Raw genomic sequence first — 57671 nt, 5'->3', positions numbered from 1 at the left:
GGAGACGGCTGTGGAACGCCACGTTCCGCCGACCGTGACCGCGGCCGTCCGGGAGTTGAAGATTTCGTGTGCCATCGGGTCCTTGTCGCACACAAGTTGAACCTGTGCCGCCGCTGATTAACGCAGAGGCGGGGATACCGCCGGTAACTTATCTGAATTCCCGCGACTTTGAACTTGGGTCACCTGAACTTCTTGTTTCCTGTGAGGCCGGTGTGCGAAGGTGAGCCTCCCCGCGGGAGGGTCCAGAGGCCGGTGTGGCCGTAAGGCCGGTCCTTATGGGCTCGAAAAGGTACACACCAATCAGGCACTGCATTCCTCAGGGCGCCATTTCGTATGCCGTCCTGCGGCTCGGAAGGAAATGGTTCGGTGCAATCCCCCTACCCCCCACGCCCGCCTTACCCGCCTCGCCCCGGTTCGACCCCGGCGGAGTCCGACCGCGATCTCATCGCCCGTCTCACCGGAACCCCCGCCGAGCGCCACCACGCCGTCGCCCTGCTGCTGACCCGGCACTGGCGCGCCACCTGTGACTACGCCGTCGTCTGCCTCGCCTCCGCCACCCCCACCGCCCAGCTGGTGGCCAGCGCCGCCTTCGAACGGGTCCTCGGCCGGCTGGCCGGCGGCGCGGTCGGGGGCGCCCTCCGTCCGCAGCTGCTCGTGACCGTACGGGAGACGGTCCGCGCGTGGGCCGCCGACGAGGCCATTTCCGTGGTCGCACCGGAGCTGCGCAAAACCACCGGAGGCCGCGGACTCAGCGCCGCCAGACCCGGCACGCCGGAAAGGCGGCAACTCGCCGAGCGTGCTTTCCAGGCCCTTCCCGGAGCCTCGCAATGCCTCCTCTGGCACACCGAGGTCGAAGCCGAACCCATATACATACCAGCTGGTCTGTTGGGTGTCGACATCGATACCGCAACGACTGCCCTGGACCAGGCCCGTGAGCAATTGAGGTCCGGCTTGGTACGCGCCCACCGGGAACTCGCGCCCTCGAAGGAATGCCGCTTCTACAACCGGCTCCTCGACGTACCGATACGCCGGGGCGGCTCCTTGCTCCCCGATGTGCAACGGCATCTCACCGAGTGCCGGTACTGCCGGCACGCCGCCGAACAGCTCAGCCATTTCGACGGCGGCCTGGAGGTCCTGCTCGCCGAGACCGTGCTCGGCTGGGGCGCCCGCCGCTATCTCGACTCGCGGCCCGGCCGGGGCGCGGTCGTCGAGGCCTGGCCGGCCGCGGCCGAACCCGATCCCGCCGCCGCGCCGTCCGGCGGCCGGCACCGCACCGTCTCCGAGAGCGGGCGGCGCAAGGCGGTGGCGGCCGGCGTCGGCCTGGTCTCCCTCGCGCTGCTCGCCACCGTGCTCGTGGCGAAGAGCTGGTCGGACGACAACGGTGTCCCGCGCCCCGGCGCCACCACCTGGGGAGCCCCGGGCGGCAGTGCCCCCGGCGGCGGTGCCACCCGGCCCGGCCCCGCGGCCGACGCCCCCTCCTCCGCCTCTCCGTCACCGGCCTCCGCGGGCGAGCCCGTCGAGATCGCCCACGGCCGGCTGCGCAGCCTCGACGCCGGACTCTGCCTGGACGTGCGCGGCGGCCGGGTGCGGGAGGGCGCGGACCTGCGGCTCGCCCTCTGTGCGGACGCCGGGTCCCAGCAGTGGTCGTACCAGGACGACGGCATGCTGCGCAGCGCCCTCGACCCCACCCTCTGCCTCGCCGCCGACCCCGGCACGCGCAGTGTCGTGGTCTCCGGCTGTCTGGTGCACGCGGGAGAGGTGTCGTACGACCTGACGGTGCGCGGCGAACTCCTGCTGCGCTGGGACCAGGGCCTGGCGCTGGCCGCGGACGGCGCGCACGTGGTCGTGGCCGGGCGGAACGGGTCGGTGCGGCAACGGTGGGACCTGGACCCGGTCGGCGGGGGAGCGCCGGCGACGCCGGATCCCACGGGCTCCGCACCGGCACCCGCGCCGAAGCGGGACGCGCGGACGGACACCCCCGCACCCCTGCCGGTTCCGGGAGTCCCGCGCGAGGCGCCCGACGCGCGGCAGGAACCGTACGGCACCCGGATCGCCCAGGTCGGCTCCCACGGCCGCCCCGCCCCGGTCGCGCGTCCCGGACACCCGGGGGAGCCCGTCGCCCCGCTCACCGAGACGGCCTGCGCCGCCGTGGAGTCCGCGACGGGCTCCGTGGAGGACTCGGTCGCGGCCGCCCTGCCCGCCACCGTGACGGACCTCGTCGGCGGAGTGGGGGGCCTGCTGGGTTAGTCGGGGTCGGGAGTGACGGTTGTCGGAGGGCCACGCTGCGAAGTGGCCCTCCGTTTTCGTTTCTTGTCGGCTCGGGGGTGATTTCTGTTCAGATCGTTGACACGAGTCACCAGCGGATCTACGTTTCCGACGCGCCGGTGGTGCGAATGACGGGCCGTCAAGGTCCTGTGGCGGGTGTTGCGTTCACAGGCCGAACGCGGTCCGGGTGCCCGGGCGCTCTCGCGGTTCACATCGTCGTGCCCGCACACCGAAGGAGTGACGGCTCATGTCCGAAACCGTCTCCCGACGATCCGCCCTGCGTCTGACGGCCGGCGCCATCGCGGTCGCCGCCGCGGCCACCGGCGGACTCCTCCCGCTCACGCCCGCCGCCGCGGCCGGCAGACCCGGGGCCGGCGCCGGCCCCCGCGTCGAGCGGCTGATCGCCCGACTCACCCTCGACGAGAAGATCTCCCTGCTGCACGGGGCCACCGACCCCGGCTCGCTCGGCCAGGCCGGCTATGTGCCCGGAGTTCCCCGGCTGAACATCCCGCCCCTCAGACTCGCCGACGGCCCGGCCGGCGTCCGGATCACCGAGCACGCCACCGCACTGCCCGCCCCGGTGCTCCTCGCCTCCGCCTTCGACCCCGAACTGGCCCGCCGCTACGGCCAGGTGATCGGCCGTGAGGGCCGCGCCCTGGGCCAGGACGTGCTGCTCTCCCCGATGGTCAACCTCATCCGCACCCCCTACGCGGGCCGCAACTTCGAGACGTTCAGCGAGGACCCGCTGCTCGCCTCCGACCTGGTCGCCGCCGAGATCCGGGGCATCCAGGGCGAGGGCCTGATCGCGACCGTCAAGCACTTCGCCCTCAACAACCAGGAGAAGGACCGCAACTCGATCGACGTGCGGGCCGACGAACAGACCATGCACGAACTCGAACTGCGTGGCTTCGAGGCGGCGGTGGAGGCCGGCACCGGCGCCGTCATGGGCGCCTACAACAAGGTCAACGGCACCTTCGCCTGCGAGAACCCGACCCTGCTCACCGACATCCTGCGCGACCAGTGGGGTTACCGGGGCTGGGTGATGACCGACTGGTTCGCCGCGCACAGCACCGCCGCCGCGATCACCGCGGGCCTCGACATGGAGATGCCCGACGGAACCTACTTCGGTACGGCCCTCAAGTCGGCGGTGCAGAACGGCAGCGTGGCCGAGACCTACGTCGACCGCGCGGTCCGCCGCATCCTCTCGGTCATGGACCGCTTCGGCCTCCTCGACGGCAGCGCCCCGCCCCGCCCGGACCGCGACGCCGCGGCGGGCGCCGCGGTGGCCCTGGAGGTCGCCAAGGCCGGCGCGACCCTGCTGCGCAACGAGCGCGGCACCCTGCCCCTGGACGGCGGCGCCGTCGCGGTGATCGGACCGACCGGCGAACTCCCCTTCGTCAGCGGCGGCGGCAGCGCCCATGTCGTCCCCGACCACGCCGACAGCCCCCTCGACGCCATCCGGGCGCGGGCGCGCGGCACCGTCACCCACACCCTCGGCGAGGACCTGTTCGGCAAGGCGATCCCCGCCTCCGCCGTCAGCCCGGCCCTCGACAGCGAGGGGCAGTCGGTGGCGGCCGGGAAGACCTGGGAGTACGACGGCTCGCTCACCGTCGGCGAGGACGACGAGTGGACCTTCGTGCTGCACTTCTCGTCCGCGGCCACCGCCCGCCCCAAGGTCCTGCTGGACGGCGAGGAACTCTTCCCCCTCGCGGCCGGCTACGGCGAGTACTTCTCCGGCGGCCTGGTCGCCGTCGCCCCCGACGGCCTCGGCGTCCGCCGCAAGACCTCGCAACTCGCCAAGGGCGCCCACACGTTGAAGATCACGGCGGACGGCGGGGACGCCGGCCTGCTGTTCCGGCTGCGCCGGATCACCGGCGCGACCCGCGCCCAGGACATCGCCGACGCGGTGAGCGCGGCCCGGGCCGCACGCCATGTCGTGCTGTTCGCCTACGAGGACGCCACCGAGGGCCTCGACCGCACCACCGTCGCCCTGCCCGGCCACCAGGAGCGGCTGATCCGGGCGGTGGCCGCGGCCAACCCGCGCACCACCGTCGTCCTCAACACCTCGTCGTCCACCTCGATGCCCTGGCTGGCGCGGACCGGGGCGGTGCTCCAGATGTACTACCCCGGCCAGGAGGGCGCGGCCGCCACCGCCGCCGTGCTCTTCGGCGACAGCGACCCGGGCGGGCGCCTCACCCAGTCCTTCCCGGCCGACGACGACCACCATCCGGTGGCCGGCGACCCGCGCCGCTACCCCGGCGTCGACGGCACCGAGGAGTACTCGGAGGGCATCCACGCCGGCTACCGCTGGTACGACGCGCAGGGTGTACGGCCCCTGTTCCCCTTCGGGCACGGGCTGTCGTACACCTCCTTCGCCTACTCCGAACCCGGGACGCGCTGGACGCACGACGGCCTGGAGGTGACGTTCACCGTGCGCAACACGGGGCGGCGGACCGGGGTCGCGGTGCCGCAGGTGTACGTCGGACCGTCGCCCGACCTCCGACTCGACCAGGCCGTACGGGTGTTGGGCGGCTACCGGCGGCTGGTGCTGCGTGCGGGTGAGCGGCGCCGGGTGACCGTGCGGGTCGCCGCGCGCACCCTGTCGTCGTGGGACGCGCGCAGGCACCGCTGGGTGCTCGGCACCGGACGGCGCACCGTCTGGGTGGGGGCCTCGTCCGGCGACCTGCGGCTGCGCGCCGGAGCGCGGGTGGGCGGCGGCCACCGCTGAATTCCTGTCAATGAGCGGCCGGGGAGCGAGGGCTCTCCGGCCGCTTTACTTCAAGGGTTTACGAGAATTTTCCCCACTGCGTGTTTCATTTGAAGTAATACAGTTGGCGTCAGGTTTCTGTCAGCCTTGGGTCAGGGTTGGCGCCATGGCGTTCGGAACCGCTTTCCGGTGTGCCAGGATCGAGCCAGCGGACCGAAGTCATCCCGAATTTACAGAGCTGGGCGCGCCCGCACGGCGCGTTGCGCCGGGGTGAGTGCCCGGTGAATGGCCGGGGTGCTTTGACGGGCTTGTGTCGGTGTGGCGCCGGTGACCGGCGCGCCGAACGGCCGTCGATCCGAAGGGAATTGCCAGCTTTTTCGGCTCTTGCGGCGAATTCCCCGGGCTGGCCGAATCAATACTACCGGACGTCATGGGCCCCCTCCGTTATTGACCCGCGAGTAATGAACTCGCTAGTTTCCGGTGGCCTCACCCCGCGCTTTCCGCCGCACACATCCCCCACCGTGCTGTCCTCCCGATTATTCGGAGCATCATGACGTTGCCTGTGCGTGCCGTCGACCTGATCATCTGCATCACTCCTTTCGGGCAACCCGATGCCAGGCTCGCCGCGGCGGCCTGTGCCGCCGGCGGACTCGGCGTCCTCGACCTGGGACCCGGTGACCGAAGAACCCGGGAGGCGCTGACCCGGCTGAAACGGGCGGCACCGGGACCGTACGGCGTGCGGGTGGCCGCGGGCTGCGCGCTCACCCCGGCGGACCTGGGCCCGGCACCCGACACGGTCGTCCTGGCCGCCGACGCACCCTGGGACATCGCCCAACTCGCCTCGCTAACAAGGGTGTTGGTGGAGGTCACTGATCTGGACGCGGCGCGCGAGGCGGTCGCGGCCGGGGCGGACGGGCTGATCGCCCGGGGCGCCGAGAGCGGCGGCCGGGTCGGCGAGCTGAGCACCTTCGTCCTGCTCCAACAGCTGCTTGACGCGCCGGAGTTGGATGTCCCGGTGTGGGCCTGCGGTGGCATCGGGCCGCGTACGGCGGCCGCGGCTGTGGCGGGCGGCGCGGCCGGCGTGGTCCTCGACAGCCAACTGGCCCTGCTCGCCGAGTCCCGGCTGCCCGAGGCGACGGCCGCCGCGCTGCGCACCCTCGACGGCTCCGAGACCGTCGTCCTGGCCGGACACCGGGTACTGCACCGCCGCGGCCCGGACGCCGTACGGCCGCCCGCCGACGACCCCGCCGCGGTCGCCGCGCTGCTCGGCGCCGAGGATCCGCGCACCCAACTGCTGCCGGTGGGCCAGGACGGCTTCCTCGCCGCACGGTTCGCCGACCGTTGGGGCGATGTGCGCCGGACCGTACGGGAGTTGACCGCCGTGATCCGCACGGAACCGGGCGCCGCCGAGGCGCTGCGTCCCGCGACCTCCGCCATGAGCCACGCCCTCGGCACCCGGCTACCCGTCGCCCAGGGCCCGATGACCCGGGTGAGCGACCGGGCCGCCTTCGCCGCCGCGGTCGCCGATGACGGGGCGTTGCCCTTCCTGGCGCTGGCCCTGGCGGACGGTATCCGCACCCGCGAGATGCTGACCGAGGCCCGGGCCGTGCTCGATGGCCGGCCGTGGGGCGTGGGTGTGCTCGGCTTCGCTCCCGAGGAGCTCAGGAACGCGCAGCTCGAAGCGGTACGAGAACTGCGGCCCAGTCATGCGATTGTCGCGGGTGGCCGGCCTGCCCAGGCGGAGGCGTTGGAGCGGGCCGGGATCAGCACCTTCCTGCATGTGCCCTCGCCGGGGCTGTTGCGGCAGTTCCTGGAGGCGGGGGCCCGGAAGTTCGTGTTCGAGGGGTCCGAGTGCGGCGGTCACGTGGGGCCGCGTGCGAGCTTCCCGCTGTGGGAGGCCCAGCTCGCGGTACTGGAGGATTTCCCGGACGTCGAGGGTCTGGAGGTGTTCTTCGCGGGCGGTGTCCATGACGCGCGTTCGGCTGCGATGGTCGCCGCGCTCGCCGCGCCCCTCACCGCTCGGGGTGCGGCCGTCGGCCTGCTCATGGGCACCGCCTACCTCTTCACCGAGGAAGCCGTGGACCGGGGCGCCATCCAGCCCCTCTTCCAGCGCCAGGTCCGGGCGGCCACCTCCACCGCGCTCCTGGAGACCGCTCCCGGCCACGCCACCCGCTGCGTGCCCAGCCCGTTCACCCTCGACTACCACGAGCGCGAAGCCGATCTGCGGGCCGCCGGAGTGCCCGACCGGCGACTGTGGGAGGAACTGGAGAAGCTCAACGTCGGCCGGCTGCGCATCGCCAGCAAAGGCCTCGACCGGGACCCGGACAGCGGCCGACTGGACCGCGTCGACGAGCAACGCCAGCTCGACGACGGGATGTTCATGGCCGGCGAGGTCGCCGTGCTGCGCTCGGCGACCACCACCGTGGCGGCCCTGCACCACGCCGTGACCGACGGCGCGGCCGACTTCCTGGCGGAGCGGTCTGCCGGGGAGCAGCGGCCGGAAACGCCCGCGCCCGCGCCGTTGGACATCGCGATCGTGGGTATGGCGTGCATGTTCCCGCAGGCTCCCGATCTGGCCACGTTCTGGGCGAACGTGGTGGCAGGGCATGATGCGGTCACGGAGGTCCCGCCCGAGCGCTGGGATCCGGCTGTCCATCACGCCGAGGGCGGCACCACTTCGAAGTGGGGTGGTTTCCTGCCGCCGATTCCCTTCGACGCGTTGAGCTATGGCATTCCGCCCGCGTCCCTGGGGCATATCGAGCCGGTTCAGCTGCTCGCCCTGGAGGCGGCGCGGCGGGCGCTGGATGATGCCGGATACGGAGAGCGGGGGCGGGGGTTCGACCGCTCGCGCACCTCCGTGGTCTTCGGTGCGGAGGCGGGCAGCGATCTGTCGAACGCGGGCACGCTGCGGGCGGTGCTGCCCTCTTATTTCGGGAGGGTGCCGGAGGGGTTGGAGGAGCAGCTGCCCCGGCTGACGGAGGATTCGTTCCCGGGGATGCTCGCCAATGTCATCTCGGGGCGGATCGCGAACCGGCTGGATCTGGGCGGTGCCAACTTCACCGTGGACGCGGCGTGTGCGTCCTCGTTGGCGGCGGTGGATGTGGCGTGCAAGGAGCTGGCTGCCGGGACGAGTGATGTCGTGCTGTGCGGTGGCGCGGATCTGCACAACGGGATCAACGACTATGTGCTGTTCTCTTCGGTGCATGCGCTGTCGCCGACGGGGCGTTCGCGGGCTTTTGACGGCTCCGCGGACGGTATCGCGCTGGGTGAGGGTGTGGCGTGTGTCGTGCTGAAGCGGCTGGCCGATGCCGAGCGGGACGGTGACCGGGTCTACGGGGTGATCAAGGGGCTGGGTTCGTCGAGTGACGGCCGTTCCCTGGGGTTGACCGCGCCTCGTCCCGAGGGGCAGCGGGCGGCGCTGCTGCGTGCGTACCGCAGCGCCGGTATCTCCCCGGCGCGGGTGGGGCTGGTCGAGGCGCACGGCACCGGGACCGTCGTCGGCGACCGCACCGAACTCACCATTCTCAGTGAGGTGTTCGCGGAGGCGGGCGCGGAGAAAGCCAGTTGTGCGCTGGGCTCGGTGAAGTCGCAGATCGGGCACACCAAGTGTGCTGCCGGACTCGCTGGTCTGATCAAGACCACTCTGGCCCTGCACGCGGGTGTGAAGCCGCCCACCCTGCACCTGGAGCGGCCCAATGCGGCGTGGACCGAGGACGAGAGCCCGTTCGTCTTCCATACCGAGGCCCGGCCCTGGGCGGTCCCGGCCGCCGAACGGGTCGCCGGGGTCAGCGCGTTCGGCTTCGGTGGCACCAACTTTCATGTGGTGCTGGAGGCGTATGACGGCGCGGTGCCGCCGGAACAGGGCCTGGACGCCTGGCCCGCCGAGCTGTTCCTGTTCCGGGGGCGCGACGAGAAGGCCGCCCACCGGGGCGTCGAGGAACTGCTGCGGGCGGCCGAGTCCGGCTCCTGGCGGTTGCGCGACCTGGCGCTGGCCGCCGCCCGCCGTGCGGACGCCTCGCCCGAGCCGGTACGGGCGGCGGTGGTCGCGGACGACGTGGCCGGACTGGCCGGGCAGCTGCGGCGGGTCCTGGCGGGGGAGCGGGACCCGCGGGCCGGGATCCACTTGGCCGGCGCGTCCCAAGACGCGGACGCCAAGGTCGCGTTCCTCTTTCCCGGTCAGGGCAGTCAGCGCCCCGGCATGCTGGCCGACGTTCTGATCGCCTTCCCCGAGCTGCAGCACTACCTGCAACTGGGCCGGGTCCACGCCGACGCCCTCTATCCGCCCGCCGCCTTCGACGACACCACCAGGGAGCGCCGTCGGGCGGCCCTCACCGACACCCGGGCCGCCCAGCCCGCCCTCGGCATCACCGGCCTCGCCGCCCACGCCCTGCTCACGGCGGCCGGCGTCCGTCCCGACATGGCCGCCGGACACAGCTACGGCGAACTCGTCGCCCTGAGCGCGGCCGGCGCCCTCACCCCCGAGGCCCTCCTGGAACTCAGTGCCGAACGCGCGGCCGCGATCCTGGCAGCCGCGGGCGACGAACCCGGCACCATGGCCGCCGTGTCCGCCGGAGCGCACGACGTCGAGCGGGCGCTGCGCGCGGCCGGTGCCCCGGACGCCGTGGTTCTCGCCAACCACAACTCGCCGCAACAGACGGTGATCTCGGGTCCGACCGAGGAAGTCACCGCAGCGGTAAGGCTGTTGCGCGAGGCCGGTCTCGGTGCCAAGCGGATCCCGGTGGCTTGTGCCTTCCACAGCCCGGTCGTGGCCGGGGCGGGCGAGCGGTTCGCGGAGGTCCTGGCGGACACGGTCGTACGGCCGCCCGAGTTCCCGGTGTGGTCCAACCGTACGGCGGCTCCCTATGGCGACGACGCGGAGGCGGTGCGTGCCGGACTTGCGGCCCAGATCGGCTCGCCCGTCGTCTTCGCCGCTCAGATCGAGGCGATGTACGAGGCCGGGGCCCGGGTCTTCGTCGAGGCCGGACCCGGCAGCGTGCTCACCCGGCTCGTCGGGCAGATCCTCGGTGACCGCCCGCACACCACCGTGGCCTGCGAGCCCCGCGCCGACAGCGGACTGCGCGGCTGGCTCGACGCGCTCGCCCAATTGGCCGTCGCCGGCGTGCCGGTGCGCACCGCCTGGCTGCTGCACGGCCGTGACGCCGTGGACGCGCTGCGGACCCCGGCGCCGAAACGGCCCGGCTGGACGGTCGACGGACAGCTCGTGCGCACCGCCGCCGGTGACTTCCTGCCCGGTGCCCTGGCACCGGCCCGACGAGTCGTGGAGACGACGACTGTGACGAACCCGCCGCACGGCGCCCCGGCCGACCGGGACGCGCTGATCTCCGAGTTCCTGCGCACCAGCCGGGAGATGATCGCCGCCCAGCGAGACGTGCTGCTCACCTACTTCGGGGCGACCCAGGTGCCGGCGGCTCCGGTGCTGCTGCAGCAGCTGCCGCCGGCCGAAGCGGTCGTACCGCAGCCGCAGCCGCTGCCTGCCGCCCCGGTGGTGGAGGCCGGGCCCGAGCCCGAGGAGACGACCGACGTCGAGCGGGTCGTCCTGGAGATCATCAGCGAGCGCACCGGCTATCCCGTCGACATGATCGAGCCCGATCTCGATCTGGAGGCGGACCTGAGTATCGACTCGATCAAACGGGCCGAGATCGCGGGGGAGTTGGCGAAGCGGCTCGGGATCGCGGGCGGGGCGGAGACCCTGGACGACAGCGAGCTGGAGGAGCTGGCCAAGGCACGGACGGCGGCCGCCGTGACGGGCTGGCTGACGGCGCGGGTCGGCGGGCCCGCCGCCGAACCGGAGAAGCCCGTCGCCGGTGCGGCTCCGGTCGCGGCGCAGGAGCCCCTGGCCGCTGCCGCTCCCGTCGCGGCGGAGGAACCCCTCACCGGAGTGGCCCCCAAACGCTTCGAGTTGCGGCCCGTTGCCCTGGCACAGCCGGACCCGGCCGCCGACCCGGCCGCCGTGCTGTCCGGGCAGCGGTTCCTGCTCCTCGGGGAGCACCTACGGCTGGCGGAACGGCTCGCCGAGTACGGGGCCGAAGTCGTGACCGTCGACGCGGACCAGCTGCTCGGCGCGGCGGACGGGACCGTGGACGGGGTGCTGTACCTGGGCGCCCTGTCCGGCGGTGACACCCCCGTGCTGCCGGAGGCCTTCCCCGTGCTGCGGGCGGCCCTGGCCCGTGGTCCGCGCTGGCTGCTGGCCGCCCGGCCCGCCGACGGCGAGGACGCGGCGCGCTCTGCCGGGCTGCACGGTCTGTTCCGTACCGTCGCCCGGGAGTACCCGGACACGGTCGCCCGGGTGGTGACCCTCGGGGACGTGGCACCGGACGCCGTCGCCGACGCGCTGATCGCGGAGCTGCTGGCCCCGGAGCCGGTCCCCGTCGTGCTGCGCACGGCCGCCGGACGGCAGGGGCTCGAACTGGCCGAGGTGCCGCTGGGCGCGCTGGCCACCGGTGGTGCTGGTCCGGCGGGGGAGGGGGCCGCCGAGGCCGCCGCGCTCGGCCTGGACCGGGATTCGGTGGTGCTGCTGGTCGGCGGGGCCCGGGGGATCACCGCGACGTTCGCGGCCGGTCTGGCCGCTGCTTGCCGTTGCCGGATCGAGTTGCTGGGCCGGACCCCGGCGCCTGCCGGCCCCGAGGCCCCGGACACCGCCCATGCCCACACCCCCGCCGCACTCCGCGCGGCCCTCGCCGCCCGGGGCGGACTCAAGCCCGCCGAGGTGGGCCGCGAGGCTGAACTGATCCTCGCTCAGCGGGAGATCTCCGCGACCCTGGACGAACTTGCTGCCCTCGGCAGTGAGGCCCGCTACCGGGCTGTGGACTTCCGTGACCGGGAGGCCGCGCTCCAGGCCGTCAAGGAGATCCACGCCGATCACGGCCGTCTGGACGGGGTGGTGTTCGCGGCCGGGGTGATCGAGGACCGCCTGATCGCCGAGAAGTCGGCGGAGTCCTTCCAGCGGGTGTACGGGACCAAGACGGCCGGTGCCACGACCCTGCTCGCCGCGCTGGAGGAACTCCCCAACGGCCCCGGTTTCGCCGTGCTGTTCGGCAGTATCTCGGCTGTGCTGGGCAACCGTGGCCAGGCCGACTACGCCGCCGCGAATGACGCGTTGGAGAGTCTGGGCGCGCAGTGGGCGGAGCGCGCTGGGAGCCGGGTGCTGACCGTGCACTGGGGGCCCTGGGCGCCTGTCGGCGGTCACACCGGGATGGTCAGTCCCGAGCTGGGGCGCGAGTACGCGCGGCGCGGGGTGCGGCTGATCGATCCCGCCGAGGGCGCTGCCGCGCTGCTGCGGGAGCTGGCCTGGGGCGAGCCGTCCGTGCGGGCCGTCGTCTACACCGCTTCGGGCTGGTGACATGAGCGACGACCGTCAGACACCGGTCGCGATCGTGGGCATGGCGGTGCTGCTCCCCGGCGCCGCGGGCCTCGACGCGTACTGGAGGAATCTGCGCGACGGCGTGGACGCCATCGGCGAGGTGCCGGCAGGGCGCTGGGACGCGGACTACTACCGTCCCGGTACGGCGGCCGGGCCCGCCGTCCCCGACCAGGTCTACTGCCGGCGCGGCGGCTTCGTCGACGACCTCGCCGAGGTCGAGGTCACCCGGTACGGGATCATGCCGAACTCCGTCGGCGGTACGGAGCCCGATCAGCTGATCGCTCTTGATGTGGCGGCGTCCGCGATCGCGGACGCGGGTGGTGAGGAGCGGCTGCCGGAGCGGCACCGGATCGGGGTGGTGCTGGGCCGGGGCGGCTACCTCACGCCTGGTCTGGTCCGGCTCGACCAGCGGGTCCGTACGGCTGGGCAACTGGTGCGCACGCTGGGTGAGTTGGTGCCCGGTCTGTCTGCGGGTCAGTTGGCCCGGGTGCGGGAGGCGTTCACCGAGCGGCTCGGCCCGGCCAGCCCCGAGTCGGCGATCGGCCTGGTGCCCAACCTCGCGGCTTCCCGGATCGCCAACCGCCTCGACCTGCGCGGCCCCGCCTACACCGTGGACGCGGCCTGCGCCTCCTCGCTGGTCGCCGTCGACCAGGCCGTCACCGAACTGGCCGCCGGGCGCTGCGATGTGATGCTCGCCGGGGGAGTGCACCACTGCCACGACATCACCCTGTGGAGTGTGTTCTCCCAGCTGCGGGCGCTCTCTCCGAGTGAGCGGATCCGGCCCTTCCACCGCGAGGCGGACGGCATCCTGATCGGCGAGGGCACCGGCATCGTGGTCCTCAAGCGTCTGGTGGACGCCGAGCGGGACGGTGACCGTGTGTATGCGGTGATCCGGGGTACCGGCGTGGCCAGCGACGGCCGTACTTCCGGGCTGGTCAACCCCGATCCCGGTGGTCAGGCCCACGCCGTACGCCAGGCCTGGCGGGCTGCCGGGCTGGATCCCGCCGCATCGTCCTCGGTGGGTCTGCTGGAGGCGCACGGCACCGCGACCCCGGCCGGTGACACGGCCGAACTGGCCACGCTCGCGGAGGTGTTCGGGCCGGGTGCCGAAGGTGAGCGGGCTGTGCTGGGCTCGGTGAAGTCGATGATCGGTCACACCATGCCGGCCGCCGGGGTCGCGGGTCTGGTGAAGGCGGCCCTCGCGCTGCACCACGCCACGCTGTTGCCCACGCTGCACTGCGACGACCCGCACCCGGCCCTGGCGGCCACTCGCTTTCGTACCCTGGACCGGGCCGAACCCTGGCGGACCACCCGCGAGCAGCCGGTCCGCAGGGCCGGGGTGAACGCCTTCGGGTTCGGCGGGATCAACGCACACGTGGTCCTGGAGGAAGCACCCGGCCGCCGCCCGGCCGCCGTCGGCCTTGGCGCTGGGGACACCGGGTCCCGCGCCGGGGAAGCCACCGGACCCCGCAGCACCGAGGCCATCGGACCCCGCGCCGCCCAGGTCACCGAAGTCTCCGAACCCGAGCGCATCCTCCTGCTCGCCGCCGACACCCCCGACCGGCTGGCCGCGCTCCTCGCCGCCGACGACTCCGCCGTCCTCGCCGCCGGCCTCGCTCCCGAAGGGACTCATCCGGAGGCGGGCCCGGTCCGCCTGGGCATCGTCGATCCCACCGCCAAACGGCTCGCCCTCGCCCGTCGTGCCATCGGCAAGGGCCGGGCCTGGCAGGGCCGCAACGACGTGTGGTTCCGGCCCGCCCCGCTGCTCCGCACCGGCGGACTGGCCTTCGTCTTCCCGGGCCTGGAAGGCGAGTTCACTCCCCGCGTCGACGACATCGCCGCGCATTTCGGCCTCCCCACCGTCGCCGGGCCCGTCGCACAGGACGTGCGGGTCGGTGACGTAGGCCGTCATGGGTTCGGTGTCGTCGGCGTGGGGCGGCTGCTCGACACGGCGCTGCGCCGGATGGGCGTCGTGCCGGACGCGGTCGCCGGGCACAGTGTCGGCGAGTGGACGGCGATGGCGGTCGCCGGGCTCTACTCGGGCGAGCAGGTCGACGCGTTCATGGACGAGTTCGACCCCGACGCGGTCACCGTCCCCGGTCTCGCCTTCGCCGCGATCGGCGCCCCCGCCGACCGGGTCCTCGCCGCACTCGACGACGACTGGGCGGACGCCGGGATCGTCCTCTCCCACGACAACGCGCCGGGCCAGTCGATGGTCTGCGGCCCCGACCGGGCCGTGGAGGGCTTCGTCCGCGCCTTCCGTGCCGACGGCGTCCTGTGCCAGGTGCTGCCGTTCCGGTCCGGCTTCCACACGCCGATGCTGGAGCCGTACCTGACCCCCATCAAGGAGGCCGCCGAGCGCTTCCGGCTGCACCGGCCGACCGTCCCGGTCTGGTCCGGCACCACCGCGGCGCCCTTCCCGGAGGCCGAGTCGGCGGTACGGGACCTGTTCGTCCGGCACCTGCTGGAGCCCGTCCGCTTCCGGCAGCTGATCGAGGCCCTCTACACCGCCGGGCACCGCACCTTCGTACAGACCGGCCCCGGCCAACTCGCCTCCCTCATCGGCGACATCCTCGGCGACCGCGACCACCTCGCCGTCGCCGCCAACTCCGCGCACCGCTCCGGCATGGCCCAACTCCGGCGCGTGGCCACCGCGTTGTGGACGGCGGGCGCGGCGGTGGCCCCGGCGGTCCCGGCGGCGGCGAACGGCACGACCACGGCCGTACGACACCGCCCGCCCGTCCGACTCGACCTCGGCGGCGCGCTGGTGTCCCTGGACGGGCCGGTCCTCGCCGCGCTCCGTGCCGAGCTGGGCGGCGGGGCGCGGGGCACGGCGACGCCGGTCCCCCGGCACGCCGTCGCGGGCCCGTCCCCGCTCGACGACCTCGCCGTACGCATCCCGGCCGCCGCCGAACTGAGCGCGCTCCTGCGCGACACCGCCGACACGGCGGCCGCCGTACTCGGCGCGATCCGCACGACATCCGCGGCTCCGGCCAGGACGACTCCCGCGGCTCCGGCCGCGATGCCCGTGCCGCCGGCTGCGATGCCCGTGCCGCCGGACATGGCAGCCGTGCCGCCGGACATGGCAGCCGCGCCGTCGGCCGTGAGTTCCTGGCCTCCGGCCACATCGTCCCGCACCCCCACCACACCCCCCGGCCCCCGCCCCCGCGTCCCGGCCGCGGCAGCAGCCCCACCACTCCGTGCCACCACCCTCCGGGTGTCCCCCGAGACGATGCCCCACCTCCTCGACCACTGCTTCTTCCCGCAGCGCCCTGGCTGGCCGGACGTCGAGGACCGTTGGCCGGTGGTCCCCGCCACCACGATCGTCCGGCACATGACGGACGCGGCGGAGGCGGCCACCGGCCTGCGGGCGGTGGCCGTACACCGGGCCCGCTTCGACCGCTGGCTCACCGCCACCCCCGCCGTCGACGTCCCGGTCACCGTCACCCCCGAGGGACCCGGCCGGGTCGCCGTCGCCTTCGGCCCCACCGCCCGCGCGGTCGTCGAACTCGCCCCGGGCTACGTGCCACCCCCCTCCGCCCCCGCGCGCCCCCCGGCCCCCGAACGCACCCCCGACCACACCGCCGCCCAGCTCTACAGCGAGCGCTGGATGTTCCACGGCCCGGCGTTTCAAGGCGTCACCGAGCTCGCCGCGATCGGCGACCGGCACGTTCGTGGAGTGATCACCACGCCCGCCGCCCCGGGCGCGCTTCTCGACAACGTCGGCCAGATCCTCGGCTACTGGATCATGGCCACCCGCACCGAGCGGACCGTCGTCTTCCCGGTGCAGATGCGGGAGATGCGTTTCCACGGCCCGCACCCGGCCCCCGGCACCGAGGTCGGCTGCCTGGTGCGGATCACCTCGCTCACCGACACCGTCCTGGAGGCGGACGTCCAGCTGACGGTGGACGGCCGGGTCTGGGCGAGCATCGGCGGCTGGCAGGACCGGCGCTTCGACAACGACCCGAAAACCCGTCCCGTCGAGCGCTTCCCCGAGCGCAACACCCTGTCCGAGGCCCGTCCCGGCGGCTGGGTGCTGCTCCATGAACGCTGGCCGGACCTGGCCTCCCGCGACCTGATCATGCGCAACTCGCTGGGCGGGGCGGAGCGTTCGGAGTACGCCGAGCGCGCGCCGCGCGGCCGCCGGCAGTGGCTGCTCGGCCGGATCGCCGCCAAGGACGCGGTACGGCAGTGGCTCTGGCAGCACGGCGAGGGCCCCGTCTTCCCGGCCGAACTCCGGGTCCGCAACGACGTGTCGGGCCGCCCCTACGTGGTCGGCGTGCACAGCCGTACCCTGCCCGCCCTGGACGTCTCCCTCGCCCACCGGGCCGAGGCGGCCGTGGCGATCGTACGGCCGTACACCCCAGGACCCGGACCGGGCATCGACATCGAAGAGGTCACCGAACGCGACCCGGCGGCCATGGAGGTCGCGCTGGGCGCGGACGAACTCCGGTTGCTGCACGCCCTTTCCGCCGACGACTCGACCGCGCTGTGGTTCACCCGGTTCTGGGCCGCCAAGGAGGCCGTCGCCAAGGCGGAGGGCACCGGATTCGACGGCCGGCCCAGGGACTTCGCCGTCCTGGAGGCGGCCCCGGACGGCAGCCGGCTGCTGGTCTCGGGCCGGCTGGAACGCGCCTACCCGGTGCACTGCGCGCCGGTCCGCAATCCCCCCGCACTGCCGGACCGCGACTACGTCGTGGCCTGGACGACCGGACCGGCAGCCGCAGACCCAGAGGAGGACCCGCGATGAACCCCACCGAGCCCGAAGTCCGCGCCGACGAGGAGGCGGTGCTCGCCGATCTCGGCCGGATGCTCCGCACCCTGCTGGAGGAGTACGGCGACGACGACGCCGAGATCGGCATGAGCACCACCTTCAACCGCGACCTGGAGCTGGAGAGCATCGATCTCGTGACCCTCGCCGGGCTCCTGGAGGAGCGGTACGGCAAGCGGGTCAACTTCGCCGAGTTCCTGGCCGGGATGGAGTTCGACGAGATCATCGAGCTGACCGTCGGCCGGCTCGTCGAGTACGTCGTGTGGAGCCTGAAGGCCACGGAGGCGGGCTGAGCCATGGCGATCGTCGACACCGGAGACGTCCGGCTGCACGTGCAGAGAATGGGCCCGGCGGAGGGCCGGGTCCCCGTCGCCACCGTGGTCCTCGTGCACGGGCTGCTCACCGACAGCCTGGCCAGCTACTACTTCACCGTGGCCCCCGCCTTCGCCGCCTCCGGCCTCGACGTGGTCATGTACGACCTGCGGGGCCACGGCCGCAGCGGCCGTCCGCCCGGCGGCTACACCCTCGACCACAACATCGACGACCTGGAGGCCCTGCTCGACCACCTGTCGATCACCGGCCCGGTCCATCTCGTCGGCAACTCCTACGGCGGCACCATCGCCTTCGGCTACGCGGCCCGCCACCCCGGGCGCACGGCCAGCCTGACCCTCATCGAGTCCGAACCGGCGACCGCCGCCTGGGCCGCGAAACTCGGCGGCATCCTGCACCGGGTGGTCACCGAACTCGCCCACAACGAGTCGGACGCGATCGCCTGGATCACCGCCCACCGCAGCCACAACACCGCGCGCCTGGCCAAGGGGGCGGCCCGGCTCGCCCGCGAGACCAGCCTGGGCCGGGACATCCCCGCCAGCCGGGTCCTCACCGAGGAGCAGATCAGCGCCGTACGCTGCCCGGTCCTCGGGGTGTACGGCGGTGACTCGGACCTGGTGGAGGTGGTGCCGCTGAAGGAGGCGCTGCTGGCGGACTACCGGTCCGTGGTGCTGCCGGGGCACGAGCACTCCGTGCTGGTCGAGGCGTCCGGCACGGTCGGCGGCCACATCCTGGAGCTGATCCACTCGGTCGGCTCGGTCGGCTCGGTCGGCTCTGTCGGTTCGGTCGGCGCGGCGCGGACGGCCGGGGTCCGGTGAGCGGCTTCCTGTTCGTCGTCCCGCCGCTGGTCGGGCACATCAACCCGGCCGTCGGCGTCGCCGCCGAACTCACCGCGCGCGGGCACCGGGTGGCCTGGGTCTGCCCGGACGCCGGCCTGGTGCACCGGCTCGCGGGACCGCAGGCCACCGTGTTCCCGTGCGCGGGCGCCGTCGAGGGCGAACGCCCCGCCGACCTGCGGGGCGCGGAGGCGCTGAGGTTCCTGTGGGAGTGGTTCCTGGTGCCGCTCGCCGACGCGATGGCACCCGGGGTCCGGGCCGCCGCCGACGCCTTCGGCCCCGATGTCGTCGTCGCCGACCAGCAGGCCTTCGCCGGCGCCCTGGTGGCCGAGCGGCTCGGCCTGCCCTGGGCGACCTCGGCGACCACCTCCGCCGAGTTCGGCGGGGCGTACGACGGCATCCCCAAGGTCGCCGAGTGGCTCCGGGCCCGCCTCGCCGAACTGCGCGAGCGCATCGGGGACCCGGCGGGCACCGCCGACCCGCGCTTCTCGCCCCGGCTGACGCTCGCCTTCACCACCCCCGAACTGGCCGGCGGCACCGACCGTCCGGCGGTCCGGTACGTCGGCCCGTCGATCTCCGCCCGCCCGGCCGCCGACGGCTTCCCCTGGGGCTGGCTGGACCCGGGCCGGGAGCGGGTCCTCGTCTCCCTCGGCACCGCCAACGCGGACACGGGCGCACGGTTCCTCGCCGAGTGCGTGAGCGCCGTACGCGACCGGGCCGACCGGGTCCAGGCGCTGGTCGCCGACCCCGGCGCCACCCTGCCGCCCGCACCCGACGATAAGGACGTCCTCGTACTCCCCTCGCTGCCCCAGCTCCCGCTCCTGGAACGGGTCGACGCGGTCGTCTGCCACGCCGGGCACAACACCGTGTGCGAGGCGCTGTGGCACGGCGTCCCGCTGGTCGTCGCCCCCATCCGCGACGACCAGCCGGTGATCGCCGGACAGGTCGTCGACGCGGGCGCGGGCCTGCGGGTCAGGTTCGGCCGGGTCACCGCCGACCGCCTCGGCGAGGCCCTCGACACCGTCCTGTACGAACCCGCCCACCGCACGGCCGCGGCCCGGATCCGCACCGCCTTCCGCGCGGCGGGCGGCGCGCCGGCCGCCGCGGCCCACCTGGAAGCCCTCGCAGCCGACCCGCACGCAAGGAGAGCCGATGAGCAAGCAGAGTGAGATCGAGGCGCTGCGCTCCGCCTACCAGCGGGACCTCGCCGAGGGAACCGACCGCTTCTTCGAGCCCCGGCGCACCACCTGCCCCTGGTGCGACTCCGACCGGCTCACCACCCGCCTGCGCACCACCGACCTGCTCCAGCACAAGCCCGGCGGCTTCGCCCTCGACCGCTGCCAGGACTGCGGGCACACGTTCCAGAACCCGCGCCTGAACGAGGCCGGCCTGGAGTTCTACTACCGCGACTTCTACGACGGCCTCGGCGAGCAGAAGATGAGCGGCACCTTCGGCGGCCGCACCAAGATGTACCAGGGCCGCGCCGAGTCGATGGTCCCGCACGACCCGATCCCCAAGAACTGGCTCGACGTCGGCACCGGCCACGGCCACTTCTGCGAGGCCGCCCGCGAGGTGCTGCCCGGCACCGCCTTCGACGGCCTCGACTTCACCGACGGCGTCGAACTCGCCGCCCGCGAGGGCCGCGTGGAGCACGCCTACCGGGGCGCCTTCCCCGACCTGGCCCCCGACCTCACCGCCCGCTACGACGTGGTCAGCATGTTCCACTACCTGGAGCACAGCACCGACCCCGACCGCGAACTGCGCGCCGCCCACGAGACGGTACGCCCCGGCGGCCACCTCCTCATCGAGGTCCCGGACCCCGAGAGCCGCTACGCCCGCCTCCTCGGCCGCTGGTGGCTCCCGTGGCTCCAGCCGCAGCACCTGCACTTCATCCCGGTCGCCAACCTCCGCGCCCGCCTCACCGACCTCGGCTTCACCGTCGTCGCCGAACAGCACGCCGAGGCCCACGACCCCGTCGACCTGCTGGCGGCCGTCTGGCTCGCCCTGGACCACACGGCCCCGCGCGAGGACGCCCCCTGGGTGCCGAAACCGCCCGGCGCCCTCCAGAAGACGCTCCGCGCCACGCTGCTCATCGCGGGCATCCCGGCCCTGATCGCCGGCACCCTCCTGGACCGCTTCGCGGTACGGCCCCTCTCGCACCGCCTCCGCGTCTCCAACGCCTACCGCGTCGTCGCCCGCCGCGACTGACGCCCGGCCTCACAGCACCTTCGCGCGGATCATCGCCGACAGCACCAGGGCGCCTGGCAGCAGCGGCACCCAGTCGGTCAGCACGCGGTAGCCGATCACGGTCGCGGTGGCCACCGCCAGCGGGGAGCCGAACGCGGCCAGCGTGAACACCAGCGCCGCGTCCACCGCGACCCCGCCGGGCACCGGCACGGCACCCCCGGCCGTGCCCGCCGCCAGATACGCCAGCGTCACGTCCGCCCACGACAGGCCCAGCCCCAGCGCCTCCCCGGTGCAGGCCAGCACGCTCGCCTGCACCAGCGGCATCGCCGTGGCCCCGCCCCACAGGACCAGCACCCGGGCGGGCCGCGCGTGCACCGTCCGCGCGTCGGTGAACGCCGACCGCACCAGCCCGGTCAGCGGCCGCCGCAGCGGTCGTACGACGGCCATCGCCACGCCCGTCAGGGTGAGCACCGCGGCGACGGGGATCAGCACCACGCCGTCCGGGAGCAGCTCGCCCAGCCGCCGCCAGGCGGACGAGGACAGCAGGAACACGATCAGCACGACCGCCTTCGCGCCCGACTTGGCCACCGAGTACAGCGCGATCGAGGCGGTGGCCCGCTCCAGGGGGACACCCCGGGTACGCAGGAACCGCACGGTGACGGCGTGCGCGCCGAGCCCGGCGGGCAGCGCGTGGTTGGCGGCGCCGGCCGCGAACTGCGAGGCCAGCAGCAGCCCGGGCGGCAGCCGGTCGGACACGGCACCCTGCCGCATACAGGCGGCCACCACCCAGGTCAGGCAGGTGCAGGCACCCGCGGCCAGCAGCCACGCCGGTTCGGCGTGGGCGAGCCGGGTGACACCCTCGTACAACAGCGACTGGTTGGTCAGCCCCCAGATCGCCGCGATGAGCAGCGGGGACAGACACAGGGCGAGCCGGAGCGGCCGGCCCGCCATCGAGGGCGCCCGTAGCGGGCGCACGGGCGGCGCGTCGGGGCAGGGCGGGGAGAGTGAGGACAGTGAGGACACGGGGACGTTGTCCTTCCACAGCGGGCCCGTGGTGGGGAGCCACGAGCGAGCGAGACCGCCGGGGAGCCTTCCCGTCCCGTATGACACCCGGATGTCCGAAAACCGAAGGCGGGAGGGCGGGTGGGTGCCACGGGCGCTGTGGTACCCCGCCGACCCGGTAGCCTTCCTGGGGAAGGAGCACGCGACAGGGGAGGAACCGGCGGTGCACGTCCAGGAATGGCTCGACTCGGTACCGGCGGTCGCCGTCTACGCAGTGGTGGCGCTGGTCATCGGGCTGGAGAGCCTGGGCATCCCGCTGCCCGGCGAGATCGTCCTGGTCTCCGCCGCGCTGCTCTCCTCCCAGCACTCCGGCGTCAACCCGTTCGTCCTCGGCGCCTGCGCCACCGCGGGCGCGGTGATCGGCGACTCCATCGGCTACGCGATCGGCCGCAAGGGCGGCCGGCCCCTCCTCGCCTGGCTCGGCGCGAAGTTCCCGAGACACTTCAGCGAGGGCCACGTCGCCACCGCCGAGCGCTCCTTCGAGAAGTGGGGCATGTGGGCCGTCTTCTTCGGCCGCTTCATCGCCCTCCTCCGCATCTTCGCGGGCCCCCTCGCCGGCGTCCTCCACATGCCCTACTGGAAGTTCCTCACCGCCAACCTCCTCGGCGGCATCTGCTGGGCCGGCGGCACGACAGCGGTCGTCTACTACGTCGGCCTCGTCGCGGAGGACTGGCTGAAGAGGTTCTCGTACGTGGGCCTGGCGCTGGCCGTTCTGGTGGGGCTCGCATCGATGCTGATGGTCCGCCGCAAGGCAAAGAAGATCCAGCTCACGGAGAAAGAAGCCGAGCCTGTAGGCGCCGGTGAGTAGACCCACCTAAGGGGCGCGGGGCTGTATCGATGTGCGGCTGCCGCCGCGTGGGCGCGACCAGCCCCCACCCACCCGCACCCGCCCCACCACCTACTCATGCACCCCGCGATGCGCCTTACCCAACTCCGCGTACAAGGTCCCGTTGAGGGTCACCCCCTGCCGTTCCTCGGCGCTGAGCTCGCGCCGCACTTTGGCCGGCACCCCCGCCACCAACGACCCCGCCGGCACCACCATCCCCTGCGGCACCAACGCCTGCGCCGCCACCAGCGACCCCTCTCCGATCACCGCCCCGTTCAGCACGGTCGCCCCCATCCCGATGAGGCAGTCGTCCTCCACCGTCGCCCCGTGCACCACGGCGTTGTGCCCGATCGACACCCGCTCCCCGATCCGCACCGGAAACCCCGGATCCGCGTGCAATGTCACATTGTCCTGCACATTCGCCTGCGCCCCCACGGTGATCGTCTCGACATCCCCCCGGATCACCGCGCCGTACCAGACACTCGCCCCGGCCTTCAGTGTCACGTCCCCGATCACCGACGCGGTCGGCGCCACGAACACCTCGTCCTCGATCCTCGGCTCACGCCCGCCGATCCCCACGATCAGCGCCTTGTGCGTCATCACGGACTCCCGTCGTCGTCGATGTCCCCGCGGTCTCCGCAACCTACGCCACCACCTGGGGCGAAGATCACAGCGGCCCGCCCTCTCGCCGACGGCCCCCGCTGAGTACCGTGACCCCGTGCCGAAGCCCAAGAACACGTTCTCGTCCTGGCGCCGCCGCCTCGCCCAGCGCGCGGTGCACGCGGCCTGGTCCTGGGCCCAGCGCGCCGGTTCGGTCACGGCCGAGCACCCGGCAGGGCTCCGCTTCGGCGCGATCGGCGAAGCCACCCGCCTCGCGTTCCCGCTCGGCACGGTCTTCGGCGAGCCGTGGATCCACCTCGGCTCGCACTGCATCGTCGGCGAGCAGGTCACCCTCACCGCGGGCCTGATGCCCGACCTCGACCTCGGCCCGGACCCGATCCTGCGCATCGGCGACGGCGTGGTCCTCGGCCGCGGCAGCCACGTCATCGCGGACACCACGGTCACCATCGGCAGCGACTGCTACTTCGGCCCGTACGTCTACGTCACCTCCACCAACCACTCCTACGACGACCCGCACGAGCCCATCGGCCGGCAGTGGCCCCGCATGGAGCCCGTGGAGATCGGCCCGGGCTGCTGGATCGGCACCGGCGCGGTGATCCTGCCGGGCGCGCGCATCGGCCGGAACGTGGTGGTGGCGGCGGGCGCGGTGGTCCGGGGCACGGTGCCCGACCACGCCGTGGTGGCGGGCGCCCCGGCCCGGGTCGTACGACGCTGGACCCCCGACACCGGCTGGCAGCCGCCGCTGCGCACCCCCGCGCCGGTACCGATCCCGGACGGCACGACACCGGAGCAGCTCCGTGCGCTGGCGGAACTGGACGAGGAGAGCGTGGCGAGGCTCGCCGCGCTGGAGCCCGAGGGCTGACTCAGCCGGTGGCCAGCAGCAGGGTTCCCAGCAGCGCCAGCCCCGCCCCCGCGGCCTGGACGGCCCGCAGCCGCTCGCTGAGGAAGCCCCGGGCGGCGAGCGCGGTGACCACGGGGTAGAGCGAGGCGAGCACCGCGGCGACGGTGACCGGGCCGTGCTGGGCGGCGACCGAGTACGTGCCGTTGGCCGCGACATCGGCGAGGCCGACGAAGCCCAGCGCGGGGAGCATGGACCGGTCGAAGCCGCCCGCCGGCAGCGCGGGCGTGCCGTTGCGTACGGACAGCCACAGGGCCGCGCCGCCCGTCGCGACGCTCGTCAGGCGCTGGACGAACAGGGCCAGGAACAGGCCGGTGACGGTGGTGGACGCCTCCGTGATCAGCGCGAAGACCGTGCCGAAGCCGCCCGCCGAGACCAGGGTGAGCAGGATCGTCCGGCGCTGGACGGGCGCACCGCGCAACTGCGGGCCGCCCGCGAGCACGACCCCGCCGACGGCGACCGCGATGCCGGCCACCTGTATCAGCCCCGGACGCTCGCCGAGGAACAGTCCCACGCCGACCGGTACCGCGACGCTCAGCGTGGCCAGCGGGGAGACCACGCCCATCGGGCCCAGGGCGAGGGCCTTGTAGAAGGAGAACAGCGCCACCGGTCCCACGAGCCCCGCCGCGAACGCGAACCAGAGCCGGGGTCCGGCCTCGCTCCAGCCGCCGGTGGCGAGAACGATCACGCCGAGGACCACCGCCGCCATGCCCTGCGACACCACGACCACCGTGAGCGCCGGGGCACGTCGTGTCAGCAGCCCGCCGCCGAAGTCGGCCAGTCCCCACAGGAGACTGGTGGTCAGGGCGAAGAATGCTGTCACGGCCCGCCTCGCAGTACAGTTCGGTGAACGATCAGGTACACCCCACCGTAGTTCACCAAGTTGAACTCTGTCATTCAGAATATTGGACCGCGATGCTCTCGACGATGGACGGAACGTGTCGGACCTCGACCTGCTGACCCAGTCCCTGGCCCGCAACGTCAAGCACTGGCGCTCGGTGCGCGGCTTCACCCTCGACGTGCTCGCGGCCCGGGCCGGGGTCAGCCGGGGCATGCTCATCCAGATCGAGCAGGCCCGCACCAACCCGAGCATCGGCACCGTCGTCAAGATCGGCGACGCGCTCGGCATCAGCATCACCACGCTGCTCGACTACGAGCAGGGCCCGAAGGTCCAGATCGTCCCCGTCGAGAAGGCCGTACGGCTCTGGCACACCGAGGCCGGCAGCTTCAACCGGCTGCTCGCCGGCACCGAGGCGCCCGGCCCGCTGGAGATGTGGGACTGGCGCCTGATGCCGGGCGAGAGCAGCCCCTCGGAGCCGCACCCCACCGGCACGGTGGAGATCGTCCATGTCACCGCCGGGGAACTGACCCTCACCGTCGACGGGGCCGACTACCGGGTGCCGACGGGCGCCAGCGCCTCCTTCGAGGCCAACACGGCCCATGTGTACGGCAACACCGGGGACGTGCCGATGGAGATGGTGATGACCGTCTCCGTCCCGCCCGTGCCCTGAGCCGCCCGCGCCGGGCTGTTAGCGTGCGGACATGCGCGCACCCATCGGAGACTTCGACACCGCCACCCCCGCCCCCGACTGCCTCGACGAGCTGACGGCCCCGGTCGCCGAAGCCGTGCGCCACTGGAGCGGTGCCGTGCCCGCCGACCAGATCCTCTACGTCGAGACCGACCCGCGGTGGGCGGACACCGCGGTCTTCGTCGAGCACTACGGGCGCGACCTGCTGGAGCGGTCCGCGAACTGCGTGGTCGTGGCCGGCAAGCGCGGTGGCGAGAGCACGCTCGCCGCCTGCCTGGTGCTGTCCACCACCAAGGTCGACGTCAACGGCGCCGTGCGCCGCCAACTCGGCGCCCGCAAGGCCTCGTTCGCCCCGATGGACCTGGCGACCGGCGAGACCGGCATGGAGTACGGCGGCATCACCCCGATCGGACTCCCGGACGACTGGCCCCTGTTGGTCGACCCGGCCGTCGTCGACCTGCCCTGGGTGCTGGTCGGCAGCGGCCGCCGCCGCGGCAAACTGCTGGTCCCCGGCAAGGCGTTCGCCCAGCTCCCCGGCGCGGTGGTGCTCGACGGGCTGGGCGTCTAGGACGACACCAGGTGGTGCGCCAGCGCCAGGTGCGGGTCCGCCTCGCCCGGCGCCGGTGTCGGATCCGCGTGCACCAGGGCCGCCGTCAGCCTCGGCACGGCGTGCAGCAGCGCGTGTTCCGCCGCGACGGCGATCGCGTGTGCCTGCCGTACCGTCGCCTCGCCGTCGACCACGACCGCGACCTCGGCGCGCAGCCGGTGCCCGATCCAGCGCAGCCGCAGCTCGCCCACCGCGCGCACCCCGGGCACCTCGCGCAGCGCCCGCTCGGCGCGGTCCACCAACTCCGGGTCCACGGCGTCCATCACCCGCCGGAACACCTCGCGGGCCGCGTCCCGCAGCACCAGCGCGATCGCGGCCGTGATCGCCAACCCCACGATCGGGTCCGCGAGTTGCCAGCCGAGGGCCGCGCCGCCGGCCCCCAGCAGCACGGCCAGCGAGGTGAACCCGTCGGTACGGGCGTGCAGTCCGTCGGCCACCAGCGCGGCCGAGCCGATCTCCCGGCCCACCCTGATCCGGTACCGGGCCACCCACTCGTTCCCGGCGAACCCCACCAGCGCGGCCACCGCGACCGCCGGGACGTGGCTGACGGGCCGCGGATCCAGCAGCCGGTCCACCGCCGTCCACGCGGCGAAGAGCGCCGACGCGGTGATCGTCAGCACGATCGCGATCCCGGCGAGGTCCTCGGCCCGCCCGTAGCCGTAGGTGAAGCGGCGGTTGGCGGCCCGCCGCCCGAGCACGAAGGCGATGCCCAGCGGTACGGCGGTCAGCGCGTCGGCCGCGTTGTGCACCGTGTCCCCGAGCAGCGCGACCGAGCCGGACAGCACCACGACCACCGCCTGGACCAGCGCCGTGGCCCCCAGCACGGCCAGCGAGACCCAGAGCGCCCGCATGCCCCGCGCCGAGGCCTCCAGGGCGGGGTCGAGCTTGTCGGCCGTCTCGTGGGAGTGGGGCGTGAGGAGGTGGGTGAGGCGGTGGGTGAGGCGGTGGCGCAGGCCGCCGGACGAGGAGCGGGGGTGCCCGTGTCCGTGTCCGTGCCCGTGGTCGTGCTGGTGGCCGTGGTCATGGCCGTGGGCGGGCTCACCGTGCCGGTCGTCCGCGTGTGCGTGTTCGTGATGGTGCCGGTCGCTCATGCGGCTCCCCTCTCCGTGCGCGGGACGTGGACATGCGACGCCCTCCACGCCATTATGTGCGTATGAGCGCACGCATGCACCTATCACCTGCGCATCATGCGCATCCGCGCACCCCGGGCGAGGAGCAGTTCGCGCTCGCCGCCGAACTCCTCGCCCTGCTCGGCGACCGCACCCGGCTGACCCTGCTGCACGCCCTGACCGCGGGGGAGGCCGACGTCGGCACCCTCACCGAGGTGTGCGGTGCCGCGCGGCCCGCCGTCAGCCAGCACCTGGCCCGGCTGCGGCTCGCGGGTCTGGTGGGCACGCGCAAGGAGGGGCGCCGGGTGGTCTACTCGCTGCGCCACGGCCATCTGCGCCTGCTGGTCGAGGAGGCGCTGAAGGTGGCGGACCACCGGCTGACCGAGACCGCCGCCGAAAGGCCTACCGAAGCAGGGAGCTGAGCTTCTCCAGCAGGGCGAGCACCTCGTCGGGATCGCTGGTCGCCGCGGCGAGTGCCGGTCCGAGGGGCGCCTCCCGGACGGCCTTCATCCGCCCGGACGGCTCGGTGGCCGGGCTGAGCAGCGTGCGGCGGCCGTCGCGCGGGTCGGGTTCGGCCACGGCCGCTTCGGTGCTGCGCAGCCGGGCCACGCAGTTGGAGACCTGGCTCTGTGCCAGCCCGGTGCGCTTGGCGATCTCGGTGACGGTGGTCCGGGGGTGGTCCCTCAGGTCGGCGGCCACGATCAGCACCGTGCCCGTGCTGGTGGGGTGTTCGCCGATGCCGTCGGTGGGGACGGCGGACTCCGCGAGCTTCTGGAGGCGGTGGCCCAGCAGGTAGAGGTCGATGACGTTCACGCTCCCAGGGTACATCTTTTTCTGATGCATCTCATCTTGATGCATCTCCATCTGATGGATATGTTTCTTGGCATGCTGAAGACGACGAAGCTCCGTGGCAACCCCTGGGCCGTCCTGGCCACCCTCTCCCTCGGGTTCTTCATGACCTTGCTCGACATGACGATCGTCAACATCGCGATCCCGGACGTGATGAGCGATCTGCGCACCGGACTCGACCAGGTGATGTGGACCGTCGGCGGCTACACCCTCGTCCTGGCGGCGCTGCTGGTGACGGCCGCCCGGCTCGGGGACATGCGGGGGCAGCGGACGCTGTTCGCCGTCGGGGTCGCGGTGTTCACCGCGGCCAGCGCGGTGTGCGGACTGGCCGGCGGGATCGGGGTGCTGGTCGCCGCGCGGCTGGTGCAGGGGCTCGGGGCGGCGCTGCTCACCCCGCAGACCATGGCCCTGGTCATGGCCGTCTTCCCGGCCGGGCGGCGCGGTACCGCACTCGGCGTCTGGGGCTCGGTCGCCGGGGTGGCGACCCTGTCCGGACCGACCCTCGGCGGGCTGCTGGTCAGCACGGTCGGCTGGCGCTGGGTCTTCTTCGTGAACGTCCCGATCGGGCTGCTCGTCCTCGCCCTGACCTTCCTGCTCGTGCCCGACCTGCGCACCGGCCGCGCCCACCGGCTCGACCTGCCCGGCGTCCTGCTCTCCACCGCCGCCCTGACCTGTGTGACCTTCGCCCTGATGGAAGGCGACCGGTACGCCTGGAACCCCGGGATCCTCGCGCTCGGCGCCGCCGGGCTCGCCCTCGCCGCCCTGTTCCTGCGCCAGCAGTCACGGCGGCAGCGGACCGAGCCCCTGGTCCCGTTCCGGCTCTTCGCCGACCGCGGTTTCACCGTGATGACCGCGCTGGTCGGCGCGATCGGCGCCGCCCTGATCACCGCCGTGCTGCCGCTCGGCCTCTACTTCCAGCAGCAGCTCGGCTTCAGCGCGGTGCACGCGGGACTCGCCCTGGCCCCCTCCCCGCTGGTCTCCCTGTTCGTCTCCCCGCTCGCCGGCCGCCTCAGCGACCGGGTGGGCGGCCGCCGGGTGCTGCTGGCCGGCCTCGTGTCCTTCTGCGCGGGGCTGCTCGCGGTGATCCTGCTCGCTACGGGGGCGGCCTCGGCGCCGGTCTTCACCGTGCCGCTGATGTTCATGGGCCTCGGCACCGGCTGCATGATCGCCCCGCTCTCCACCGAGGCCATGCGGCATGTGCCGGCCCAGCTGGCCGGAGCGGCCTCCGGGGTCAACAACACGGTCCGGCAGCTGGGTTCGGTCCTCGGTTCGGCCGCCGCCACCGCCCTGATGGCCGCCGGGGCCACGCCCCTGGCCGGCATCCATCTGGCGATGGCCCTCGCGGTCGTGCTGCTCGCCCTCGCCGGTACGGCCCTCTTCGCGACCCGCACCGCGGCCCCGGCCGCCGCGCCGGCGTGACCGGTCAGAACGCGGCGGCCGAACCGAGGTACTGCTCGGCGAAGGCCGTCGCCGCCGCGCGGGAGGTGAACAGCCTGCGCAGCCGGGCCAGGCTGGTGCCCGCGCGGAACGGATCGCCGGAGGCGGTGCCGTGGTAGATGCCGGACAGGAACTGGGAGAACTCCTGGTAGTCCCAGACCCGGCGCAGCGAGGCGTGGGAGTAGCCGTCCAGTCCGGAGTCGTCGCCCTTCGTGACGTGCGCGACGAGCGCGTCGCCCAGCAGGAAGGCGTCGTGCAGGGCGAGGTTCATGCCCTTGGCGGCGATCGGCGCGGTCAGGTGACCGGCGTCGCCGGCCAGCAGGAGTCGGCCGAACACCAGGGGCTCGACCACGTAGTCGTGCATGTCCAGCACGCGCTTCTCGATCAGCCGCCCCTCGTGCAGCGGGGGTGCGTCGGTCGCGCCGAGGCGGGCGCGCAGCTCGGCCCAGACCCGGTCGTGCGGCCAGTTCTCCGGGTCGTCGCCCGGCGGGCACTGCAGGTAGTAGCGGGTGACCTCGGGGCTGCGCGCCATGTGCCCGGCGAAGCCGTTCGGATGGACGCCGAACAGCACGCAGTCCGAGGACGGCGGCGCCTCGGCGAGCAGCGCCAGCCACCCGACGCCGTAGTCCCGCCGCGAGACCCGCACCCGCCCCTCGGGGATCGCGTCCCGGGTCACCCCGCGCGCCCCGTCGCAGCCCGCGACGAACTCGCAGCGCAGGACGTGCCGTTCGCCGGTGCCGGGATCGGTGTACGACACGGCGGGCCGGTCGCTCTCCAGGTCGTGCAGCGTGACGTCCCGCACCCCGAACCTGATGTCCCCGCCGCGGACGTCGGCGTACTCCCGGACCAGGTCCGTGACCAGCAACGGCTGCGGATAGACGTAGTGGTGATGATCCGTCAGCTCGTGGTAGTCGAACCGGAAGCGCTCGCCGGCGAAGCGGAACTCGCACAGGGAGTGCGCCTGCGCCCGGGCCAGCAGGTTCTCGGCCAGCCCGCGCTGCTCCAGGCCGCGCACCGCCCATTCCTCGATCACCCCGGCGCGCGGCCGGGTCTCGATGAACTGCCTGCTCTCGGTCTCCAGGACCACACAGTCGACGGCGGCGGCCCGCAGGATGTTCCCGACGGTCAGCCCGGCGGGTCCGGCGCCCACGACGACGACCGTACTGCGTTCCTCGGGAACGGAGTTGGGGTGGGGGGAGGGGTGAGTCACCCCCGCATTATGACGGTGTCCCGTCAGCCACGGCAGTGCCGGCGTGGCTGACGGGACGTGGGAGGGAGGAGCGGGTCAGTGCGCGGGGGCGTCGGTGACCACGACCTCGTCGATGCTGCGCTCGATGTCCGCGGCCGAGGACGAGGTCGCCTTCGCCCAGTAGTAGATGACGACCGAGAAGACGGTGATGACCGCGATGTCCCACCACAGCGGCAGGTTCCCCTGGCCGCCGAAGCCGCCCTGCCAGGAGATCAGGCCCATGCCCAGCAGGTAGACGGGCAGCCACTGCGCGGCCCGGAAGTCCAGCCGGGGCGCGTCCGGCAGGTTCCTGCTGTGGGCGTAGTAGGCGTAGCCGCCGAGCAGCAGGTAGCCGAGCACGATCGCCAGGCCGAGCCGCCACAGGGTGTCCCACCCGGCCCAGTAGATGATCAGGTTGGCGACCACGAACGACAGCGGCGAGATCACCTTGCCGCCGGGCAGCCGGTACGGGCGCTCCAGGCGCGGCAGCTTGTCGGCGAAGACGCCGTACGCCAGCGGGGCGCCCGCGTACATCAGTACGCTCGCGGAGGTGATGAAGCCGACCAGCTTGTGCCAGCTCGGGAACGGCAGGAAGCAGATCACGCCGGTCACGAACGACATGATGAGGCCGAACCACGGCACCCCGCGCGCGTCGGTCCTCGTGAAGAGCTTCGGCGCGTAGCCGTTCTTCGCCAGGCCGTAGGAGACGCGTGAGGTGGCGGTGGTGTAGATCAGGCCGGTGCCGCCGGGGGAGATGATCGCGTCGAGATAGAGGATCCACGCCAGCCAGCCGAGACCCACCAGGGTCGCGAGACCGGCCCACGGGCCGTCGTCGCCCGTGTAGTGCAGGTGGCCCCAGCCGTGCGCGAAGGAGCTGTGCGGCAGCGCGGCGATGAACACCACCTGGAGCAGGACGTAGATGACGGCGCCGATCGCCACCGAACCGAGCGTGGCGCGCGGCAGGTCCCGCTTGGGGTTGCGGCTCTCGCCCGCCAGCTGGATGGCCTGCTCGAAACCGAGCAGCGCGAAGATGATGCCGCTGGTGCTGATCGCGGCCAGCACGCCCTTGGCACCGAACGGCGCGAAGCCCTCGGAGTGGAAGTTGGCGGGGTGGAAGTTGGTCGCGGCCACGACGAAGATCGCGCCCAGCGGGACGGCGATCTTCCACCAGGTCGCGGCGCTGTTGGTGTGCGCGAGCGCCCGTACGCCGAAGAAGTTCACCCCGACGAAGACCGCCATGAGCACGATCGCCACCAGCAGGCCGCTGGTCGTCAGGGTCTTGTCGGCGTGCTGGAAGTGCCGGGCCCACGACCAGTGGCCGGCGTAGCCGATCATCGCCTCGACCTCGATCGGCGCCACGGTCGCGGCCTGCAGCCAGCTGAACCAGCCGAAGGACATGCCGGCCAGTCCGCCGAACGCGTAGTGCGGGTAGCGGGCCGTACCGCCCGCCACCGGGAACATGCCGCCCAGCTCGGCGTGCACCAGGGCCAGCAGCACGATCGCCACCGCGCCGATCACCCACGAGATGATCGCCGAAGGGCCTGCCTGCATGACCGCGTCGTGCGCGCCGTACAGCCAGCCGGACCCGATGATCGAGCCCACGGAGGCCCACATCAGGCCGATCAGCCCGACGTTCCGCCTCAGACCGCCCGAAGGTGTGATGTCCTCCGTCGCGGCTTTCTCGACACTCACCATGTCAAGTGGCCTCTCATTTTCTGAACGCAGCTTTAACGAGCAAGAGGCCACAAGTTAAGGGTGAGTGCCGGACGGACTGAAGAGTGTTGCCCAAAACTTGACCCTCGATCTTTCCTGTCTTGGCCAAAGCTTTTGCACAGGTCAGCGAGGGTCACGGAATGTCCGTATTCAGTTGGGAAACGTGAGAATAGGGTAAGACAGGCAAGCTCAAGTAAAGCTCAAATCCGGTTCAGCCGGGGAATTTCGATGGCCGGGCAGCGGTCCATGACCATGGCGACGCCGGCGCCGCGGGTGCGGTCGTAGGCGGCTTCGTCGATCACGCCGAGCTGGAACCAGACCGCCTTGGCGCCGATCGAGACCGCCTCGTCGGCGACGGCGCCCGCGAGGTCGCCGTTGACGAAGACATCGACCACGTCGACTTCGAAGGGGATCGCGTCGAGCGAGGGGTACCCCACCGCGCCGTGCACCGTCTCCGCCTTCGGGTGCACCGGCACTATGCGCTTGCCGAAGCGCTGGAGGACCGCGGCGACGCCGTACGCCGGACGCCGTTGGTTCGTCGACAGGCCGACGACGGCCCAGGTGTCGCCGAGTTCGGTGAGGATCTTGCGGACTGCAGCTTCGTCGCCGTACACGCTCGGGCTCCTTGTGGTCGGTGCGAACACGCTTGTCCGGCTCAACCGTCGGCGGGCTGTGACGATTCCGCCCGGCCAAGGGCGTGGCGGTCGTTCACCGCGGACGTGGGCAGGAGTGGAGAACGCCCCGCAGGGCGATGTCCCGAGCCAGCGTGAGACTCCCGATCAGCTCGGCGCGGGTGCCGAGGGCGGACGCGACGACCAGGACGCGGTTGTCGAAGCCCGGTTGGGCGAGCCGTTCGATCGAGTCGCGGACGCCGTCGACGAATGCCTCGCCCGCCTGGCCCATCTCGCCGCCGATGACGACGGCCGCCGGGTCGAGGAGTGCGCACAGATTGGCCAGGACGCGGCCGAGGGTGCGGCCGGATTCGGCGAAGATCTTCCGGGCCACCGGGTGGTGGGCGATCTCCGGCAAGCGGGACCGCAGGTCGGCGTCGCCCGGGTAGAAGTGCCGGACCTGCTGGAGCACCTGGCGGACCGAGACGATGGTCTCCAGGCAGCCGCGGTTGCCGCATCGGCACCAGTCCCCGTCCGGGATCACCTGGGTGTGCCCGATCTCGCCCGCGGCCCCGAAGCTGCCGCTGACCGGGATCCCGTGGACGATGAGGCCCGCCCCGATGCCGTCGGACGCCTTGACGTAGATGAGGTTGCCGCGGTGGTCGGCGGCGCCGTGCCGGTGTTCGGCCAGGGCGCCGAGATTCGCGTCGTTGTCGAGGGAGACCGTCAGCCCCGTCCGGGAGCCGAGTTCGGCCGCCAGATCGAGGCCTGACCAGCTGGACAGGATGGTGGGCGAGGCGATCGCCCGTTTGCTCATGTCCAGCGGCCCCGGTATGCCGACGACGCACGCGCTCACGGGCCCGTCGACCATGGGCCGGACCTCCTCGACCGTGCGCCGGATCATGTCGGCCGTGATGTCCAGGGCCGCCGTCGGCCGGGTGTCCACGTCGATCGCCACCCGCCGCTCGGCCCGGACGGTCAGGTCGAGGGTGGCCGCGGCGACGGTGAGATGCCGGTGGCCGACGTCCACTCCGACGACCGCGCCCGCCGGATAGCGCGGCCGGAGGCGGCGGCCCGGGCGCCCGCGGCCGCCCGTGTTCTCCCCCCGGTGCTCGGTCAGCAGCTCCCCGGCGAGGAGGTCGCGGACGACGGCCGCGACGACCGGACGGCTGATGCCGAGCGCCGTCTGCAGTTCGGGGCGCGACGCGCTCCCGTGCCGTCGGACATGGGCCAGGACCTCGTCACGTGCCGACACGTGTCACCTCCCTCATGGGGGCGTCAATTTATGTCGCGCAGGAACGGAATTCCAGAGGGTTGACGCATCGAATGTGCGAATTTAACCTCCTTGGACGTTCGATCTTTTATAGAGCCACCTGCTTTGACTCGAATTCTGTCCAGCGGAGACATAAATCGTCGAGCACTTCAGTGGTGAGGAGTCCGCATGGAGCCCGATCGGAGATCGGTACGACGCCACGGCGGCCGTTTACGCCGTACGGCACTGATCGCGGGAGTGAGCGCGGCGCTCCTGGCCGGGAGCGCGCTCGTGGCTCCCACCGCCTCGGGCGCGGGCAGCTCGGGTGTGACCGTCAGGGTGTCCGCCCGCGTCGCCGCCCTCGTCGCCCGGATGACGCTGGACGAGAAGTTGTCCTTCGTGCACGGCGGTACCGATCCGCAGGCGCTCGGGCAGGCCGGATACATCCCGGGGGTGCCCCGCCTCGGCATCCCCGAACTGCGGCTCACCGACGGCCCGGCGGGCGTCCGGGTCAACGAGCACGCCACCGCGATGCCGGCACCGGTCGCCCTGGCCTCGTCCTTCGACGACCAACTGGCCCGGGAGTTCGGCCGGACCGTCGGCCGCGACGGCCGCGCGCTCGGCCAGGACGTCCTGCTCGCGCCCATGACGAACACCATCCGAGTTCCGTACGCGGGGCGGAACTTCGAGACTTTCAGCGAGGACCCGCTGCTCAGCTCCCGCATGGTGGCCGGCGAGGTCGAGGGCGTCCAGAGCCAGGGCCTGATCGCCACCGTCAAGCACTACGCGGAGAACAACCAGGAAGACAACCGCATGGGGGTGAACGTCAACGTCGACGAGCAGACTCTGCGTCAGATCGAGCTGCCCGCCTTCGAGGCCGCCGTCGAGGCCGGCGCCGGGGCGGTGATGTGCTCCTACAACTCGGTCAACGGCAGCCACGGTTGCGGCAGCGACGAACTGCTCGACTCGATCCTCAAGGAGCAGTGGGGCTTCACGGGCTGGGTCATGTCGGACTGGGGCGCGACCCACGCGACGACCGACATCGTGAACGGCCTCGACCAGGAGATGCCGAGCGGTGTCTACCTGGGCGAGGAACTGAAGACCGCGATTACCGACGGCACCATTCCGGTTTCCGAGCTGAATGATTCGGTCGCGCGCATTCTGCAGCAGATGGCGAAATTCGGCCTCCTCGACGGTGCGGCGACCAGGCGGCCCGCACGCGATCCGAATGGCGGCGCGAAAGTCGCCCAGAAGGTGGCCGAATCAGGCGCGGTCCTGCTGAAGAACACCGGTAAAGCGCTTCCGCTGACCGGCGAGGACACCAGCATCGGACTCATCGGCCCGACCGCGAAGACGCCGAAGGTCACCGGCGGCGGCAGTTCCAACGTCGTACCGGACTCCGCGGCCTCGCCGCTGGACACCATCACCGCGCGAGCCGGCCGGCACGCCACGGTGCGCTACGCGGCCGGCGGCGACAACACCGGCGTCCCCATCCCCGCCTCGGCCCTCAGCCCCGCCCTGCCGGTCGACGCGGACGGCTCCATCCCGGTAACACCGGACGCCTCCTTCTACTACAGCGGCACCCTCGACGTGCCGACCGACGGCGACTACTCCTTCGTCTTCGACCTTCCCGCCGCGTACGGCGCGCTGAAGATCGACGGGAACAGCGTCATCACCGGTTTCCTGGGCTCCAGCAGTGCCACGGTGCACCTCACGGCGGGCACGCACAGCCTCGAGGCCGGTGCCCTCGCGATCCAGGGCGGACCGACGAAGGTCCGGCTGAGCTGGGTCACCCCGCAGGCCGCGCAGGCCGCAAGGGATCAGGCGGTGGCCCTGGCCCGCCAGGTGAAGACCCCCGTCGTCTTCGCCTACGACGACGGCACCGAGGGCTACGACCGGAAGAACCTCTCCCTGCCGGCCGACCAGGACGGGCTCATCTCCGCCGTCGCCGACGCCAACCCGAACACGATCGTCGTCCTCAACACCGGGTCGTCGATCACCATGCCGTGGCTGTCCAAGGTCAAGGCGGTGCTCGACATGTACTACCCCGGGGAGAACGGCGCCGAGGCCACCGCCGGACTGCTCTACGGCGACGTGAATCCCTCGGGCAAGCTCACTCAGACGTTCCCCGCGAGCGAGTCCGCGACACCGGTGGCCGGCGACCCGCTCAGGTACCCGGGCGTGGGCGACCAGGAGAACTACTCCGAGGGTGTCTACGTGGGCTACCGCTGGTACGACAAGGAGCGGGCCGCCCCGCTCTTCCCCTTCGGCTACGGACTGTCGTACACCTCCTTCGCCTACCGCGACCTCGCGGTACGGCAGAGCCACGGCGCGCTGACCGTCTCGTTCACCCTGAAGAACACCGGCACCCGAACCGGGGCCGAGGTCGCCCAGGTCTATGTCGGCGCGAGCCCGGCGACCACCGCGCCGCAGGCGGTGCGCGCGCTCGGCGGCTACCAGAAGGTGCGTCTGCGCCCGGGTGAGTCGAAGACCGTACGCATCCGGGTCGACGCCCGGCAGCTGAAGTACTGGAACACGTCCTCCCGTGCCTGGGTGCTCGGCACCGGGAAGCGGGACGTGTGGGTCGGTTCCTCGTCGCTGACGTTGCCCCTGCACGGCAGTGTCGGCGTCACCCGCTGACCGCCCGGTCCCTCGTATCCCGCCAGAGAGGTCCCCATGACTGCCAGCAGAATCCGTGCTGCCCTGGGCGGCGCGCTGATCCTGTCCATGACCACCGTCGGGCTGCTGCCCGCGACGGCGAACGCGACGGCTTCGGTGGCCGCGTCCGCGAGTGCGCCGACCGTCGTGTCCACCGACAAGGGTGCCGTGCGCGGCGCTGTCTCCGAGGGCGTCGAGCGGTTCGTCGGCATTCCCTACGCGGCGGCCCCCACCGGCTCCCTGCGCTGGAAACCGCCGCGGCCCGCGGCGCGCTGGACCGGCGTCCGGGAGGCCACCGCCTTCGGCAACCCCTGCCCCGTTCTGCCCAGCGGCAACGGCCCTCGCAGCGAGACCGAGGACTGTCTGGACATCAACGTGTGGCGGCCGGCGGGAGCGCGGGCCGGCGCCCGGCTTCCCGTGCACGTCTTCATCCACGGCGGCGGCCTGACCAACGGCAGCGGCGCACAGAACGACGAGTCGAAGCTCGTACGGGAGACGGGCGTCATCGGCGTCTCGCTCAACTACCGGCTCGGTGTCTTCGGCTTCCTCGGACTGCCCGCCCTCACCGAGGAGGGCGGCGAGTCCGGCAACTACGGCTTCATGGACCAGCAGGCCGCGCTGCGCTGGGTGCGGCGCAACATCGCCGCCTTCGGCGGGAACCCCGGCGCGGTCACCATCGACGGCGAGTCCGCGGGCGGCTGGTCCGTCTGCGGGCATCTGGTCTCGCCCGGCTCGCGCGGACTGTTCGCCCGCGCCATGATCCAGAGCGGCTCCTGCCCCAGCGAGCCGCAGGACACGGCCGAGGCCACCGGAACGGCGTTCGCCCGCCAGGCGGGCTGTGACGGCACCGACCAGAAGGCTGTCCTCGGCTGTCTGCGGTCGGCTTCGGCGGGTTCACTCCTCGACGCGAGCCGGACCTTCTCGGCCGCTTTCGTGGACGGCACCCCGACGTTCCCGGCCAACGTGCGCGAGGCGGTGGACAGCGGGCGGTTCGCCCGCGTGCCCGTGCTCGTCGGCGCCAACCGTGACGAGGGCCGCACCTTCGCCCAGGGCTACCTGGGCGCGGGCAAGGAGGCCTACCTCGCCTTCGTCCGGGGCGTCGCCGGGGACCGCGCCGACGAGGTCCTCGCCCGCTACCCCTGGCCCGGGACGTCCGACGCGTACACCGCGGCGTACCTCGTCGGCGCGATCATGACCGACTCGGGGCTGATCGGCGGGATCGGCGGATGCGGGCAACGCTCGCTCGTGCGGACCTTCGAGCGGTACACCCCCACCTACTCGTACGAGTTCGACCACCGGACCGGGCCCGGCCTCACGCAGATACCCGGTTACGTCTGGGGAGCCGGACACGCCGCGGAACTCGCCTACATCTGGCCCAGCTTCGACAACGGCACACCGATCGCCCCGCTGTTCAACGCCGACGAGCGCCGGCTCGCCCGCGAGATGACACGGTACTGGGGCGCCTTCACGAAGACCGGCCGGCCGCACGTCGCCCGGCAGACCACCTGGCCCGCGTACTCCAGCGGCAAGGGGTCGACGCTGTCGCTGCGCGCGGGGGGCAGGAGCGTACTGATCGACGACGCCCGGTTCTCCGTGGAACACCAGTGTTCGCTGTGGGACACCATGCCCCTCACCCGCAGTTCCTGAGGACACGAGGCGTTCGACGTGATCGGGACCGCGGTCAGCCGTCCCGCACTCCGCCCGCGGACGGGACGGAAGGCCGCCGTACCATCGAAGAGCGATCAGCAGTGCGGTCACCGGCGCAGTCGGCCCGGGCCGGGCGCTGATATCAGGGACAGGCAAGGATGAGCGAGCAGAGCAACCCCACCGCCACGACGGGTGGCACGGCCAGGGGATTCGCACCGGACAACCTCACGCTGCGCCGCCGCCACCGACGGGCGGTGGGGCAACTGGCCCTGTGCGTGTGCGTGCTCGTCCCTTGGACCGTCTACCTGGCCGTTTCGTTGCCCGATCGCTTCGAGGCCCGGTACTGGCCCATGGTGTGGGTGGGCTTCGACGTCATGCTGCTCGTGTCGCTGGCCGGCGCCGGGGTCGCGGTCTGGTTGAAACGGCAGGCCCTGGTGCCGATGTCCTTCGTGGCGGCCACGCTCCTGGTCTGCGATGCCTGGTTCGACGTCTCCCTGAGCTGGGGGCGAGGCGACGTGTGGGGAAGCATGGCCTCGGCCGTGCTGGTGGAACTGCCGCTCGCTTTCCTGCTCATCATCCGTGCGCGCCGGGTGCTGAAGATCTCGGCGCGGCTGGCCTGGCAGCGACTCGGGCTGGAAGGCGAACCTCCACCGCTGTACAAGTTGCCGCTGTTTGTCACTCTGACGCCTGACGGCCCCGGGTCCGACTCACGTCTTCCGTAGCGGCCGGCACCGTCAGGTCTGCCCGGGCGGCAGGAGGTGTCGCATGTCCCGCATGTCCCGCCACGGTGACCTGAATCGTCGCAAGGTGCCTGCGTACGGCTCTCCACGCGCCTACGCTCAGCCCGTGCTGCGCATCCTCGACGCCAAGACCGGTCAGACCGTCCCCGCCGCCCCCGCCCGCCGTGCCCTGACCCGGGTCGAGGCACACGCCTCCGGGCACGACCTGACGGCGTTGCGGGTCCTGCTCACCACCGACCTGCTCCTGCGCGCCCTGGAGATCGGCGGCACCCCGGTCCTGCCCCTGCTCACCGCCGCTCACCACCAGGCGGAGCTGCACGCCGCCGCCACCACCCTCGGCATCCGCCCCTTCGAGGACGGCCGGGACCTCGCCTCGGGACTGGGCGAGGCCCAGGTCGTCCACGTGGCGGCGGAGGGCGTCACCGTGCCCGGCGCCGGGGTGACCGTCGCCGTCGCCCCCGCGAGCGGCCCCGACGCCGACGTCCTCAACCGGCTCGCCGACCCCGCCGCGCTCCGGCTCGCCCTGCTCGACGCCCCGCGCCGCACGGCCGTGCACCTCGGCGCCGGAGCCCTGGACGCGGCCGCCCGGCGGCTCGTCCGGCTGCGCCGGTCGGTGGCCCACTGGGCCCGCAGCCCCTCGCGGCCGGTCCCCGAGAAGGTGCGGGGACGCCTGCGGGAGGCCTGGGAGGACGACCTCGACGTGCCCGCGGTGCTCGGCGTGCTGCACTGGATGGAGAACCAGCCCGAGATCCCCGACGGCGCCCGCTTCGAGACCTGCGCCCACGCCGACCGGCTGCTAGCCCTCGAACTCACCCGCGAGCTGGGGAGGCTCGGGTGACCGCCCGGGCGGGCGCCGGCCCGCTGCGCCGCCTGGTCGTCCTGCGGCACGCCAAGTCCGCCTGGCCCGAGGGTGTCCCCGACCGGCTGCGCCCGCTCGCGGCCCGCGGCCGCCGCGACGCGCCCGCCGCCGGCCGCGCCCTCGCCGAGTCCGACTGCCTGCCCGACCTCGCCGTCTGCTCCACCGCCGTCCGCGCCCGCCAGACCTGGGAACTGGCCTCCGGCCAGTGGGGCACCCCGCCCCCGGTCCGCCACGACCAGCGGGTCTACGCCGCGGATGTCCCCGACCTGCTGGAGGTCGTCCACGAGGTCCCGGCCGAAGTGGAGACCCTGCTGCTGGTCGGGCACAACCCGGGCCTTGAGGAACTGGTCCTGGAGCTGGCGGGCGACGGCCTCGACGACACCCTGGAGCAGGTGCGGAAGAAGTTCCCGACCTCGGCGATCGCGGTGCTGGCCTGGCACGGGACGGAGTGGGCGGCGCTGGCCCCGGGGACGGCGCTGCTGACGGAGGTGACGGTGGCCAGGGGGAAGGAGTAGTACACAGGTGCGCATAGGCTGGGCGGATGCAGGACGAGTACCGCACAGTCGCCCGCGCGGGCACGCACGAGACCGAGGCCAACCGCTCCCGCTTCCTGTGCACCCTCGCACCCGCGGCCACCGAGCAGGAGGCCCAGGACTTCGTCGCGGCGGTCCGCAAGGAGTACGCCGACGCCACCCACAACTGCTGGGCCTACGTCATCGGCGCCGGCGCCTCCACCCAGAAGGCCGGCGACGACGGCGAACCGGGCGGCACCGCCGGCGTCCCCATGCTCCAGATGCTGCTCCGCCGTGACATGCGCTACGTCGTCGCCGTCGTCACCCGCTACTACGGAGGCGTCAAGCTCGGCGCCGGCGGCCTCATCCGCGCCTACGGCGGCGCGGTCGGCGAAGCCCTCGACACCCTCGGCACGATCACCCGCCGCCGCTTCCGGCTGGCCACCGTCACCGTCGACCACCAGCGGGCCGGCAAGCTCCAGAACGACCTCCGCGCCACCGGCCGCGAGGTTCGAGACGTCCGCTACACCGAGGCCGTCGCCATCGAGATCGCCCTCCCCGACGCCGACGTGGACACCTTCCGCACCTGGCTCGCCGACACCACGGCGGGCACCGCACACCTCGAACTGGGCGGGGAGGCCTACGGGGACGCGTGACGATCCGAGGTACGTGATGGGTGAGGGGGCGAAATGCGTTAGCGTGGCAGGCGTTGACCACGGGCCCTGTACTGGTTCGTGCCGGTGATACAGGTGCAATAGGGGCAAAGGTGCAGGACAGGGTGATCTCATGAAAATCCTGCACACCTCCGACTGGCATCTCGGCCGGGCCTTCCACCGCGTGAGCATGCTCGGCGCCCAGGCCGAGTTCATCGGCCACCTGGTGACGACCGTGCGGGAGCACGCCGTCGACGCCGTGGTCGTGGCGGGGGACGTGTACGACCGTGCGGTACCGCCGCTGGCCGCGGTCGAGCTCTTCGACGACGCGCTGCACCGGCTGGCCGACCTGGGCGTGCCCACGGTGATGATCTCCGGCAACCACGACTCGGCCCGTCGGCTGGGGGTCGGCGCCGGGCTCATCGACCGCGCGGGCATCCATCTGCGGACCGAACCGTCGGCCGTCGCCACGCCCGTCGTGCTCGCCGACGCCCACGGCGACGTGGCCTTCTACGGCCTGCCGTATCTCGAACCCGCCCTGGTGAAGGACGAGTTCGCGGTCGAGAAGGCCGGTCACGAGGCGGTGCTGGCCGCCGCCATGGACCGGGTCCGCGCCGACCTCGCCGCCCGCGCCCCCGGCACCCGCTCCGTGGTCCTCGCGCACGCCTTCGTCACCGGCGGCGAGGCCAGCGACAGCGAGCGGGACATCACCGTCGGCGGAGTGGCCGCCGTTCCGGCCGGTGTCTTCGACGGCGTCGACTACACGGCACTGGGCCATCTGCACGGCTGCCAGACCATCACCGGGCGCGTCCGCTACTCCGGCTCCCCGCTGGCGTACTCCTTCTCCGAGACCGACCACCGCAAGAGCATGTGGCTCGTCGACCTCGCCGCCGACGGCACCGTCACCGCCGAGCGCCTCGACTGCCCGGTCCCGCGCCCCCTGGCCCGCGTCCGCGGCACCCTGGAGGAGCTGCTCGCCGACCCCGCGCTGACCCGGCACGAGGACGCCTGGATCGAGGCCACCCTCACCGACGCGGTCCGGCCGGCCGACCCCATGGCCCGCCTCACCGAGCGCTTCCCGCACACCCTCAGCCTGGTCTTCGCCCCCGACCGCGCCCCGGACGACCCGGACGTCTCCTACGCCCGCCGCCTGGCCGGCCGTACCGACCGGCAGATCGCCGAGGACTTCGTCGCCCATGTCCGCGGCGCGGGCCCCGACGAACGCGAACTGACCGTGCTGGGCGAGGCGTTCGACGCGGCGCGGGAGGTCGCCGAGTGAGGCTCCACCGGCTCGACGTCACCGCCTTCGGACCCTTCGGCGGCACCCAGAGCGTCGACTTCGACGCCCTCTCCGCCGCCGGGCTCTTCCTGCTGCACGGCCCGACCGGCGCCGGGAAGACCTCCGTCCTGGACGCCGTCTGCTACGCGCTCTACGGCACCGTCCCCGGCGCCCGCCAGACCGGCCAGGGCCTCACCCTGCGCAGCGACCACGCCGAGGCGACCACCCGCACCGAGGTCCGCCTCGAACTCACCGTCACCGGACGCCGGTTGGAGATCACCCGGCAGCCGCCCTGGGAGCGGCCCAAGAAACGGGGCGCGGGTACCACCCTCGACAAGGCCCAGACCTGGCTGCGCGAGTACGACGCGACGGCCGGTGTCTGGAAGGACCTCAGCCGGTCGCACCAGGAGATCGGCGAGGAGATCACCCAGCTGCTCGGCATGAGCCGCGAGCAGTTCTGCCAGGTCGTCCTGTTGCCCCAGGGCGACTTCGCCCGCTTCCTGCGCGCCGACGCCGGCGCCCGCGGCCAGCTGCTCGGCCGGCTCTTCGACACCCAGCGCTTCGCCGAGGTCGAGAAGCGCCTCGCCGAGCGCCGCCGGACGACCGAGGCACAGGTGCGGGACGGCGACTCCGCGCTGCTGGCCGACGCGCACCGGATGCAGCAGGAGGCCGGCGACGCGATGGAGCTGCCGGAACTGACCCCGGGCGAACCGGGGCTGGCCGACGCCGTGCTCGGTGCCGCCGCCGTCGCCCGCAGCACCGCGCGCGAGCGCCTCACCGTCGCCCACTGCCGCCTCACCGCCGCCGAGTCCGCCCGGTTCGCCGCCGTCCGGGCGCTGGCCGACGTACGCGAACTGGCGCGGCTGCAGGGCCGGTTCGCCGAGGCACGGCAGCGGGCCGTACGCCTGGAGGAGCGGGCCGGCGCCCATCGTGAGGCGCAGGCGCGGATGGAGCGGGGGCGGAAGGCGGCGGCGGTGGCGCCGGCGCTGGAGCTGCGGGAGGCCGCCGAGGCGGGGCACCGCAGGGCGGCCGCCGCCGAGGCACGCGCGCGGGCGCTGCTGCCGGAGACCTTCGCGGGCGCCGGTGCGGCGGGGCTCGCCACCGCCGCCCGCCGGGTCACCGAGGAGCTGGGCGGGCTGGAGTCCGCGCGCCGGGCCGAGCGGCGGCTCGCCGAGGTCGTCGAGGAGCGCGGCCGGCTCGACCGGCAGGAGCGGGACGACGAGGACGTGCTGCGGGATGCCGACGGCTGGCTCGCCGACTGGGACGCCACCCGGGCGGAGCTCCAGTCCCGTATCGACTCCGCCCAGGAGGCCGCGACCCGGGCCGAGCAGCTCGCCGTCCAGCGCGAACCCGCGCGCCGGCGGCTGGCGGCGGCCCGGCTCCGGGACGAGCTGGGCCAGGACACGGACGAGGCCCAGCGCACCGCCCTCGCCTCCGCGCGGCGGGCCGCCGACGCGCGCGAGCACTGGCTCGACCTCAAGGAACAGCGGCTGGCCGGCATCGCCGCCGAGCTGGCCGCGCAGCTCACCGCGGGCGAGCCGTGCGCCGTCTGCGGAGCCACCGAACATCCCGCGCCCGCCGAGAAGTTCGCCGGTCACGTCGACGGCGAGGCCGAACAGCGCGCGGAAGCCGCCTTCCAGCGCGCGGACGCACAGCGCGCCCAGGACGAGCGGGGCCTGGGCACCGTACGCGAGGCCCTGGCCGCCGCCACCGCCGAGGCGGGCGACGCGTCGACCGCGCAACTCGCCGTTCAGGCCGACGAGTTGGAGCAGGAGTACGTACGGGTCCGGCGGGCCGCCTCCGCCCTGCACCCGGCGCAGGAGGAGCTGCGGCTGGCCGGGCAGGAGCGCGAGCGCCGGCTGGCGGGCCGGCAGCAGGCCGAGGTGCGGGCCGCCGCGCGGCTGACCCGGCGTGAGGGCCTCGACGCGGAACAGGCCTCCCTGGAGGAGGAGTTGGCGGCGGTCCGGGGGAGCGCCGCCAGTGTCGCGGTGCGGGCCGGGCAGCTGGAGCGGCAGGTCGCGCTGCTCACCGACGCCGCCGACACCGCGCGCGCCGCCGAGGACACCGCCCAGCATCTCAAGGACGCCGACGCGCGGCTCGCCGACGCCGCCTACCGGGCCGGTTTCGACACCCCGCAGGCCGCGGCGGCCGCCCACCTCGACGACGCCGCCCACCGCGAACTCCAACGGCGCCTGGACGACTGGCAGTCCGAGGAGGCGGCGGTGCGCGCGGTGCTGGCCGAGGCCGACACCGCGGCCGCCGCCCAGCAGCCGCCCGCCGACCTCGACACGGCCGAGCGCACCGCCGCCGCCGCGGACCGGCGGCTGCGCGACGCGGCCTCCGCCCGGGACCGGGCCGCCCGCTCCTGCGCCGAACTCGACCGGCTGTCCGCCCACGCGAGCGCGGGAGTGCGCCGGCTCGCCCCGCTGCGCGAGGAGTACGACCGGGTCGCCCGGCTCGCCGGGCTCACCGCCGGTACCTCCGCCGACAACGAGCGCAAGATGCGCCTGGAGTCGTATGTGCTGGCGGCGCGTCTGGAACAGGTCGCCGCCGCCGCGACCGTACGGCTGCGGCGCATGTCCTCCGGCCGCTATACCCTCGTCCACTCCGACGACCGCAGCGGGCGCGGCCGCAGCGGCCTCGGGCTGCATGTCGTCGACGCCTGGACCGGACGCGAACGCGACACCGCCACCCTGTCCGGCGGCGAGACCTTCTTCGCCTCCCTCGCGCTCGCCCTGGGCCTCGCGGACGTGGTCACCGACGAGGCCGGCGGGGTCCGGCTCGACACCCTCTTCATCGACGAGGGCTTCGGCAGCCTCGACGACCAGACCCTGGACGAGGTCCTCGACGTCCTCGACTCCCTCCGGGAACGCGACCGCAGCGTCGGCATCGTCAGCCATGTCGCCGACCTGCGCCGCCGGATCCACGCCCAACTGGAGGTCGTGAAGGGGAGATCGGGTTCCGCGCTGCGACAGCGCGGGGTCTGATTCCCGGGGTCCTGGCTTCCTCGGTTCTTTGGTTCTAGGTGCCGACGGCGCGGCGGGGGAGGGGCGAGGAGTAGACGACGCTCGTGGTCACCGAGCCCAGGGTGCCGATCCGGCCGGAGACCTCCTCCAGGTGGCGCATCGAGCGGGCCGTGACCTTGATGACGAAGCAGTCGTCGCCCGTGACGTGATGCGCCTCCAGGATCTCCGGGGTGGCGGCGACCAGGTCGTGGAACGGCTTGTAGTTGCCGTTCGGGTAGCGCAGCCGGACGAAGGCGAGGATCGGCAGGCCCAGCCGTTCCGGGTCCACCACCGCCGCGTACCCCTGGATCACCCCCGCCTCCTCCAGGCGCCGCACGCGCTCGGTCACCGCGCTCGGGGACATCGCCACGGCCCGCGCCAGCTCGGCGAAGCTGGCCCGGCCCTCACGCTGGAGGACGTCGAGGATGCGCCAGTCGGTGGCGTCCGGGGAAAACACGGTCATGGGGGATGGATAACAGGGAATCCCCGGCCGGACAAGACCCGGGCCGGGGATCGCGCCTTCAGAACGGCAGGTCACCGGCCGTAGATTTCCGGTCATGGAGATCCGCTGCCCCGGCAGCCGCTGAAAGGCCGACGAGATGACCGCCACCACCGCGAACCCCGTGCTCCGGGTCGCCCCCGCCGCCCCCGCCGAGGCCGCCGCCCACTTCCGGGCGAGCCTCGTCTTCCACGCCGACGTCTCCGACGTGGCCGCCGCCCTCGCGGCCGACGGCGACCCCGGCTTCGTCGTCCTGGACTCCCGGTCCACCGAGTCCTGGGACCAGGGACACATTCCCGGTGCCGTCCATCTCCCCACCGCGCTCGTCGCGGAGCAGGCGGCCGCACTCCTCGACCGGGAGGTGCCCGTGGTGACGTACTGCTGGGGTCCCGGGTGCAACGGCGCGACGCGGGCCGCACTCGCGCTCGCCGAACTCGGCTACCGGGTCAAGGAGATGCTCGGCGGATTCGAGTACTGGGTGCGTGAGGGCTTCGAGTTCGAGACCTGGCAGGGCCGCGAGCGCCGGGATCCGGACCCGCTGACCGTTCCCGTCGACGGTGACTGCGGTTGCTGATTCCCGGAGGTGAACCTGTGTCGTCGCTGTACGTGTAGGTTCACCCCATGACTCGTTACGCGGATCCAGGCGCGCTGGAGTGGGTGGAGTCGGGCGGCGGCCCGCTGGTGGCGGTCCCGGAGACGGTCCTGCCGTTCTGGGCCGGCGCCGACAGCGAGGACCTGGCCACCGACTACGACCGGGCCTGCGAGGTCGACGGCTACGTCGGACTGCTCCCGGTCGGCGACAGCGCGGCCCTGGTCCTCGGCGACGAACCCGCCTCGACGTCCTTCCTGCCGGACCACGGCACCTTCGTCCGCTGGTCCGCCGCGAACTCCGAGGCCGAGCTGCTGGCCCAGGTCCCCGCCGCGCTCGACAACGCCGTGTGGGAGAACGAGCTCCGCTGGCAGGTCCCGGGCCCCGTGGTCCTGTTCGACTCCGCCTGGCCGGGCGGCGAGGCGGCGGGCGGGGAGCATCTGCGGGTCCCGCTGGAGCCCGGTACGTACGCGGTGCGCGCCGCCTACACCAGGCCCGGCCCGGAAACCTGGCTGGGCCTGGTGCAGTTGCGCAGGCTGCCGTCCTGACCCTTCGTCACCTCAGGCCGTCGATCGCGATGTCGAGGTGGCGCGGGCCGCGCAGCACCGCGTTCTGCCGGTAGGGCGGCGGGTCCTCGACCAGACGCGGGTTGTCGAGCCGGCGGGCCAGCTGGGAGAGCGCGATCTGGGCCTCCAGACGGGCCAGCGGGGCGCCGAAGCAGCTGTGGATGCCGCTGCCGAAGCCGAGGTGCTGGATGTCCTGGCGGTCCGGGTCGAAGCGGTCCGGATCGGTGAACCGGTGCGGGTCCCGGTTGCCGGCGGCGAGGACCAGCCAGATCCGCGAGCCCTTGGGGATGGTCACCCCGTGCACCTCGATGTCGGCGATGCAGGTGCGCTGCGGCAGGAGCTGCACCGGCGGCTCGAACCGCAGCAGTTCCTCCACGATCCGCACCGACAGCCCCGGGTCCTCACGCAGCCGCTCCAGGTACCGCGGGTTCCGCAGCAGCGTGAGCATCCCGTTGGTGATGAGGTTGACGGTCGTCTCATGGCCGGCGATGAGCAGCAGCACCGCGGTGCTGAGCACCTCCATGGTCGTCATCGCGCCGTCCGGACCGCTGCCGTGCGCCAGGTCGGACAGCATGTCCTCGCGGGGTTCCTTGGCGCGCTGCTCCACCAGGCCGTTCAGGTACATGCCGAGCTGTAGCCGGGCCTCCTGCGCGGTCCTCATGGAATCCTCGGCCGTACGGGAGTCGGGGTCCAGGCCGGCCACGATCGGGTCGACCCAGGCACGGAACTTCGGCTCGTCCTCGCGCGGCACGCCGAGCAGCCGGCAGATGACGGTGACGGGGAAGGGATAGGCGACCTGGTCGACCAGGTCGAACTCCTTGGCGTCCCCGAGGCCGTCGATCAGCTCGGTGACGATCTCGTCCAGCTGACCGCGCATGTCGTCGATGCGGTGCGGCCGGTGCGGCGGCCCGAAGGAGCTGTTGGCGATCCTGCGCAGCCGGTCGTGCTCCGGCGGGTCGAGCCGGATGAAGCTCGGCGGCAGCCCCGTCGCCTCCGGACCGGACAGCGCGTCGTCCCGGCCGAAGAGCACGTTGGACTCGTCGGAGCTGATCCGCGGATCGTGGAGCAGCGCCTCGATGTCGTGGTAGGTGCTGACGATGTAGGGGCCGTCCTCCTCCTCGTGCAGCACCGGCGTCTTGCGGAGTTCCTCGTACAGCGGGTACGGGTTGGCGCGGTTCGCGAAGTCGGTGATCTGGCGCAACATCGAGGTCTGCGTCATGACAGTTCCTTGGAGCGTCGGGCCGGGCGGCGGTCAGTGGCGGGCGGGGTGGAAGACCAGCTGCTGGTCGGTCGGCGAGTAGCCGCTGAGGGTCACCATCGGGCCGTGCGTCGGCAGGGCCGGGTCCGGGAAGTCGGCGTCGACGGGCGACCGGCCCTCGGGACGGCGGTCCACGGTCGGGAACTCCACCGGGAACGGGGCGCCCTTCTCGATCTCCCGCTGGTAGAACTCCAGCCACCGGGTGTTGTCGAAGCTCACCGCGGCGATCGTGCGGCCCTTGTAGCCGTACACCCCGACGAACCGGCGTTCGGCCAGCGAGCCCTGGGTGATCATGATCTGCTCGCCCATCGGCGGCACCCCGACCGACTTGATGTTCACACCGAACTGGGAGGACCAGAACGCCGGCACCCACAGATGCGGCCGCCGCTCCGCGCTCGGGCTGATCATGTTGTGCGCGGCGATCTCGGCCTGCGCGACCGCGTTGCCCCAGTGCTCCAGGGACAGGAACTGGTAGCCGAACAGCGCGTGCGGGGACCGGGCGACATCGCCGGCGACGAAGATGTCGTCGGTGACGATGCCCCGGAAGTCGAAGGCACGGCAGCCCGCGTCACAGGCGATGCCCCGGGGGCCCGCGCCGAGGCCGGAGCCGGTCAGCCACTCGGTGTTCCGCGTCGCGCCGAGCCCCACGACCACCACGTCCGCCTCGACGACGGACTCGTCGGACAGATGGACCGCCCGCACCCGCCCGGCCGGGTCGCCCTCCAGCGCCGTGACCATGACGCCCGTGCGCAGATCCACCCCGTTCTCCCGGTGCATCTCCGCCGCGACCGCGCCGATCACCCCGCCCAGGGCGCCCACCAGCGGCGCGCCCGCGCGTTCCGCCACGGTGACCGGGATGCCCTGCTCACGGCAGGCCGAGGCGATCTCCGAACCGGTGAACCCGGCGCCGATCACGAACACCCGGCGCGGCCCGGCCTTCAGCCGCCGCAGCAGCGCCGCCCCGTCGTCCCGGGTGCGCAGCGTGAACACCCCGTCCAGCCGCGCCTCTTCCTCCTTGGGCCACGGCCGGGCCCGTACCCCGGTCGCGATCAGCAGCCGGTCGTACTCGACCTCGTCGCCGTCCGCCAGCCGTACCCGCCGCGCCTCCATGTCGAGACCGGTCGCCGCCACACCGAGCCGCCACTTGGCGTCGATCTCCCGGCGGTGCGGCAGCCCCGTGTGGTGCGGGGCCGCCCTGCCGAGCAGCACCGCCTTGGACAGCGGCGGGCGGTCGTACGGCTCGTACGGCTCGTCGCCGATCATGGTGAGTTCGCCGGCGAAGCCCTCGGCGCGCAGCGTCTCGGCGCCCCGCAGACCGGCCAGCGAGGCACCGACGACCACGATCCGGCCCTCGCGCCGCAGCCAGTCGAGATAGTCAGTGGGCGGCATCGGACATCCCTCCCGCCACTCCGTCCAGCCCGTCGGCGGTGATCGCCTGCACGGGACAGGCGGCGACGGCGCGGGCCACCCGCTCCCGCTGCTCCTCCTCGGCCTGCGGGTTGTAGACGAGGGATTCCTCGCCGTGCATCGCGAAGACGTCCGGAGCGAGGAACGCGCACTGCGCGTACCCCTGACATCTGTTGAGGTCGACGACAAGGCGCATCATGGCTCCGCCCTTCCGGTGGCCAGGTCCGGTGCGTACCGCCGGCCCGACAGCGCAGTCCCGGACGGCGGGGAAGTCCCCGCACGCCAGCATGGGAGCCCGCGCCCGCCACCGCGCGCCGAGGCCCTCCGATCGGGTGAGCCCCCTCAGCCCTCAGACTGCCGGGGCCGCGCCCAGGTCGGCGGTGGGGCGGCGGAAACTCTCCGCGACGATGAACACGCTGAGCAGCAGCGACCAGCCCGGGAACACCAGCTCCGACCAGGGCACACTGGGCGAGACGAAGAGCAGGACCAGGGTGACCAGCAGGCCCAGCACCGTGAGCCAGCGCGGCATGATGCCCAGCCGGTGCCCGATCACCGACGCGGAGCAGGTGAACACGGCCGCCATCCGCATCGCGTACCCGATCATCAGCGTGTACGCCAGGTGCTGCCCGAAGTCCCAGGCGGGCCGGGAGGGCGACGTGCCCGCCGGATGCGCGGTGTCGAGCACGGCCGCGGCCGCCGCCGCGCCGCCGAACATCATCGCCGTGAAGACCAGGCCGCTGCCGAGGAACACGGTGGCCATGAACCGGTCCTCGGCGTCGCCGACGTGCGAGCGGACGGCGCCGATGAACCACAGGAAGAAGATGCCGGCGAACGGCACCAGGGTGAGTGCGGCGCGCACGGCGCTGCGCCGGGTGGGATCCGGCGTCTGGGCGGTGACCGCGTCGGCGCCCTGCGGGACCCCCAGCCGGATCAGCACTATGGCGGCGGCGAGCAGCAGCGCGAAGACGATCCCGGCCACCCCGGCCGCCCGTGGGGTCTGCAACGGCTGCCGTGCCGGCGTAGAGGTCTGCATCCGCGGCTCGCTTCCTGTCTCCGGTGGCCCCCGCCACCAGCAAGCCGTCCGCACCCGGCCCCCGCCACCGGAACAGACCCGAACGGCAGACGGCGCCTCGCCGGGCGGTCGTTTCCTTCCGTTCCTTCTGTTGCCTCGGTTTATTGGGTCGCCGCCCGGGCCGCGTCCTCCCTAGCATGATCCGCCATGCCGTCCGAAGAGCAGCTCCGCCGTGACCCCCTGCCCCTGCGCGGCCGCAGCGCCCTCGTCACCGGCGCTAGCCGGCGGGCCGGTATCGGGCATGCCGTCGCCCGGCGGCTCGCCGCGTACGGGGCGAGCGTCTATCTGCACCACCACGTTCCGCACGACTCCGCCATGCCCTGGGGCACCGACCGTGTCGAGGACGTCGTCGCCTCCGTGCGCGAGGCGCTCGGCGACCCCGGCGCGCGGGTCGTGGCGGGACCCGGTGACCTGGCCGATCCGGCCGAACCCGCCCGGCTGGTCGAGCGGGTGGTCCGGGAGTTCGGCGGTCTCGACATCCTGGTCGCCAACCACGCCCTCAGCGGCTCCGACGGCACCCTCGACGCGATCGACGCGGCCATGCTGGACGCCCACTGGGCGGTGGACACCCGCTCGGTGCTGCTGCTCGTCCAGGCGTACGCCCGGCAGGCCCGGCCCGGTGGGCGGGTCGTGATGATGACCTCGGGGCAGGACCAGGGCGACGGGATGCCGGGCGAGCTCGCGTACGCCCTCCAGAAGGGCGCCCTCGCCTCTGTCACCCGGTCCCTCGCCACCGCTCTCGCCGGCCGCGGGGTCACGGTGAACACGGTGAACCCCGGTCCCGTGGACACCGGTTACGCGACCGGCGACGTCCACGCGGCCGTCGCGGCGCGCTTCCCGGGCGGGCACTGGGGCCGGCCCGACGACCCGGCGCGGCTCATCGCGTGGCTGGCCACGGACGAGGGGCGCTGGGTCACCGGGCAGGTCGTCAACTCCGAGGGCGGCTTCCGGCACTGACCCGGAACGAGGCCTACGGCTCCGACGTGCCGTCGGCCCGTCAGAGCTGGGCCAGCTCCGCCACCAGGTCGTCCAGGCCCAGCGAACCCTGGGACAGGGCCGCCATGTGCCAGGCCTTGAGGTCGAAGCCGGCGCCCCGCCGCTCCCGGGCCTGCTCCCGGCCCAGCAGCCAGGCCCGCTCGCCCAGCTTGTAGCCGATCGCCTGGCCCGGCATGGACAGGTAGCGGGTCAGCTCGCTCTCCACGAAGTCCGCGGGACGGCTGCTGTGCGCGCCGAAGAACTCCTGCGCCAGCTCCGGCGTCCAGCGCTCCCCGGGGTGGAAGGGCGAGTCGTCCGGGATCGCCAGCTCCAGGTGCATGCCGATGTCGATGATGACCCGCGCGGCCCGCATCATCTGCGCGTCCAGGTAGCCCAGGCGGCGCTCCGGGTCGGTGAGGAAGCCCAGTTCGTCCATCAGCCGCTCCGCGTACAGCGCCCAGCCCTCGGCGTTGGCGCTGACCATGCCCACGCTCGCCTGGTAGCGGGAGAGGTTCTCGGCGATGTGCTTCCACTGCGCCAGCTGGAGGTGGTGGCCGGGCACCCCCTCGTGGTACCAGGTCGAGACCAGGTCGTAGACCGGGAACCGGGTCTGGCCCATGGTCGGCAGCCAGGTGATGCCGGGGCGCGAGAAGTCGTCCGACGGGGGCGTGTAGTACGGCGCCGCCGCGCTGCCGGGCGGCGCGATCCGGGACTCCACCCGGCGGACCCGCTCGGCCAGGTCGAAGTGGGTGCCGTCGAGCTTCTCGATGGCCTCGTCCATCACGGACTGCAGCCAGCCGCGCACCTCGTCGACGCCCTCGATGTGGGTGCCGTGCTCGTCCAGGTGCGCTAGCGCCACCCACGGGGTCTCGGCGCCGGGCAGGATCTTCTCGGCCTCGGTCCGCATCTCGCCGAGCAGCCGGTGGTACTCGGACCAGCCGTACGCGTACGCCTCGTCCAGGTCGAGGTCGGTGCCGTTGAAGTAGCGGACCCAGCGGGCGTACCGCTCGCGCCCGACCACGTCCGGCGCGCCCTCGATCGCCGGCGCGTACACGTCCCGCATCCAGTCGCGCAGCGCGACCACGGCCTCGGTGGCGGCCCCGGCCGCCTCGTCAAGACCGGTGCGCAGCGCCTCGGGCCCGGACGCCGCGAACTGCTCGAACCAGCCCTTGCCGTCGCCGGTGTCGGCCCACTCGCCGAGCTGTCCCACGAAGGTGGCGGTGGCCCGCGGGCCCGCGTACAGCTTCCGGTCCAGGCCGAGTTCGAGGGACTGCCGGTAGCCCTCCAGCGCGGTCGGCACCGCGCGCAGCCGCTCGACGACCGCCGCCCAGTCCTCCTCGGTGGCGGTGGGCGTCACCGTGAACACCTGGCGCACCGCGTGCGCGACCGAGCTCAGGTTGCTGACGGACCGCAGGCTCTCGTCCGCCTCGTGCACGGCCAGGGAGGCGGTGAGCCGCTCGCGCAGCAGGCGTGCGCAGCGCCGCTCGATGTCACTGTCGGCGCCGGGCTGCCGCTCGGCCTCCGCCAGCCTGGCGAGCGTGTCGCGCTGGAGCCGGGCGACCGCTTCGTCACCCGCCGGCGAGGTGTCGGGCAGCCGGCTCGAACTCTCTTTGACGCCGAGGAACGTACCGGTGATCGGATCGAGGGCGATGAGTTCGTCGACGAAGGCGTCGGCGACCTGACGGGGCAGCGGGTTACTGGTCTGTGACATGCGGTCCATCCTCGTACGACGGACCGCCGCGCGTCACGGGGATTGAGCCGACGACACGGGCGGGAGCAGCGGCCCGCACTCCCACTGCTGGAAGATCAGCCGGGTCTCCACCCGGGCCACCTCGCGCCGCGAGGTGAACTCGTCCAGGACCAGCCGCTGCAGGTCCGTCATGTCCGCCACGGCCACGTGCACCAGGTAGTCGTCGGGACCGGTCAGGTGGAACACCGTCCGCGACTCCGGCAGCGCCCGGATCCGCTCCACGAACGGCCCCACCAACTCCCGCCGGTGCGGCCGCACCTGCACCGAGAGCAGCGCCTCCAGGCCCCGCCCGAGCTTGGCCGGATCCAGCTCCAGGCGGTGCCCGAGGATCACCCCGGACCGCCGCAGCCGGGTCACCCGGTCCAGACACGTCGACGGCGCCACGCCCACCTGGGCGGCGAGCTCGCGGTAGGTGCTCCGGGCGTCGTTCTGCAGCAGCCGCAGCAGGTGCAGATCCACCGGATCCAGTACGACGGAATCGGCCATGGCCCGAACGTTACACGGTGTATCGCCCGCACGGCCCGCCCGATGTTCACCCTTCCGCCATGGACTCCGTGAGCATTCGTGACCACGTATCCGGCGCCCCGCGCGCCCTGGCCACCGAGGCCGTGCACGCCGGCCGCGACGACCTCGCCCGCCAGGGCCTGCACACCCCGCCGATCGACCTGTCGACCACCTACCCCTCGTACGACAGCCGCGCCGAGGCCGCCCGCATCGACGCCTTCGCCACCGACGGCGCGGACCCCGCGGGACCCCCGGTCTACGGCCGGCTCGGCAACCCGACGGTCGCCCGCTTCGAGACCGCCCTGGCCCGCCTCGAAGGCACCGAGTCCGCCGTCGCCTTCGCCAGCGGCATGGCCGCCCTGTCCGCCGTTCTCCTGGCCCGCGCCGCGACCGGCCTGCGCCATGTCGTCGCCGTACGGCCCCTGTACGGCTGCAGCGACCACCTCCTCACCGCCGGTCTCCTCGGCACCGAGGTCACCTGGACCGACCCGGCCGGCATCACCGACGCGCTGCGCCCCGACACCGGCCTGGTACTGGTCGAGTCCCCGGCCAACCCGACCCTCGCCGAACTCGACCTGCGGGCCGTCGCCCACGCCTGCGGCACAGTCCCGCTGCTCGCCGACAACACCTTCGCCACGCCCGTGCTGCAACGCCCCGCCGCACACGGCGCACGCCTCGTCCTGCACAGCGCCACCAAGTACCTCGGCGGCCACGGCGACGTCCTGGCCGGAGTGGTCGCCTGCGACGAGGAGTTCGCCGGGCAGCTCCGGAAGATACGGTTCGCGACCGGCGGCGTCCTGCACCCGCTGGCCGGCTACCTCCTGCTGCGCGGCCTGGCCACCCTCCCCGTCCGGGTCCGCGCCGCCTCCGCCACCGCCGCCGAACTCGCCCGCCGCCTCACCGCCGACCCACGTGTCGCCCGCGTCCGCTACCCCCGCCTGGGCGGCGCGATGATCGCCTTCGAGGTGTACGACGACCCGCACGAGGTCGTCTCCCGGGTACGGCTGATCACCCCCGCCGTCAGCCTCGGCAGCGTCGACACCCTCATCCAGCACCCGGCGTCCATCAGCCACCGCATCGTCGACGCCGACGACCGCCGCGGCGCCGGCGTGAGCGACCGGCTGCTGCGGCTGTCGGTGGGCCTGGAGGACGTGGACGATCTGTGGGCGGACCTGGACTGGGCATTGGGGTCCCGCTGACGCGCCCCTCAGGGGCGCGGGGCTGTATTCGTGTGCGGCTACCGCCGCGCGGGCGCGACCAGCCCCCGCGCGCCGGCAGTCACCGGACCGTCCTCGGCCCCTACGGCGCTTCGGCCCTCTCGGCCTCACCCGCACGAGAGAGCCCCGTGACTCCCACGGCATCCAAGCGCGCGGTGATGACGAGCGTCCCCTCCTCGATCTGATAGTCGAGCGGCAACCCCAGCGCCCGCATCGCCGCCACCATCCCCGTGTTGGACGCCTGCGTCACCGCGTACACGCTCTCGCAGCCCGCCTCGACGGCCATCCCGACCAGCCGGCCCAGCAGTTCACCGCCGATACCGCGCCGCTGCCAGTCGTCCTCGACGAGCAGCGCGACCTCCGTCTCGTCCCCGTCCCACAGCAGGTGGCCGAGGCCGACGATCCGGCCCGACGCGGTCTGCACCGCCAGGGTCCGGCCGAACCGCGGGCTGAGCAGGTGGTTCAGATAACGGTCCGCGTCCCCGACCGGCCCGTGGTAGCGCAGCCCGAGCGTGCGCGTCGAGCACCGCTCGTGCATGGCCTTGGCCGCCTCCAGGTCACCGGTGTCGGCCCGGCGCACGGTGATCGCGTTGCCCTCGGGCAGCGTCAGCACGTCCTGGCTGCGCGGGATGCGCGGGCCGAGCCGGGCGTCCAGCTCCACCAGCGCCCGCGCCCGCGCGAACTCGGTGGGCGTGAACGGCAGATACGGCCGCTCCACGGTGATCACTCCGCCTTCCGGTGCGCGCAGCCGCACCACGGTGTCCTCCAGGGCCCCTTCGACGGGTACCGTCTCGGGGCTCCGGGCCCCGCCGACCGGATGGGCGGGGAGTGAACGGATGGTGCACCGTCCCAACAACTGCCGGAGGGCCAGCGGAAGTTCCGCCGCGTCCAGCGCCGTACGGGTCGCCAGGCCGAGGACCCTGGTCGGGGCGTCCACCAGATCGTGCGCGTCGGCCCGCTCGATCCAGGTGTCGGTGCCCCCGGCCAGCGCGACCGCCCGGGTGATCTCAGCGGCGGTCAGCTCCCCCGGGGCCCGCAGCAGGAACTCGTCCACCGTGCCGTCGCCCAGCGGATGCGTCTGCAGGCTGAGGATGTCCACCCGGTGTCCGGCGAGCCCGGTGCACAGGGCGGCCAGCGATCCCGGCTCGTCCCGCACCGTCGTCCGCAGCCGCCACAGCGTGGTGTCCCCACCGGCCCCGGCCTGACCCGTCGCGGAGACGGTCGGCCGGGTGCCGGTATCGGTATCCGTCACCGGCGGTGCGTGACCTGGGCGCCTCGCCCACCAGACGTGGAAGCCCGCGGTCGCCGCCAGCACCAGCGCCGAGATCACCAGGAGGGCCGGACCGTCGGGGCCGTGGCCGATCAGGTTCGCCGCCGCGTCCGCCACCGCGACGGCCGTGAACAGGGCGGCGAGTTCGACGACGTCCCGCCGCCAGTGGTGCACGGGCCGTCCGTGCCGTGCGCGTGTCACATCAGACATGTCTCGAGTCATGCATCCACTGTGAAGGAAGGGTGTTGCGTGATCACGAACGCTCTGTGACCGATGGGTAAAGCATGCTTATGTTCTTTTTGCGTACTTTTTTGCCGCTCCCTGTCAGGCGGCCGTCTCCTCGGTCAGCGCCTCCCGCAGCCGACGGGCCTGGACCACCAGCCGGGAGGAGCCGCGCCGTGCCGCCGCCTGCGAGAGATGGGGCAGCACACCGCGGGCCCCGGACCGCTCGGCGCACTCGGCGGCGACCGAGAGCAGCTCCCCGAGCCCGCGCGCGGAGGCCGGCACGGTCGTGCCCGCCGTCGCGAGGTCGGCGAGCTGCACCGGCAGGGTGTGCCGGAGCATCTCCCATATCGTCGTGTTCGCCCCGGTGGCCGCCGCCGTCCGTGCCGACTCGGCCAGCCGCAGCGGCTTCACCGCACCCCGCCGGACCAACTGTCCCAGGTCGGCACCGAGCCGCTCCGCGTCGAGCTGTCCGCGCGCGGCGAGCACCAGCAGCGCGTCCACCGCGGCCAGCCGGTCCTCCGGATGCCGGGCACCCAGCCCGTACGCCAGGCACAGAAGCGTGCTCTCGCCCGCCGGGCCGCCGGACTCGGCGAGCAGCGGGAGAGCGGCCGCCGTGCCCCGCTGGTCGTCCACGGCGGCCTGGGACAGGTCGTGCAGCAGCCGCACGGCGACCAGTTCGCGCCGTTCCGGGAGCGTCGCCAGCCAGTGCCGGTGGTTCTCCTGGCCCCAGTGGTAGCAGTACCGGCGGCCGTGGAACGGGGTGACCG

Annotated in this window: 44 protein-coding genes (1 of these 44 running past the window's edge); 26 read left to right on the top strand and 18 right to left on the bottom strand. The window is 73.1% G+C overall.

Features of this window, described 5'->3' with window-relative positions; genetic code table 11:
* Positions 1-366 precede the first annotated feature (366 nt).
* The 8 genes from ACIPSJ_RS44025 (at position 367) to ACIPSJ_RS43990 (ending at position 20498) form a co-directional block, all read left to right on the top strand.
* Positions 367-2247, top strand: a complete 1881-nt coding sequence (locus ACIPSJ_RS44025) for a ricin-type beta-trefoil lectin domain protein (RefSeq protein WP_401354644.1) — start codon at positions 367-369, stop codon at positions 2245-2247.
* 265 nt (positions 2248-2512) lie between these two features.
* Positions 2513-4993 carry a beta-glucosidase gene (locus ACIPSJ_RS44020; protein WP_401354642.1) on the top strand — a complete coding sequence of 827 codons (2481 nt, stop codon included), beginning with the start codon at positions 2513-2515 and terminating at the stop codon, positions 4991-4993.
* A gap of 529 nt (positions 4994-5522) precedes the next feature.
* Entirely contained in the window at positions 5523-12332 is a 6810-nt protein-coding gene (locus tag ACIPSJ_RS44015) for an SDR family oxidoreductase (protein WP_401354640.1), read from the top strand.
* Between the two features lies 1 nt (position 12333).
* The gene (locus ACIPSJ_RS44010) at positions 12334-17103 is read left to right on the top strand and encodes a beta-ketoacyl synthase N-terminal-like domain-containing protein (protein WP_401354637.1); all 4770 of its coding nucleotides are present in this window, start codon (positions 12334-12336) and stop codon (positions 17101-17103) included.
* Positions 17100-17417, top strand: a complete 318-nt coding sequence (locus ACIPSJ_RS44005; protein ID WP_359226744.1) for an acyl carrier protein — start codon at positions 17100-17102, stop codon at positions 17415-17417. Before ACIPSJ_RS44010 ends, ACIPSJ_RS44005 begins: the two co-directional genes overlap by 4 nt.
* Positions 17418-17420: 3 nt before the next feature.
* On the top strand, positions 17421-18272 hold the full coding sequence (locus ACIPSJ_RS44000; protein ID WP_401354635.1) for an alpha/beta fold hydrolase: 852 nt from the start codon (positions 17421-17423) through the stop codon (positions 18270-18272).
* Positions 18269-19459 carry a glycosyltransferase gene (locus ACIPSJ_RS43995; protein ID WP_401354632.1) on the top strand — a complete coding sequence of 397 codons (1191 nt, stop codon included), beginning with the start codon at positions 18269-18271 and terminating at the stop codon, positions 19457-19459. The genes ACIPSJ_RS44000 and ACIPSJ_RS43995 overlap by 4 nt, the downstream gene beginning before the upstream one ends.
* Positions 19443-20498, top strand: a complete 1056-nt coding sequence (locus ACIPSJ_RS43990) for a class I SAM-dependent methyltransferase (RefSeq protein ID WP_401354630.1) — start codon at positions 19443-19445, stop codon at positions 20496-20498. Before ACIPSJ_RS43995 ends, ACIPSJ_RS43990 begins: the two co-directional genes overlap by 17 nt.
* 9 nt (positions 20499-20507) lie before the next feature.
* On the opposite strand, the gene ACIPSJ_RS43985 is transcribed toward ACIPSJ_RS43990, so the two are convergent.
* Complete coding sequence (locus ACIPSJ_RS43985) at positions 20508-21500, bottom strand: YbhN family protein (RefSeq protein WP_401354628.1); 993 nt, start codon at positions 21498-21500, stop codon at positions 20508-20510.
* A gap of 202 nt (positions 21501-21702) precedes the next feature.
* Between ACIPSJ_RS43985 and ACIPSJ_RS43980 the strand changes: the two genes are divergently transcribed.
* Positions 21703-22347: a DedA family protein gene (locus tag ACIPSJ_RS43980; protein WP_401354625.1), complete on the top strand. Its 645-nt coding sequence runs from the start codon at positions 21703-21705 to the stop codon at positions 22345-22347.
* A 90-nt stretch (positions 22348-22437) separates the two neighbouring features.
* Here ACIPSJ_RS43980 and ACIPSJ_RS43975 read toward each other — a convergent pair whose 3' ends face one another.
* Positions 22438-22965: a gamma carbonic anhydrase family protein gene (locus ACIPSJ_RS43975; protein WP_393798802.1), complete on the bottom strand. Its 528-nt coding sequence runs from the start codon at positions 22963-22965 to the stop codon at positions 22438-22440.
* Positions 22966-23083: 118 nt separating this feature from the next.
* Here ACIPSJ_RS43975 and ACIPSJ_RS43970 point away from each other — a divergent pair, with 118 nt between their 5' ends.
* Positions 23084-23848, top strand: a complete 765-nt coding sequence (locus ACIPSJ_RS43970; RefSeq protein ID WP_401354623.1) for an acyltransferase — start codon at positions 23084-23086, stop codon at positions 23846-23848.
* Between the two features lies 1 nt (position 23849).
* Here the strand turns inward: ACIPSJ_RS43970 and ACIPSJ_RS43965 are convergent, their stop codons facing one another.
* Positions 23850-24707: an EamA family transporter gene (locus ACIPSJ_RS43965; protein WP_359226760.1), complete on the bottom strand. Its 858-nt coding sequence runs from the start codon at positions 24705-24707 to the stop codon at positions 23850-23852.
* Positions 24708-24822: 115 nt separating this feature from the next.
* Here ACIPSJ_RS43965 and ACIPSJ_RS43960 point away from each other — a divergent pair, with 115 nt between their 5' ends.
* Positions 24823-25395 (top strand): helix-turn-helix domain-containing protein, encoded by a 573-nt coding sequence (locus ACIPSJ_RS43960; protein ID WP_355719155.1) that lies wholly within the window; start codon positions 24823-24825, stop codon positions 25393-25395.
* A 31-nt stretch (positions 25396-25426) separates the two neighbouring features.
* A complete protein-coding gene (locus tag ACIPSJ_RS43955; RefSeq protein WP_359226762.1) occupies positions 25427-25981 on the top strand; it encodes a YbaK/EbsC family protein in 555 nt (184 codons plus the stop codon).
* Here ACIPSJ_RS43955 and ACIPSJ_RS43950 read toward each other — a convergent pair.
* Positions 25978-27111, bottom strand: a complete 1134-nt coding sequence (locus ACIPSJ_RS43950; protein ID WP_401354620.1) for a cation diffusion facilitator family transporter — start codon at positions 27109-27111, stop codon at positions 25978-25980. The genes ACIPSJ_RS43955 and ACIPSJ_RS43950 overlap by 4 nt on opposite strands.
* A 74-nt stretch (positions 27112-27185) precedes the next feature.
* On the opposite strand from ACIPSJ_RS43950, the gene ACIPSJ_RS43945 reads away from it, so the two are divergent.
* Positions 27186-27551 carry an ArsR/SmtB family transcription factor gene (locus tag ACIPSJ_RS43945; RefSeq protein ID WP_401354618.1) on the top strand — a complete coding sequence of 122 codons (366 nt, stop codon included), beginning with the start codon at positions 27186-27188 and terminating at the stop codon, positions 27549-27551.
* On the opposite strand, the gene ACIPSJ_RS43940 is transcribed toward ACIPSJ_RS43945, so the two are convergent.
* Entirely contained in the window at positions 27532-27942 is a 411-nt protein-coding gene (locus ACIPSJ_RS43940; RefSeq protein ID WP_359226768.1) for a helix-turn-helix domain-containing protein, read from the bottom strand. The genes ACIPSJ_RS43945 and ACIPSJ_RS43940 overlap by 20 nt on opposite strands.
* A 72-nt stretch (positions 27943-28014) precedes the next feature.
* On the opposite strand from ACIPSJ_RS43940, the gene ACIPSJ_RS43935 reads away from it, so the two are divergent.
* Positions 28015-29397 carry a DHA2 family efflux MFS transporter permease subunit gene (locus ACIPSJ_RS43935; RefSeq protein WP_359226770.1) on the top strand — a complete coding sequence of 461 codons (1383 nt, stop codon included), beginning with the start codon at positions 28015-28017 and terminating at the stop codon, positions 29395-29397.
* Positions 29398-29401: 4 nt separating this feature from the next.
* On the opposite strand, the gene ACIPSJ_RS43930 is transcribed toward ACIPSJ_RS43935, so the two are convergent.
* From ACIPSJ_RS43930 to ACIPSJ_RS43915, 4 genes are all read right to left on the bottom strand, one after another.
* Positions 29402-30625 (bottom strand): 4-hydroxybenzoate 3-monooxygenase, encoded by a 1224-nt coding sequence (locus ACIPSJ_RS43930; RefSeq protein WP_401354615.1) that lies wholly within the window; start codon positions 30623-30625, stop codon positions 29402-29404.
* A gap of 75 nt (positions 30626-30700) precedes the next feature.
* Complete coding sequence (locus tag ACIPSJ_RS43925; protein ID WP_359226774.1) at positions 30701-32338, bottom strand: APC family permease; 1638 nt, start codon at positions 32336-32338, stop codon at positions 30701-30703.
* A gap of 218 nt (positions 32339-32556) precedes the next feature.
* Positions 32557-32970, bottom strand: a complete 414-nt coding sequence (locus ACIPSJ_RS43920; protein WP_355719139.1) for a CoA-binding protein — start codon at positions 32968-32970, stop codon at positions 32557-32559.
* Between the two features lie 94 nt (positions 32971-33064).
* On the bottom strand, positions 33065-34222 hold the full coding sequence (locus ACIPSJ_RS43915) for an ROK family protein (protein WP_401354613.1): 1158 nt from the start codon (positions 34220-34222) through the stop codon (positions 33065-33067).
* Between the two features lie 186 nt (positions 34223-34408).
* Here ACIPSJ_RS43915 and ACIPSJ_RS43910 point away from each other — a divergent pair, with 186 nt between their 5' ends.
* The 8 genes from ACIPSJ_RS43910 to ACIPSJ_RS43875 all read left to right on the top strand — a co-directional run bounded on the left by ACIPSJ_RS43910 (position 34409) and on the right by ACIPSJ_RS43875 (position 45554).
* Positions 34409-36859 carry a glycoside hydrolase family 3 C-terminal domain-containing protein gene (locus ACIPSJ_RS43910; RefSeq protein WP_401354610.1) on the top strand — a complete coding sequence of 817 codons (2451 nt, stop codon included), beginning with the start codon at positions 34409-34411 and terminating at the stop codon, positions 36857-36859.
* Positions 36860-36895: 36 nt separating this feature from the next.
* Positions 36896-38524: a carboxylesterase/lipase family protein gene (locus ACIPSJ_RS43905; protein WP_401354608.1), complete on the top strand. Its 1629-nt coding sequence runs from the start codon at positions 36896-36898 to the stop codon at positions 38522-38524.
* 158 nt (positions 38525-38682) lie between these two features.
* Positions 38683-39246 (top strand): hypothetical protein, encoded by a 564-nt coding sequence (locus ACIPSJ_RS43900; protein WP_401354605.1) that lies wholly within the window; start codon positions 38683-38685, stop codon positions 39244-39246.
* A 43-nt stretch (positions 39247-39289) separates the two neighbouring features.
* Positions 39290-40102, top strand: coding sequence for a hypothetical protein (locus tag ACIPSJ_RS43895; protein WP_401354603.1), 813 nt, complete (start codon positions 39290-39292; stop codon positions 40100-40102).
* On the top strand, positions 40099-40638 hold the full coding sequence (locus tag ACIPSJ_RS43890; protein WP_401354600.1) for a SixA phosphatase family protein: 540 nt from the start codon (positions 40099-40101) through the stop codon (positions 40636-40638). Before ACIPSJ_RS43895 ends, ACIPSJ_RS43890 begins: the two co-directional genes overlap by 4 nt.
* Positions 40639-40664: 26 nt before the next feature.
* Entirely contained in the window at positions 40665-41291 is a 627-nt protein-coding gene (locus ACIPSJ_RS43885; protein ID WP_401354598.1) for a YigZ family protein, read from the top strand.
* 130 nt (positions 41292-41421) lie between these two features.
* Positions 41422-42567 carry an exonuclease SbcCD subunit D gene (locus ACIPSJ_RS43880; RefSeq protein ID WP_359226791.1) on the top strand — a complete coding sequence of 382 codons (1146 nt, stop codon included), beginning with the start codon at positions 41422-41424 and terminating at the stop codon, positions 42565-42567.
* Positions 42564-45554 (top strand): AAA family ATPase, encoded by a 2991-nt coding sequence (locus ACIPSJ_RS43875; protein ID WP_401354595.1) that lies wholly within the window; start codon positions 42564-42566, stop codon positions 45552-45554. Before ACIPSJ_RS43880 ends, ACIPSJ_RS43875 begins: the two co-directional genes overlap by 4 nt.
* 34 nt (positions 45555-45588) lie before the next feature.
* On the opposite strand, the gene ACIPSJ_RS43870 is transcribed toward ACIPSJ_RS43875, so the two are convergent.
* The gene (locus ACIPSJ_RS43870; protein ID WP_355719112.1) at positions 45589-46035 is read right to left on the bottom strand and encodes an Lrp/AsnC family transcriptional regulator; all 447 of its coding nucleotides are present in this window, start codon (positions 46033-46035) and stop codon (positions 45589-45591) included.
* Between the two features lie 136 nt (positions 46036-46171).
* On the opposite strand from ACIPSJ_RS43870, the gene ACIPSJ_RS43865 reads away from it, so the two are divergent.
* Both ACIPSJ_RS43865 and ACIPSJ_RS43860 read left to right on the top strand, forming a co-directional pair.
* On the top strand, positions 46172-46645 hold the full coding sequence (locus tag ACIPSJ_RS43865) for a rhodanese-like domain-containing protein (protein WP_359219620.1): 474 nt from the start codon (positions 46172-46174) through the stop codon (positions 46643-46645).
* A gap of 47 nt (positions 46646-46692) precedes the next feature.
* A complete protein-coding gene (locus tag ACIPSJ_RS43860; protein WP_359219618.1) occupies positions 46693-47208 on the top strand; it encodes an immunity 21 family protein in 516 nt (171 codons plus the stop codon).
* A gap of 7 nt (positions 47209-47215) precedes the next feature.
* On the opposite strand, the gene ACIPSJ_RS43855 is transcribed toward ACIPSJ_RS43860, so the two are convergent.
* The 4 genes from ACIPSJ_RS43855 to ACIPSJ_RS43840 form a co-directional block, all read right to left on the bottom strand.
* Entirely contained in the window at positions 47216-48445 is a 1230-nt protein-coding gene (locus tag ACIPSJ_RS43855; protein WP_359219616.1) for a cytochrome P450, read from the bottom strand.
* Positions 48446-48478: 33 nt separating this feature from the next.
* Positions 48479-49873, bottom strand: a complete 1395-nt coding sequence (locus ACIPSJ_RS43850) for an FAD/NAD(P)-binding oxidoreductase (protein WP_359219614.1) — start codon at positions 49871-49873, stop codon at positions 48479-48481.
* Positions 49860-50087: a ferredoxin gene (locus ACIPSJ_RS43845; RefSeq protein WP_359219634.1), complete on the bottom strand. Its 228-nt coding sequence runs from the start codon at positions 50085-50087 to the stop codon at positions 49860-49862. Before ACIPSJ_RS43845 ends, ACIPSJ_RS43850 begins: the two co-directional genes overlap by 14 nt.
* Before the next feature lie 153 nt (positions 50088-50240).
* The gene (locus tag ACIPSJ_RS43840; protein WP_359219612.1) at positions 50241-50924 is read right to left on the bottom strand and encodes a hypothetical protein; all 684 of its coding nucleotides are present in this window, start codon (positions 50922-50924) and stop codon (positions 50241-50243) included.
* 186 nt (positions 50925-51110) lie between these two features.
* Here ACIPSJ_RS43840 and ACIPSJ_RS43835 point away from each other — a divergent pair, with 186 nt between their 5' ends.
* A complete protein-coding gene (locus tag ACIPSJ_RS43835; RefSeq protein ID WP_401354591.1) occupies positions 51111-51920 on the top strand; it encodes an SDR family oxidoreductase in 810 nt (269 codons plus the stop codon).
* 40 nt (positions 51921-51960) lie between these two features.
* Here ACIPSJ_RS43835 and ACIPSJ_RS43830 read toward each other — a convergent pair whose 3' ends face one another.
* Both ACIPSJ_RS43830 and ACIPSJ_RS43825 read right to left on the bottom strand, forming a co-directional pair.
* On the bottom strand, positions 51961-53649 hold the full coding sequence (locus ACIPSJ_RS43830) for a DUF885 domain-containing protein (protein WP_401354588.1): 1689 nt from the start codon (positions 53647-53649) through the stop codon (positions 51961-51963).
* 33 nt (positions 53650-53682) lie between these two features.
* Positions 53683-54174: an Lrp/AsnC family transcriptional regulator gene (locus ACIPSJ_RS43825; protein ID WP_355719092.1), complete on the bottom strand. Its 492-nt coding sequence runs from the start codon at positions 54172-54174 to the stop codon at positions 53683-53685.
* Between the two features lie 59 nt (positions 54175-54233).
* Between ACIPSJ_RS43825 and ACIPSJ_RS43820 the strand changes: the two genes are divergently transcribed.
* Positions 54234-55391: a trans-sulfuration enzyme family protein gene (locus tag ACIPSJ_RS43820; protein WP_401354586.1), complete on the top strand. Its 1158-nt coding sequence runs from the start codon at positions 54234-54236 to the stop codon at positions 55389-55391.
* Positions 55392-55491: 100 nt separating this feature from the next.
* On the opposite strand, the gene ACIPSJ_RS43815 is transcribed toward ACIPSJ_RS43820, so the two are convergent.
* Together ACIPSJ_RS43815 and ACIPSJ_RS43810 are read right to left on the bottom strand one after the other, a co-directional pair.
* Complete coding sequence (locus tag ACIPSJ_RS43815) at positions 55492-56889, bottom strand: GNAT family N-acetyltransferase (protein WP_401354583.1); 1398 nt, start codon at positions 56887-56889, stop codon at positions 55492-55494.
* A gap of 114 nt (positions 56890-57003) precedes the next feature.
* Positions 57004-57671: the 3' portion of a DUF6493 family protein gene (locus tag ACIPSJ_RS43810; protein WP_401354580.1), read on the bottom strand. Its footprint extends 1993 nt past the window's final position; only the last 668 of its 2661 coding nucleotides appear in the window; its start codon lies off the right edge, out of view; the stop codon is at positions 57004-57006.

This window comes from Streptomyces sp. NPDC090088, from assembly GCF_044747345.1.
In the GTDB taxonomy this organism is placed as follows: Bacteria; Actinomycetota; Actinomycetes; order Streptomycetales; family Streptomycetaceae; genus Streptomyces.
The sequence above is the reverse complement of the archived record's forward strand: the minus strand, read 5'-3'. Positions and strand labels throughout refer to the sequence as shown.

Bases quoted from the DNA above. Each gene is read 5' to 3' on its own strand.
- ACIPSJ_RS44020 (WP_401354642.1), top strand. From the start codon at position 2,513: ATGTCCGAAACCGTCTCCCGACGATCCGCCCTGCGTCTGACGGCCGGC.
- ACIPSJ_RS44015 (WP_401354640.1), top strand. From the start codon at position 5,523: ATGACGTTGCCTGTGCGTGCCGTCGACCTGATCATCTGCATCACTCCT.
- ACIPSJ_RS44010 (WP_401354637.1), top strand. From the start codon at position 12,334: ATGAGCGACGACCGTCAGACACCGGTCGCGATCGTGGGCATGGCGGTG.
- ACIPSJ_RS44005 (WP_359226744.1), top strand. From the start codon at position 17,100: ATGAACCCCACCGAGCCCGAAGTCCGCGCCGACGAGGAGGCGGTGCTC.
- ACIPSJ_RS44000 (WP_401354635.1), top strand. From the start codon at position 17,421: ATGGCGATCGTCGACACCGGAGACGTCCGGCTGCACGTGCAGAGAATG.
- ACIPSJ_RS43990 (WP_401354630.1), top strand. From the start codon at position 19,443: ATGAGCAAGCAGAGTGAGATCGAGGCGCTGCGCTCCGCCTACCAGCGG.
- ACIPSJ_RS43975 (WP_393798802.1), bottom strand. From the start codon at position 22,965: ATGACGCACAAGGCGCTGATCGTGGGGATCGGCGGGCGTGAGCCGAGG.
- ACIPSJ_RS43955 (WP_359226762.1), top strand. From the start codon at position 25,427: ATGCGCGCACCCATCGGAGACTTCGACACCGCCACCCCCGCCCCCGAC.
- ACIPSJ_RS43950 (WP_401354620.1), bottom strand. From the start codon at position 27,111: ATGAGCGACCGGCACCATCACGAACACGCACACGCGGACGACCGGCAC.
- ACIPSJ_RS43945 (WP_401354618.1), top strand. From the start codon at position 27,186: ATGCACCTATCACCTGCGCATCATGCGCATCCGCGCACCCCGGGCGAG.
- ACIPSJ_RS43935 (WP_359226770.1), top strand. From the start codon at position 28,015: ATGCTGAAGACGACGAAGCTCCGTGGCAACCCCTGGGCCGTCCTGGCC.
- ACIPSJ_RS43925 (WP_359226774.1), bottom strand. From the start codon at position 32,338: ATGGTGAGTGTCGAGAAAGCCGCGACGGAGGACATCACACCTTCGGGC.
- ACIPSJ_RS43910 (WP_401354610.1), top strand. From the start codon at position 34,409: ATGGAGCCCGATCGGAGATCGGTACGACGCCACGGCGGCCGTTTACGC.
- ACIPSJ_RS43905 (WP_401354608.1), top strand. From the start codon at position 36,896: ATGACTGCCAGCAGAATCCGTGCTGCCCTGGGCGGCGCGCTGATCCTG.
- ACIPSJ_RS43900 (WP_401354605.1), top strand. From the start codon at position 38,683: ATGAGCGAGCAGAGCAACCCCACCGCCACGACGGGTGGCACGGCCAGG.
- ACIPSJ_RS43895 (WP_401354603.1), top strand. From the start codon at position 39,290: ATGTCCCGCATGTCCCGCCACGGTGACCTGAATCGTCGCAAGGTGCCT.
- ACIPSJ_RS43885 (WP_401354598.1), top strand. From the start codon at position 40,665: ATGCAGGACGAGTACCGCACAGTCGCCCGCGCGGGCACGCACGAGACC.
- ACIPSJ_RS43880 (WP_359226791.1), top strand. From the start codon at position 41,422: ATGAAAATCCTGCACACCTCCGACTGGCATCTCGGCCGGGCCTTCCAC.
- ACIPSJ_RS43870 (WP_355719112.1), bottom strand. From the start codon at position 46,035: ATGACCGTGTTTTCCCCGGACGCCACCGACTGGCGCATCCTCGACGTC.
- ACIPSJ_RS43865 (WP_359219620.1), top strand. From the start codon at position 46,172: ATGACCGCCACCACCGCGAACCCCGTGCTCCGGGTCGCCCCCGCCGCC.
- ACIPSJ_RS43860 (WP_359219618.1), top strand. From the start codon at position 46,693: ATGACTCGTTACGCGGATCCAGGCGCGCTGGAGTGGGTGGAGTCGGGC.
- ACIPSJ_RS43855 (WP_359219616.1), bottom strand. From the start codon at position 48,445: ATGACGCAGACCTCGATGTTGCGCCAGATCACCGACTTCGCGAACCGC.
- ACIPSJ_RS43850 (WP_359219614.1), bottom strand. From the start codon at position 49,873: ATGCCGCCCACTGACTATCTCGACTGGCTGCGGCGCGAGGGCCGGATC.
- ACIPSJ_RS43845 (WP_359219634.1), bottom strand. From the start codon at position 50,087: ATGCGCCTTGTCGTCGACCTCAACAGATGTCAGGGGTACGCGCAGTGC.
- ACIPSJ_RS43840 (WP_359219612.1), bottom strand. From the start codon at position 50,924: ATGCAGACCTCTACGCCGGCACGGCAGCCGTTGCAGACCCCACGGGCG.
- ACIPSJ_RS43835 (WP_401354591.1), top strand. From the start codon at position 51,111: ATGCCGTCCGAAGAGCAGCTCCGCCGTGACCCCCTGCCCCTGCGCGGC.
- ACIPSJ_RS43830 (WP_401354588.1), bottom strand. From the start codon at position 53,649: ATGTCACAGACCAGTAACCCGCTGCCCCGTCAGGTCGCCGACGCCTTC.
- ACIPSJ_RS43825 (WP_355719092.1), bottom strand. From the start codon at position 54,174: ATGGCCGATTCCGTCGTACTGGATCCGGTGGATCTGCACCTGCTGCGG.
- ACIPSJ_RS43820 (WP_401354586.1), top strand. From the start codon at position 54,234: ATGGACTCCGTGAGCATTCGTGACCACGTATCCGGCGCCCCGCGCGCC.
- ACIPSJ_RS43815 (WP_401354583.1), bottom strand. From the start codon at position 56,889: ATGTCTGATGTGACACGCGCACGGCACGGACGGCCCGTGCACCACTGG.